General features: G+C 41.2%; 46 protein-coding genes (1 of these 46 running past the window's edge). 11 read left to right on the top strand and 35 right to left on the bottom strand.

All coding sequences use genetic code 11. The features are described 5' to 3' along the window. Positions 1 to 467 precede the first annotated feature (467 nt). From J4856_RS07520 to J4856_RS07455, 14 genes are all read right to left on the bottom strand, one after another. The gene (locus J4856_RS07520) at positions 468 to 1,388 is read right to left on the bottom strand and encodes an IS256 family transposase, variant Zn-binding type (RefSeq protein WP_428842426.1); all 921 of its coding nucleotides are present in this window, start codon (positions 1,386 to 1,388) and stop codon (positions 468 to 470) included. Positions 1,389 to 1,618: 230 nt separating this feature from the next. Further along, positions 1,619 to 4,138 carry a zinc-dependent metalloprotease gene (locus J4856_RS07515; protein ID WP_143150338.1) on the bottom strand — a complete coding sequence of 840 codons (2,520 nt, stop codon included), beginning with the start codon at positions 4,136 to 4,138 and terminating at the stop codon, positions 1,619 to 1,621. 20 nt (positions 4,139 to 4,158) lie between these two features. Further along, positions 4,159 to 6,708 carry a zinc-dependent metalloprotease gene (locus J4856_RS07510; RefSeq protein WP_044081062.1) on the bottom strand — a complete coding sequence of 850 codons (2,550 nt, stop codon included), beginning with the start codon at positions 6,706 to 6,708 and terminating at the stop codon, positions 4,159 to 4,161. A 7-nt stretch (positions 6,709 to 6,715) separates the two neighbouring features. Beyond that, the gene (locus tag J4856_RS07505; protein WP_025837994.1) at positions 6,716 to 8,143 is read right to left on the bottom strand and encodes a PKD-like domain-containing protein; all 1,428 of its coding nucleotides are present in this window, start codon (positions 8,141 to 8,143) and stop codon (positions 6,716 to 6,718) included. 40 nt (positions 8,144 to 8,183) lie between these two features. Further along, entirely contained in the window at positions 8,184 to 8,891 is a 708-nt protein-coding gene (locus J4856_RS07500) for a DUF4843 domain-containing protein (RefSeq protein WP_025837992.1), read from the bottom strand. Positions 8,892 to 9,258: 367 nt separating this feature from the next. Continuing rightward, complete coding sequence (locus tag J4856_RS07495) at positions 9,259 to 10,716, bottom strand: RagB/SusD family nutrient uptake outer membrane protein (protein WP_025837991.1); 1,458 nt, start codon at positions 10,714 to 10,716, stop codon at positions 9,259 to 9,261. Positions 10,717 to 10,734: 18 nt separating this feature from the next. Continuing rightward, positions 10,735 to 13,986 carry a SusC/RagA family TonB-linked outer membrane protein gene (locus tag J4856_RS07490; protein WP_025837989.1) on the bottom strand — a complete coding sequence of 1,084 codons (3,252 nt, stop codon included), beginning with the start codon at positions 13,984 to 13,986 and terminating at the stop codon, positions 10,735 to 10,737. Positions 13,987 to 14,448: 462 nt separating this feature from the next. After that, the gene (locus J4856_RS07485) at positions 14,449 to 14,886 is read right to left on the bottom strand and encodes an HU family DNA-binding protein (protein WP_025837986.1); all 438 of its coding nucleotides are present in this window, start codon (positions 14,884 to 14,886) and stop codon (positions 14,449 to 14,451) included. Positions 14,887 to 15,268: 382 nt separating this feature from the next. Further along, positions 15,269 to 16,885 carry a hypothetical protein gene (locus J4856_RS07480; RefSeq protein WP_025837984.1) on the bottom strand — a complete coding sequence of 539 codons (1,617 nt, stop codon included), beginning with the start codon at positions 16,883 to 16,885 and terminating at the stop codon, positions 15,269 to 15,271. A 33-nt stretch (positions 16,886 to 16,918) separates the two neighbouring features. Then, positions 16,919 to 17,125 carry a hypothetical protein gene (locus J4856_RS07475; protein WP_025837981.1) on the bottom strand — a complete coding sequence of 69 codons (207 nt, stop codon included), beginning with the start codon at positions 17,123 to 17,125 and terminating at the stop codon, positions 16,919 to 16,921. A 797-nt stretch (positions 17,126 to 17,922) separates the two neighbouring features. Further along, a complete protein-coding gene (locus J4856_RS07470) occupies positions 17,923 to 20,022 on the bottom strand; it encodes a protein-disulfide reductase DsbD family protein (protein ID WP_025837980.1) in 2,100 nt (699 codons plus the stop codon). A 449-nt stretch (positions 20,023 to 20,471) separates the two neighbouring features. Beyond that, a complete protein-coding gene (pyrH, locus tag J4856_RS07465) occupies positions 20,472 to 21,182 on the bottom strand; it encodes a UMP kinase (RefSeq protein ID WP_025837978.1) in 711 nt (236 codons plus the stop codon). A 54-nt stretch (positions 21,183 to 21,236) separates the two neighbouring features. Beyond that, the gene (locus J4856_RS07460) at positions 21,237 to 22,028 is read right to left on the bottom strand and encodes a biotin--[acetyl-CoA-carboxylase] ligase (RefSeq protein ID WP_025837975.1); all 792 of its coding nucleotides are present in this window, start codon (positions 22,026 to 22,028) and stop codon (positions 21,237 to 21,239) included. A 14-nt stretch (positions 22,029 to 22,042) separates the two neighbouring features. Beyond that, entirely contained in the window at positions 22,043 to 22,408 is a 366-nt protein-coding gene (locus tag J4856_RS07455) for a YraN family protein (protein ID WP_025837972.1), read from the bottom strand. A gap of 231 nt (positions 22,409 to 22,639) precedes the next feature. Between J4856_RS07455 and J4856_RS07450 the strand changes: the two genes are divergently transcribed. From J4856_RS07450 to J4856_RS07435, 4 genes are all read left to right on the top strand, one after another. Continuing rightward, entirely contained in the window at positions 22,640 to 23,092 is a 453-nt protein-coding gene (locus J4856_RS07450) for a nucleoside deaminase (RefSeq protein WP_025837971.1), read from the top strand. A 419-nt stretch (positions 23,093 to 23,511) separates the two neighbouring features. Then, the gene (locus J4856_RS07445) at positions 23,512 to 23,967 is read left to right on the top strand and encodes a hypothetical protein (RefSeq protein ID WP_083130776.1); all 456 of its coding nucleotides are present in this window, start codon (positions 23,512 to 23,514) and stop codon (positions 23,965 to 23,967) included. Positions 23,968 to 23,973: 6 nt separating this feature from the next. Then, on the top strand, positions 23,974 to 24,456 hold the full coding sequence (locus tag J4856_RS07440; RefSeq protein WP_025837970.1) for an RNA polymerase sigma factor: 483 nt from the start codon (positions 23,974 to 23,976) through the stop codon (positions 24,454 to 24,456). Then, positions 24,453 to 24,842, top strand: coding sequence for a YlbF family regulator (locus J4856_RS07435; protein WP_025837968.1), 390 nt, complete (start codon positions 24,453 to 24,455; stop codon positions 24,840 to 24,842). The genes J4856_RS07440 and J4856_RS07435 overlap by 4 nt, the downstream gene beginning before the upstream one ends. Positions 24,843 to 24,986: 144 nt before the next feature. Here the strand turns inward: J4856_RS07435 and J4856_RS07430 are convergent, their stop codons facing one another. After that, positions 24,987 to 25,901 carry a Cbp1 family collagen-binding glycoprotein adhesin gene (locus J4856_RS07430; protein ID WP_025837966.1) on the bottom strand — a complete coding sequence of 305 codons (915 nt, stop codon included), beginning with the start codon at positions 25,899 to 25,901 and terminating at the stop codon, positions 24,987 to 24,989. After that, positions 25,898 to 26,620 carry a 16S rRNA (cytidine(1402)-2'-O)-methyltransferase gene (gene rsmI, locus J4856_RS07425; RefSeq protein WP_025837964.1) on the bottom strand — a complete coding sequence of 241 codons (723 nt, stop codon included), beginning with the start codon at positions 26,618 to 26,620 and terminating at the stop codon, positions 25,898 to 25,900. Before rsmI ends, J4856_RS07430 begins: the two co-directional genes overlap by 4 nt. Before the next feature lie 278 nt (positions 26,621 to 26,898). Here rsmI and J4856_RS07420 point away from each other — a divergent pair, with 278 nt between their 5' ends. Together J4856_RS07420 and J4856_RS07415 are read left to right on the top strand one after the other, a co-directional pair. Continuing rightward, entirely contained in the window at positions 26,899 to 27,498 is a 600-nt protein-coding gene (locus J4856_RS07420) for a thymidine kinase (RefSeq protein WP_025837963.1), read from the top strand. A gap of 6 nt (positions 27,499 to 27,504) precedes the next feature. Then, the gene (locus J4856_RS07415) at positions 27,505 to 28,632 is read left to right on the top strand and encodes an AI-2E family transporter (protein ID WP_065367856.1); all 1,128 of its coding nucleotides are present in this window, start codon (positions 27,505 to 27,507) and stop codon (positions 28,630 to 28,632) included. A 245-nt stretch (positions 28,633 to 28,877) separates the two neighbouring features. Here J4856_RS07415 and J4856_RS07410 read toward each other — a convergent pair whose 3' ends face one another. Then, on the bottom strand, positions 28,878 to 29,840 hold the full coding sequence (locus tag J4856_RS07410; protein ID WP_025837961.1) for a type I phosphomannose isomerase catalytic subunit: 963 nt from the start codon (positions 29,838 to 29,840) through the stop codon (positions 28,878 to 28,880). A 338-nt stretch (positions 29,841 to 30,178) separates the two neighbouring features. After that, positions 30,179 to 31,456 carry a glycoside hydrolase 5 family protein gene (locus J4856_RS07405; RefSeq protein WP_025837958.1) on the bottom strand — a complete coding sequence of 426 codons (1,278 nt, stop codon included), beginning with the start codon at positions 31,454 to 31,456 and terminating at the stop codon, positions 30,179 to 30,181. A gap of 215 nt (positions 31,457 to 31,671) precedes the next feature. Between J4856_RS07405 and J4856_RS07400 the strand changes: the two genes are divergently transcribed. From J4856_RS07400 to J4856_RS07385, 4 genes are all read left to right on the top strand, one after another. Further along, positions 31,672 to 32,673: a methylenetetrahydrofolate reductase gene (locus tag J4856_RS07400; RefSeq protein ID WP_025837957.1), complete on the top strand. Its 1,002-nt coding sequence runs from the start codon at positions 31,672 to 31,674 to the stop codon at positions 32,671 to 32,673. Between the two features lie 17 nt (positions 32,674 to 32,690). Next, positions 32,691 to 33,830: a DNA polymerase III subunit gene (locus J4856_RS07395; RefSeq protein WP_025837955.1), complete on the top strand. Its 1,140-nt coding sequence runs from the start codon at positions 32,691 to 32,693 to the stop codon at positions 33,828 to 33,830. Between the two features lie 165 nt (positions 33,831 to 33,995). After that, a complete protein-coding gene (locus J4856_RS07390) occupies positions 33,996 to 35,348 on the top strand; it encodes a PSP1 domain-containing protein (protein ID WP_065367855.1) in 1,353 nt (450 codons plus the stop codon). Continuing rightward, positions 35,345 to 35,857: a gliding motility lipoprotein GldH gene (locus J4856_RS07385; protein ID WP_025837953.1), complete on the top strand. Its 513-nt coding sequence runs from the start codon at positions 35,345 to 35,347 to the stop codon at positions 35,855 to 35,857. Before J4856_RS07390 ends, J4856_RS07385 begins: the two co-directional genes overlap by 4 nt. A gap of 214 nt (positions 35,858 to 36,071) precedes the next feature. On the opposite strand, the gene rodA is transcribed toward J4856_RS07385, so the two are convergent. From rodA to J4856_RS07350, 7 genes are all read right to left on the bottom strand, one after another. After that, the gene (gene rodA, locus J4856_RS07380) at positions 36,072 to 37,547 is read right to left on the bottom strand and encodes a rod shape-determining protein RodA (protein WP_025837951.1); all 1,476 of its coding nucleotides are present in this window, start codon (positions 37,545 to 37,547) and stop codon (positions 36,072 to 36,074) included. Continuing rightward, on the bottom strand, positions 37,537 to 39,858 hold the full coding sequence (gene mrdA / locus J4856_RS07375; RefSeq protein WP_065367854.1) for a penicillin-binding protein 2: 2,322 nt from the start codon (positions 39,856 to 39,858) through the stop codon (positions 37,537 to 37,539). The genes rodA and mrdA overlap by 11 nt, the downstream gene beginning before the upstream one ends. A gap of 3 nt (positions 39,859 to 39,861) precedes the next feature. Further along, a complete protein-coding gene (gene mreD, locus J4856_RS07370) occupies positions 39,862 to 40,362 on the bottom strand; it encodes a rod shape-determining protein MreD (RefSeq protein WP_025837949.1) in 501 nt (166 codons plus the stop codon). A gap of 112 nt (positions 40,363 to 40,474) precedes the next feature. Next, positions 40,475 to 41,359, bottom strand: coding sequence for a rod shape-determining protein MreC (mreC, locus tag J4856_RS07365; RefSeq protein WP_025837948.1), 885 nt, complete (start codon positions 41,357 to 41,359; stop codon positions 40,475 to 40,477). 11 nt (positions 41,360 to 41,370) lie between these two features. Beyond that, positions 41,371 to 42,393 (bottom strand): rod shape-determining protein, encoded by a 1,023-nt coding sequence (locus tag J4856_RS07360; protein WP_025837947.1) that lies wholly within the window; start codon positions 42,391 to 42,393, stop codon positions 41,371 to 41,373. A gap of 46 nt (positions 42,394 to 42,439) precedes the next feature. Continuing rightward, positions 42,440 to 43,036 (bottom strand): IMP cyclohydrolase, encoded by a 597-nt coding sequence (locus tag J4856_RS07355; RefSeq protein WP_065367853.1) that lies wholly within the window; start codon positions 43,034 to 43,036, stop codon positions 42,440 to 42,442. A gap of 496 nt (positions 43,037 to 43,532) precedes the next feature. Further along, positions 43,533 to 43,904 (bottom strand): hypothetical protein, encoded by a 372-nt coding sequence (locus tag J4856_RS07350; RefSeq protein ID WP_025837945.1) that lies wholly within the window; start codon positions 43,902 to 43,904, stop codon positions 43,533 to 43,535. Between the two features lie 197 nt (positions 43,905 to 44,101). Here J4856_RS07350 and mutY point away from each other — a divergent pair, with 197 nt between their 5' ends. Beyond that, positions 44,102 to 45,109 carry an A/G-specific adenine glycosylase gene (gene mutY, locus J4856_RS07345; protein WP_025837943.1) on the top strand — a complete coding sequence of 336 codons (1,008 nt, stop codon included), beginning with the start codon at positions 44,102 to 44,104 and terminating at the stop codon, positions 45,107 to 45,109. A gap of 88 nt (positions 45,110 to 45,197) precedes the next feature. On the opposite strand, the gene J4856_RS07340 is transcribed toward mutY, so the two are convergent. The 10 genes from J4856_RS07340 to J4856_RS07295 form a co-directional block, all read right to left on the bottom strand. Beyond that, positions 45,198 to 46,469 carry an MFS transporter gene (locus J4856_RS07340; protein ID WP_025837941.1) on the bottom strand — a complete coding sequence of 424 codons (1,272 nt, stop codon included), beginning with the start codon at positions 46,467 to 46,469 and terminating at the stop codon, positions 45,198 to 45,200. Positions 46,470 to 47,293: 824 nt separating this feature from the next. Continuing rightward, the gene (locus J4856_RS07335) at positions 47,294 to 48,709 is read right to left on the bottom strand and encodes a tetratricopeptide repeat protein (protein ID WP_025837939.1); all 1,416 of its coding nucleotides are present in this window, start codon (positions 48,707 to 48,709) and stop codon (positions 47,294 to 47,296) included. A 180-nt stretch (positions 48,710 to 48,889) separates the two neighbouring features. Continuing rightward, entirely contained in the window at positions 48,890 to 49,864 is a 975-nt protein-coding gene (locus tag J4856_RS07330; RefSeq protein ID WP_025837937.1) for a PstS family phosphate ABC transporter substrate-binding protein, read from the bottom strand. 13 nt (positions 49,865 to 49,877) lie between these two features. Beyond that, positions 49,878 to 50,759 carry an energy transducer TonB gene (locus tag J4856_RS07325; protein ID WP_065367852.1) on the bottom strand — a complete coding sequence of 294 codons (882 nt, stop codon included), beginning with the start codon at positions 50,757 to 50,759 and terminating at the stop codon, positions 49,878 to 49,880. 33 nt (positions 50,760 to 50,792) lie between these two features. Then, the gene (locus J4856_RS07320; protein ID WP_025837935.1) at positions 50,793 to 51,479 is read right to left on the bottom strand and encodes an ExbD/TolR family protein; all 687 of its coding nucleotides are present in this window, start codon (positions 51,477 to 51,479) and stop codon (positions 50,793 to 50,795) included. Between the two features lie 12 nt (positions 51,480 to 51,491). Further along, positions 51,492 to 52,142, bottom strand: a complete 651-nt coding sequence (locus J4856_RS07315; protein ID WP_025837933.1) for an ExbD/TolR family protein — start codon at positions 52,140 to 52,142, stop codon at positions 51,492 to 51,494. A 30-nt stretch (positions 52,143 to 52,172) separates the two neighbouring features. Then, the gene (locus J4856_RS07310; protein WP_025837931.1) at positions 52,173 to 53,012 is read right to left on the bottom strand and encodes a MotA/TolQ/ExbB proton channel family protein; all 840 of its coding nucleotides are present in this window, start codon (positions 53,010 to 53,012) and stop codon (positions 52,173 to 52,175) included. 233 nt (positions 53,013 to 53,245) lie between these two features. Further along, positions 53,246 to 54,439, bottom strand: a complete 1,194-nt coding sequence (locus tag J4856_RS07305; protein WP_025837929.1) for a pyridoxal phosphate-dependent aminotransferase — start codon at positions 54,437 to 54,439, stop codon at positions 53,246 to 53,248. Between the two features lie 779 nt (positions 54,440 to 55,218). Beyond that, entirely contained in the window at positions 55,219 to 56,424 is a 1,206-nt protein-coding gene (locus J4856_RS07300) for a bifunctional 3,4-dihydroxy-2-butanone-4-phosphate synthase/GTP cyclohydrolase II (RefSeq protein WP_025837927.1), read from the bottom strand. 28 nt (positions 56,425 to 56,452) lie between these two features. Then, on the bottom strand, positions 56,453 to 57,671 hold the 3' portion of the coding sequence (locus J4856_RS07295) for an LptF/LptG family permease (protein ID WP_025837925.1). The gene runs 704 nt beyond the window's last position; the window shows 1,219 of its 1,923 coding nt (coding positions 705–1,923); its start codon lies off the right edge, out of view; the stop codon is at positions 56,453 to 56,455.

Genomic DNA, 57,671 nt, shown 5'->3' with positions numbered 1-57,671 from the left:
GCTTATTTATGGTTCAAACCAAATTATTCACATGAAAAGAAATAATTATTTTCACGACAAGAAATATTTTTCTTCATGAAAAAAAAAATATTTTCATGAAAATAATTCGATGACAAGGCTTTGAAAGTCAACAAAAAGCTTATTATACCATGTATTCAGACTGAATAAAACAAGATATAAAACCATTTACAAGTCTTTATAACAACTTGTATGAGTAAGAGGAATTAGATTGACTTATAAAAAGTAGATTTCTTACTAAACCTCCCTTCGCTCAGTGCCTTCGTATGCCATTTCATCAACACCAAACATCCATCGCTCCAAATACTTGAGGACCAATTATTCTTCCATGGTCAAATGGGCGAAGATACATCAATTAAAAAACTTGGCTTATGTGACAAAAGTGTGCTTATTTTAGCGTCGTTTTCTCTTATGTGACAAAAATGTGCTTAAAATCTCCCATTCCCCTTTTATTTCTTAGGAGAATGGGACTTTATAAAGTCTTGGATGAAGATCTTTCTTCTTTCCATACTGATCCCCTTGTGTAGGTTCAATTTTGTCTTTAAATCTGCATTGAGTGATTCAATGGCATTGTTTGTATTTGGCATCTTCAATTCAGGGTAATCATAGTATGTCCACAATGACGACATATTCCTTTTAAGGCTCAAAAAAGCACTACGTAGAGCTTTATGAGTATAATGTGATTTTCCATCTTCTGTTGTTGTCCGTTCCTTAAGAAAATCCTCCCACTTGGTGTACCATTCCTTTAAAGCCCCAATAAAGGACTCCTTGTCCGTATGACATAACATCTTGGATAATTCAAGCAGTTCTTTTGAAGCCTCAAGCTTGGGTCTTGAAGTTAGTTTTGTCTTTATAGTCATTACTTGATGGAACTGGCATAATTGGAATTTATAATTGGGAAAAGCTTGCCTAAGTCCCTTAAAACCATCGCATACAAGCCCTTGAATGGTATACCCAAGTGACTCCAAGTAGCTTATGCCCTCCTTATAGTCTTCAAGACGTTCATGCCTATTGATAAACTTAAACCAAAGTACATCACCAGACAATGAATCCTTCATGATAACGACACCAAAATTACGTCCCCAATAGGTGGCATCCATTAAAACCACTACAGGGCGAACAAGAAGGTTGGGAAGTTCTTCTTTATAAGATTTGGTGAGTTTTCTATAAATTGTCCTGGTTGAAACTCCGTACTCCTCTGATAGATCTTTGACTGTTAGATTACCCTTGGAATAACGATTATTGACAATGGTATTGGTAAGGCGATTATGTCCAACAAAGCTCCTCTTACAGCACTTACAATACCAGCGTTGACTACCATTAAGATGACCACGTTTTATAGTCGATTTTGAGCCACAATAAAAGCAGATTTTTTGCCATAAAAATATAAATAAAACAAAGATAATGATTATTAGATAGTTACAAGGATTTTAAGCACATTTTTGTCATATAGGCCAAAAACTTTCTTCACCTTTTACCTACTAAGTTCAATTAATCGAAGGCCGTCATCTTCGGTTTTAAACGACTCAAAAAAAAGAGGGTATATCCAAGACACTAACGTCTAAGATATACCCTCTGAAATGTATGTTAACACGGAAGATTAATCATTCATATAACGCTGAACACGTGCATACATCAACTCATATTGAGATTTGATAGTTGTGTCCTTCGTTGTCTTAATGCGTTCCTCAAGAAGTTTCTGAAGCTTCTGTGCATAGTGGAATACATATTCGGCAGTGCGGTCGATGGTCTCAGTCCACATCGTCTCTGGTTCACCATAACCAACACCAAAGCCAAGGAAAGCCACATCCTGCTTGTCATCACGCAAGCTGCGCACCTTACCAACCTGTTTAACCTCTACAATGTTAGCCTTCAGACGTTCAACATAGAGTTGCTGCATGGCGATATCATCATCGTCGAGATTCTCATCACCAGCGATTGTCTTAGCCCAAACATTATTATACGTGTCTTCGCAATACTCCAATGGAGAATAAGAAGTAGAGTCAGCATAATAGCTCAATGCTAAACGTGCAGTTGCTGAAAGAGCCATTTCCTGAATTCCACCTGCCAATGTTTTGTAAGGATGAGAGTTAATCTGAGGTAGACGATTCTCAATACTCTCAACACCACGCTTACCAAACTTGCGTGCTTCCTGTAACAACCACATTGCAGCAGCACGCTGTTTCTCCTTAGGCATCACCTCATAACGAGGAATACCAGAAGACTCTGTGGTCTGATTCAGCTTGATACCACCAATGACAGCATAGACATTACGAGCATAACCGTAAGCTTGAGAAACCATTTGACGATAGAGCTTAGCCTTACGAGTACCATCAGTACCGTCTGGAATCCACTCATCAAAATGACTGAGGATATACTCAAGGTTCTTAAGACCGTATGTACTTGACTTCACTGCATCGTCACCGAGATCCTCCTCAATGGCGGTTGGGTCATAACGATAACGTGACTGCTGAAGTACGTAACGATACATTGGGTCATTATCATGAGACTCAACAAGTGCCATCAATGGCTTTACATCATCTCTGAAACTCTTTGAATTAGGGAAGACACGATAGCCCCATTCGATAGCATATTTATCATAGACACCCAACTCAGGAGGAGTCAGTGACACGCCCTTATCTGTTGGCTGTGCAACATAATTGAAACGAGCATAGTCCATGATAGATGCTGTCGTACCATACTTCTGTGTGAAGCTTGCTGAACGGAGCGAATCAGTTGGGATTGCAGCCGATGAAGCCATGTTGTGCATCAGTCCGAGTGTATGTCCTACCTCGTGAGTCACAATATACTCCAATGTTGGAAGCAAAATGCTATCAGGCATATCCAATGTTCGTGCAGCAGGATCAAGCTGTGATGTCTGAATAAATCGCCAGCTATTGATGACATTCACAACATCATTATACACCAATACGGTCGCTGTGATAATCTCACCTGTACGTGGATCAACCCATGATGGACCCATTGCATTCTCTGTAGCAGTAGGCAGATAACGAATGCAAGAATACTGGAAGTTATCAGGATCGAAGTTTGGATCATTGGTTGGGAAGTCCACAGCCTGCATCACATTCTTGAAACCGATACGCTCGAAAGCCTTATTCCATCTAAGAACAGCATTCCGCATCGCTGGCTTCCACTTTTCAGGGAACGCATTATCGATATAGAACACAATAGGTTTTACAGGCTCGCTGAGCTGACCAGCAAAGTAAGCTGCAGGATCTTTAGGTTCTAAACGCCAACGATTGATAAAGCTTGCATGGTCGATAAGACTGTCATTGACGATAGACTTCGGTGTAAGGAAGTAGCCAAGACGAGTATCACTTAGACGAGGAGTCATCTTATCCTCTGGTAGGAGAGCCAAAGTAAACTGTACACCAATAGAAACTGGATGATTACTAATAGCAACATTACCACTATTACCAGTCATGTTGGTAACATAGTTGCGCTCCATCGAGATACAAGCATTGTTTGCAAACGACTTCAAAGAAGTTACCTTAATCCACTCTGGCTTTAAGTCAGCATCCACACGATATGGACCAGCTATCTTTGCAATCACAGGGAAGTACTTGCTCTCTCTCAAGAAGAAAGAAGAAACATCAAAGAGAATACCTCCAGTCTTCTTGTTTCTTGCCTTGATAGGGAAGCTATAGAAGTCAAGGTTACGATAGTTCGTAGCCTGTGCCTGCTTCGCATTACCTGCTGGTAGGGCATCAAGTAATTCAGAGTTGATAGCCTGCATTACGATAGAGCTATCCTTCTCTACAAAGCGTACGTGTGAAACAGAACCAGCACGAGTACCAACCTCAGCAAACTGTGGGCTTGATACAGATGAAATTGTTGCACCAATAAGCATGTCACGCCCAATAGAAGAAGGTGGCAACTCCATGAGGAGTTTCTCACCTGTTCTATAGAACGAAACGAATGGTCCCTTTGCAGAGTCCGTCTTCTCTTCGGTTAGAATACGCTCATAGGCATCTTTCTTCACCACAGAAGTAGTGGTTGTAGCCTTCTTTTTCTTCTTTTTAAAGAAAGGGAAAGCCTGTGCTGATAGTGAAAGGCTCAAGAAGCCCACTGCTAATAGGGTTACATGAACCGATTTCATTGATAAAAATGAAGTCTTTCTCATTTCTTCACCTCCATTGTCTTATTGATTTTGAAGAGCATCATCTCATAGTGTGTACGCGCTTCAAGTGGCAAGTTTGCCTTCAAACATTTCTCCAAAGCTGTTCTCAACTTCAAAAGACAGTTGTAGAAGTAAAGCTCTGAATTGTCTGCGAGTGTGATATCAACTGTTGGAGCAAGATTCTGAGATGGGTCACCAAAGCCTGGAGTAGCACCAAGATCATCACCCTTCAAAGCCATGCTGGAACCAGAACCACCACCAGAACCACCGTTTCCAGTAGCCTTAGAAACAACACTCTGTGCCTGACTCATGAATGCACGCTGCAAAACACGCTCGCCCTGAGATGGTGCGCGCATCTCAGCAACACTCTTAAAGAGGGTGTTATAGATATCATCAAAGTACTCTTTCTGTGTGTAACTGTTTGGATTCAAGTAAGAAGTGATAGCTACACGCATACGTGCTGCCATCAAATCGTAACCCATAAACTCCAAACTCTGGTCATAATAGCTTACTGACAAGTAGCCCTTACGCTCGAAGTCACGGTTAGCATACTTCTTGAAGTTCATAGCTTCCTGCAAACACCACAAGAGTGAACGACGCTGAAGTTCCTTAGAAACAACCTGATACTGTGGTACTCCTGCTGAAATCTTCATATTGTTGAGGTACATTCCACCAACATTACTCAACACCTGCTTGAACAAAGCGTAACGATTCTGTGATATCTGCAGGTACAACTGATCCTTGATACGAGTATCTTCATCGTTCTTAATCCACTTAGAGAGATTGTTTTCAACGATTGTATAGTTCTTATTTGCAAGGTTTGCACTTGCAATCATATCGTTACCAAGTGCTCCTGCAGCAAGACGTGGGTCCCACTTAGCATTGCGCTCAGCATAATAACGAAGACGTGGGTTGGTCACTTTCTTGTCAACAAACGCCTCAAGTGTATTCTTCTCATCATTGATAGAAACATTATCAGTATCAAAGTAACGATAGTTCCAATCAATTGTAAAGTAGTCATACATGCCAAGTCCTGTTGGAGCAAGACGTACACCATTGTCTGTTGGCTGTGCAACATAATTGTAATGAACGTCATCCATAACAGAAGGAGCAAGTCCCATGGTATTCGTGAAACGTGCATTACGCAATGAATCAGTAGAATAAGTAGCTGAAGCACCAAGGTTATCCAAGAGTCCTAACATACTACCCGTTTCCTTTGTAACCAACATCTTCAAGCCTTCAGCAAACTTAGCAGCTGACAAACGGTTGCTACGTACTGATGGGTCAACAGCACCAGTCTCAATTAAACGCCACTTATGTAACAACTTCTCGACATCAGAATAGATGAACATAGAAGCAGCCATGATCTCACCTGTATTAGGATTGACATGGATATCACTCTTTGGAGCTGATGAAGAACCACTTGGTATATAGCGAATACAAGAATATTGAATGTTATCTGGGTCAAAATCACCTTGCTTCTGAGGGAAGTCAACAACTTCAATAGCATTCTTAAAGCCTATCTTTTCAAAAGCCTTATTCCACTCAAGAACACCTTCACGGATAGGTTGTTTCCATGCCTCAGGGAAGGTATTATCCAAATAGAAACGGATTGGATTAACAGGCTGAGCCAACTTACCCTTTGCATAAGCCTTCTTATCCTTTGGTACAAGATTCCAACGATGAGAGTAGAAGATACGCTTCGTACTTGCACCTTCCTTTGGTATTCCCAAACGAACTGAGTAGTTAACACCGATACGTGAGTCCATAATACGTGGACGCATTGCAGACTCTGGCACAAGTGCTACGCTATAACTAACACCAACAGTTGTAGGACGTTCACCTCCGATAGGCATAGACATCAGAGAAGTAGACACACCATAAGTGAAGTCATTATTAACAATAATGTTTGTATCAAAACTCTTTATACCACGAATGAACGATAGTTCAGGCTTTGGAGTAGCCTTGATACTATAGTTACCATTCTTTGTTGGCATAACCGATATGAGGTTAGTTGGTTTACCTAACAAAGAAGTTACATCAAAGACAACTGCAGAGCTGTCGTTGTTATAAGCCATAATGTTAAAGCCCTGCCAAATACCATCACGATAATTCAGCGACAATGCATTATCAAGGTCTGCTGAATTAGCATTCTCCTTGAAAAGAACATTGTTAGGAGTCTTCATCACTACAGAGCTATCCTGTATGTCAAAATAGAACAAAACAGGATTAGAACTTGTTGAACCAACAGTAACTGTAGATGCATCAGTTGTCGAGTTTACTACTCCACCAAGCATCATCTGCTTCTTCAACAAAGTACGTGGCAACTCAAAGTAAATCTTGTTATCAAGCTTATGAACAGTAATAAACTTACTACGTGCCGTCTCAGTCTTTTTATCTTTGAAGAGACGGTCATACTTTGTCTCCTTCTTCGGTTTAGACTTAGACTTGTCATCATCAGCTTTTGCAATAGTACTTTGCGATACAAGGAGGAGCAGTAATGCCCCTCCAAGTAAAGAGTTCTTAAATGAGAAATTCATTCTTATCATTTGTATGTTATTTATTTCTGAATAATGCCTTCACAATACGTCCCGTAATGTGCTGTTTTGACCAACGTAGAGCATTTGTCTGCGTGTCATAACAGTATAGACTACCTGGCATAGATGCCGATGTATCATTGGTTGCAACATAGATGAGATTATCATCATCTGAGAACACCATATCTACAATCTTCTCAGAACTGCTACCTACAGTGAACAGTGCTGCAGTCGGGAAGTTGCTATTGGCAAGTACGTTATGTGCATAGACAGCATTGCCATTAGTGTAATAAACAATGTTCTTGCTACGAGCCGAGCGTACTACAGACCTATTAGCGATACCAGAGGTAGAAGGCATTGCAACACGATAAAGTACGTTGGCTGCAATTCTCTTATCTGCTGTTGAAGAGTAATAGCCTGGGAAGATATACGTAAAGTAGAATGTTCCCGTACTTGCCTGATTGGTAATCAGTGCAAGGTTACGCTGTTTGTTAACACTACCCATACCTACTAACGTATCACCAGTAAAGGTTCCCTTCAAGATTTCTGCAGAAACAGATGTATTCTCAATAGCCATTGCCAACAGAGAACCATGTGCATTGTCAAAGTAAGCATCGCCATGTGCATAGAAGAGGTCGTCTCTCCACCATGGAGTCATGCGGTTTGCAAATGTAACTGAACCACCTGTAGAACTTGTGAAACGTGAAGTCTGTGAAATCAAGTTGGTTGTGTTCAGACCCAATGAATACAAGTTATTCTTAGTGATAGCCATTGCCTTTGGTGCACCTGGATCAGAGTTTGCCTCCACCTGTATCACCTTCTCGCCGACAGGAGTCTGGAAAAGTGACAACATTTCATAACCATCAAGCTGGTAAAGTGTTGATGGATTACCTGCTGCAATAATCAGAACATTGTTTGCCTGACCACCAATAGTCTTGTTCCATGCCATTGAGCAAGGTGTACCAAAGTTAATGTTAGGATTGTTAGGAGCCAACACATCAAGGTGGAAACTCTTGTTTACATCCTCTGTAGGTACATATGAAAGGATTGACTTACTATTATTTTCAGCCAAGAGATAAACACCCTTTGTATAAGCATACTCAACGTTCACATTGAACTCATAGATCTGAATATTCTGACCATTGCTCAAACGAAGACGTCCAGTGTAGCTTCCTGAATTCTGAATAGGATAAACAAGTGCAGAATCACTTGAGACCAACTTATGATTTATCTCCCATTCGTAGGTGAGTTTCTGCTTTCCATTGCTTTGCAACACCGCTGGGTTGATTTTCAAAGTATCACCCTGATTAAGTGTATAACTGCTATTCAGAGGTGTCTGCAGACTGATTACAGACACACCATCGCCTCCTTCTGTTGAATCATCCTTGATACAAGAAGTGAAGGTAAGGGCTGTTGCAGCTAAGATAAATAAATATTTCTTTACCATAATTCGTCAATTATTTTAATCGTTATATCAATGAACGTGCTTATTCTGGGTTGGCTGCAAAGTAAGCCTTCAACTTCTGAATATTTCTATAAAGCTGTGTCCAACTTCTTGTATTACGTATTGCCTTCTCAATCTCACTTGCATCTGAGTTATACAAAGACAGTAGATAACGATACTTAGCTGGTGTATAAGCAGGAAGACCCATTGCTTGCAGCGTAGGATTGTCCCACCAATATGGCTTTTCAAGCACATTATCAAAAGTAATCGTTCTCTTTAGTGCATTAGGGAAACGGACACCAAGGTCGTCAGATGCTTCCAAACGCAGAACAAGACGAATATTTTCATTCTTAGTATCACTAAGATTCTGACGCAAAAGAACTACACGAAAACTTGATGCAAGACTATCGGCTGGAATTACTTGATCACTATTGATTGCCTCAAAGTGTACTCCTGCTTTGGCAGAACTACTTGGGTCAACAACTACCTTATAATGTTGAGCCTGTGACTTTCTCACTCCTGCAAGTTTAACTTTTACAGTAACCGTGTCTGACATCACGCTCGTAGGCTGTGTTCCGAACGAATAGTTATATAATGTGTCAGAAGCATTATTGAGGTCGAAATAAACCTGGTTTGCTCCTTCGAAAGTACCATCCTTTGAGTATTCACCTTTGTACTCATCGTTTGAACACGCTGCCAACGACAATGCAATGACACCGATAGCGAAGAAGTTTGTGATTGATTTATACATAATCATTTGTTTTTTAGTGTTGTCCGATAAACAAATTCCATGTAGCTTAGCCTTTTCTTCCTTATTATATAGGACTGTGACAACTTCGCTTTCCCATGTTTTGCTGATGTGCTAAGGACCCGCACATGTGGTGCGGAGGCTCAGCACGCATGGTGCGGAGGGCTAACACCAATGGTGCTGCATATTAGTTAGCCCATCAAAGAACTTATACTACTTACGTATTATCGGATTACAATATTTGTTTTTATGTTTATATCTCTTCTTTTATACTGTCAAGTCAGTGATTTAGCTATGCTAAACGCTTCTTACAAGTAGCCTTGCTCACCTCGTTTAGCAGTGCTAAACCATGCTAACTCTTTGATATGAACTATTCGTTATGTATCGCCTGGTCACCATACTCATTCTCTCTATCTGGCCAAGGGAGATTGAAGATGGCATCAGAAGGCTGATACGTGTCGATATTTCTGAAGTCAGTGAAACTACGGTTATAGTGCTTCAACGCATAGAAGGTTTGTCCCATACCAGGGAACTCACGCATACGCTCACGCATCATCTCCTGCTCGAAGAGTGTACGCGTAGCTACCTTAGCCGCATCTACATCACCCAATCCCCTACTCTTTCTTACCTGATTGAGCAGATTGATTGCCTCTGTCTGATTTGTATCATAAAGACTTTCGCTCAAAATATAATACATCTCCGGCAGACTAATTAATACAAATCCTTTCAATACACCTCTTGTAGCCTCAGCATCATTCTGAATCAAACGGATAAAGCTGAAAGATGAGGTTGAACCTGACGTATTCTCTCTAAAGAAAGAGGTGAAACGAAGGTCAGAGCTAAGTGCTGTAAAGAGATCAGTCTCATAGAGACTACGTGTATCACGACGACCCTCAACAAAAGAGCCGTAACCTGTAGAGCGCAGGAACGCTGTACGAATTGCCATTGAACGGTCGGCAGCATAAACACCGAAAATCATCTCCTTACTTGCAGGGAAACGCATCACAGAGTCAAGTGAAGTACTTGTATTCAACTTAAAGTTCTGTGTAGCATTGATAACTTCACGAGCATACTTTGCTGCTTCTGTATATTTACCCATAGCATAATAGACACGAGCTTTGGTAGCCTTTACTGCATACTTATTGAAAAGTATCACACGTCCCTTACTATAATCACGTACGAAAGTATTATCGTAAGTAACATCATTGTCATCTGTCAACAATGAGTCAGCCTGATTCAAGTCCTTAAGAATAAGGTCGAACGTTGCCTGCAAGGTGTAACGAGGGCGGTTCTTCAAATTGAACTCTGTTGCGTATGGCAGACCAAGAGTGCTTGCATCACTGCGTGTATAGTCTGTACAGTAGAGGCGAGCGAGGTCGAAATGCATAAAGCCACGCAGACCCAAGGCTTCACCATGAATCATCTTACGCTCTTGTGCACCTGTACTAATATCATTAATGTGCCTCAACACATTGTTGACATTAGAGATATTGTTATACATATTGCTCCAAACAGCATCCACGATGTTGCGTGCTTGCTGGTTAGTATATTGGTAGCGGTTCAGATAATAACTAACATCTTGCGTGTTGTCATAACCGAACTGCTGACCTAACTCATCCACCATACCCCATGAAAGGTTACTACCATAGAGATTGGATGAAGCTAACTTACCGTAGATACCAAACATAGCATCCTCATAACCAGTAAGGTCAGTGAACATCTCGTCATCTGTAAGCTGTCCTTTTGACTGCACATCCAAGAAGTCGCTACATGATGTAAGCAAAGCAAACACCATGGATAGTCCTATATATTTTGTTATCTTCTTCATTGTTATCCTAATTTAGTTTTAGAGTGAGAATCGTAATGAGAATTCAAAGCTTCTGTCGTATGGGTAGTTCAGACCACGCTCTCTCTTCGCTGTTGACAGGTAGAAGAGGTCATTGGTAAGAAGTTCCAAGAACATACGCTTCAGTCCATACTTCTGGATAAAGGTTGTAGGAACCTCATAAGAGAGCGAAAGACTGCTCATACGCAGGAAGTTGTTCTTCTCAACGAAACGTGATGTCTGATATGGAGTAGTTGTATCGTCGATACGCTTATACTTTGCTACAGTTCCAGGCGTCTTCCATCTGTCATTCAATACACGCTCATCAGCATTGTACTTAGGGTTAGCTCCCTCTACCTTTGTTGCCAAAGTCTCATTATAGACTGAACCTCCGAAAGAGTACAAGAACGAACAACTCAACGCAAATCGCTTATAAGTAAGGTATGAAGTGATAGAACCCGTACCTAAAGGATTCGTATCTCCGAAGATTACCTTATCATTTGAGTCATAAACGAAAGTATATGTACCATCACGCTTAATGAATATTTCCTGACCTGTTACTGGGTCAATACCAGCAGAAGGAACAACCTTCAAGGCTGTCAAAGACTGACCTTCTTCATAGATAGGAAGTGGTGCAACACCATTATCGGCCTTGTTCTTCTCGTTTTGTTCACGCAGAGAATTACTGATCTTCTTAATCTTATTCTTGTTATAAGCGTAGGTAAGACCAAGTGACCACTGCCAATCCTTATTTTGAATTGGGAAGGTACGCAGACGAAGTTCAAAACCTGAGTTCTGTACCTCACCAATGTTCTCACGTGAAGTTGTCACACCTACTGATGGAGCCTTGGTAATATCCAAGAGCAGATTATCAGTATTCTTGATATAATAATCAGCCGAGAGATCTACACGACCACGGAAAGCAGTGAAGTCAACACCGATGTTAGTGCTCAACGTACGCTCCCATTTCAAGTCTGGGTTACCAATTGTAATTGGCGTAGCACCAGTACCCTTACCATAGAAGTAAGAACTGTTATAGCTATAGGTAGTTAATGCCTGATATGGGTTAAAGTTGATATTACCTAAGTAACCAACACTGGCACGAAGCTTCAAAAGCGAAACTGGTGAGCCCTTCATAAACTTCTCGTTATGAATATTCCATCCACCACCGACACTCCAGAATGGAGCAAAGCGCTGATTCTTACCGAAACGAGATGAACCCTCATAACGATAGATAAGGTCGAGGAAGTACTTGTTATCCCAAATTGTATTGGCATTAACAAAGAAACCTACACCTCTTGTCTGCGTATCAGAACCACTTGGACGCGTTGCAGCGTATGCTGTAGCGAAAGATGGGTGTCCGAGCTTATCAGAATAGAAACCTATTGAAGTATAAGTAGCTGCATCTGATGACGTTGACTCTATACTTCCACCTCCCATTGCAGTAAGGAAGAGCTTCTTAAAGAAGTAGTTATTGTATGATAACATTGCTTTACCCTGCAATGTTGTGGTATTTACCCAGTTATCTGACAATGAACCACGCTGATCAGCAGACTTATTACGAATCTCACTGTAAGCAAAAGGAGATGTGAAAGAACGTCTATCCTGCTTGCTACGATCAACCGTAAAGTCCCCATCCAAACGTATCTTCTCACCAAACCACAACTGAATATTGGTCGTATTGAGGAAGTCAAAGTTATTTGTCTTACTATAACTACCCAGCGAAGCATCATACAATGGGTTCGCCAAGTCATGATAGAGTGAAGAACGCAACACTCCATCAGTATTGTATGGATTCTCATAAGGATTCATCTTCACCCAATCTGAAAAATCACCATATGGTGACACGTTGCTCGTTACAGATGAGAGTGTCGAACTGTTTGACACGAAGAACTTACCTGCAATATTGTAAGAGAGGCGGAAATTGGTTGAAAGACGAGTACGATCAGAACCCTTCATAACACCAGCATCCTTACCATAACGAATACCGAGGTTATACTTTGCACGGTCATCACCACCATCAACGCTCAAACTGTGTGACTGAGAGATGGCATTACGCAGTGGCTTAGACAGCCAGTCAGTTTCTACACCTCTCTGAATATCATTATATATACGTGCATAATCTTTGTCCAGTGTGTATTGTGTTGAAGGACTTGTATCTGTAAACAAACCAGCAAGACGCTCATACTCCAATTTTTGACGTGCGTTCAGCAAGTTATAATCGGAGAGGTCAGGTGTTGACAAACGAACTGTTCCGCTATAGTTCAACTTCAACTTACCACCCTTCAAGGTCTTTGTTGTAATAACAATAACACCAGCAGAGGCCTTTGCACCATAAAGAGCAGATGCAGAAGCATCCTTCAATACGGTAACTGTCTCGATATCATTCATGTCCATATCGGCAACATACTCAGCAGAAACCTGCGCACCATCTACAACATAGACAGGTGTATTCGCTTGTCCTTCGAAGGTTGCACGACCGCGGATATTGAGTTCTGCCACCTTATTAGGGTCAGAACCTTTGAGGTTATCATCAGCAATGACCATACCAGGAACGAAACTTGCAATACTCTGCAAAACATTCTTCGTACCGACGTTCATCAATTGGTCACGACTTACAGCCACCTGAGAACCCGTAAACGAGTTCTTGTTCTTGGTCTGATAACCCGTCACAACCACTTCCTGCATCTCCTTAGAGTCTTCATGCAGCGTGATATTAGCTGTTGCACCATTCTTTACAGTCTTTGTAACAGTTTTATAACCAATATATGATACATTCATGTGCACCTCTTTAAGGTCAGTCTGAATTTCATATTCACCATTAATATCGGTCACATATCCACCATTCACGCCATCCACACGGATGACAGCTCCGATGATAGGGTCACCATTATTATCAGTAACCTGACCACGAACGCCACCCTTGCGCTGTGCTATTTCTTTCTTTGCAAGTGTCAAGGTATTGCCCTCGACGGTATAAGAGAGTGGGAACTGGTTTGCCAAGTTCAGTAACAAACTTGATACTGACTGATCACGCACATCAAGAGTAACACCCTTAAGTGCCTTCACACCTTCATCAGCAAACTTTACATTCAATCCTGTCTGCTTTGCAACCTCATTGGCGAAATCCTCTATGGTAGCATCGCGCATTGAGAGAGTCACTTTTGCACCATTCAACTCTTGTGCCGAGATGGGGAGACTTAATGGACCAAAGCATAAAAGGTTCAAAAAGAGAACACAAACTATGCGTCGGAGGAATTTTATCTTCTGCATCGTTATTTAAATTTATGATTTTTGTTACTTGAAATTACAATCTTTTGAAACTCGAAAACGCTCGTTTTATTAATTGTTCAGAGAAAAGATTTCTTTAAAATGATTAATACTATTGAGAAATTTACCTTCACAGGTAGAAAACTTCTATTAAATACTCGCTGCAAAAGTACGAAAAAAAATAAAAAAACCAAGTGTTTTTATTATTAAAAATAAAGGAAAACCTCCTTTATTATTGTTTTTTGATAGTCAAACAGGCACTTTAGTAGCATTCCCGCTACTATCTCATCATTGTTATTTACGCCCTCTTGGCAGCTGTAAAACCGAATATATCTAACGCCCATTTATCTACATTTCCACACCCTAAAAGCGTTCGCAACCAAACAAAAAAAAGTTTGCGAACGCTTTCCTGATTTGTTCGCAAACTCCTTTTCTTTTATCTTTGCTTAACTGTCGCCCTCTCCCTTAGGCTGGCAAAGACTCCTCGCTGCCCCCTGTTTTAGGTGCAGGCTTAGCACCGAGGTGAGTTTCCTTCACCGTCTCATACGAGTTATCACGCAGCGCAGCTTTCAGCTCTACACCCGGCGTAAACGTTACACGTGGCTTGATTGTCTCGGTCTTAAAAGCCTTTTCCGTTGCAGCTCCCTCGCTTGACAGTGTCAGGCGCATCGTGCCAAACTCTCCCAGTTGCACGCTAAAGCCATCACGGAGATAATGAGGCAGACAGTCCATAAAGTTCGCCAGCACGTTCTCAATGTCACCACGGGTCAACGAAGAACGCCCCGCAATGTCGCGCGCAACATCTCGCAAGGTCTTCTTTCCCACGTTCACAGGACTTGCATAAAACTTACCCGGTCCAGTCTTTGTACCCGGCTTTCTTCTTTCAATCAATTTGATTTTCATTGTGTTTAAAATTTTATTAGTTATTATTTACTTATGCTGCACTTTGCAGCAACACGTTTTTCATTTGTTTCGTTTTATTCACCCAGTTTGATTAGCTTAATCAAAGCGTGTTTATTCACTATTCAAAAGAAACAGAAACCTCCGCAAAGCTTAGAAAATCCGCACGATGCGGAGGTCTAAAATCAATAATAGGTCAGAGTAAAATTTCTAACGGGTCGGAAGAAAATTTCTAACACGTTAGAAATTTCTCGCTAACACGTTCCCCGCAAATTTCTAACACGTTAGAAATTTCCTTGCAACCTGTTAGAATTTCTCTTATCTCTTCTCTATATCCCATTAGGCTCCCTCCCCCTTCGGGGAGGGTCGGGGTGGGCTTTTAGGACTACTCAAACACGCCGACTCTGAACCCGAGGTCGCGGTTGCCGCTGCCCACGCGGACGTTACCCCTGCCGAAGTACAGGTTGTACGCAAGGTTGCTGTTCCACGGGTGAGCACTTGACGACCAATAGTAGCCGTTGTAGCCAACGTAGTACAGTTGACCAGAGTTGTAGTTACCCAAGGCGGGCAGGTAAAAATAATTACCTACGTCGGCAGCAGAAGGAAGACTGGAATTATTGATACTACTACTGCTGTTGATGTAGTACTTGTGCGTTGTACGCAGGTCGGTTGAACCATCAGCGGAAAGTTCGGTGTTGTAATGGCCCTCGCCTTGCAACACGGACTTCTTCTTAAACCACATGCCACCTTTATGTAAATGACCCATAGTTGTCCATAATTCGTCATCGTCCCAATGTGGATCACCGTACATTACGTACCAAGACATCTCGTTAGCATTGGGAAGGTCTTTGCAGGAAGTGTGGGTAGCAGGGTTGCTTATGTATAGACCAGGATAACTTTCGTTGTAGTAACGAGGGTCGCTGTTGCTCTGTGCGTAGTTTGATGAACTGGTATAGTTAAGAGTTGGCTGCCCTGTGTTTCCTGACAAATGCTTTGTCCATTCGTAACCATACCAATATTGCTGCTGAGCATCCCACATATAGTAATGGTCGCCGTCGTAGTTGCGTACGTTGAGGTTTGCAGTCATATCGTAGTAGGTGTTCGAAGCATAGGTTGTTGAAGGGAGTATTTTTGTTATGGTGCCCTCCACATTTGTTGCCACGTCCTTTACCCAATAACGTACCCTTAAGATATGAGTTCCTGGTTTGATTACCATGTAAGCTCCGTTAGTTGTTACGCTGGCTGTGCTGTTAGTCAGGGGGAAGCCGTTGTAGTAAGTGCTGCCCCATGTTGGGTCTTGTGTCGTTAAGACTATCTGTTTGCCATCTGTTACTGCAGAAGCGTCTAATGCACCTGTTGTTGAGTTGAAATTATAGGTCTCCGCTATATCGTTGTCGGAGCTTACTTCTACCTTGGTTAAGTAACAGTCATGTAGAATTGTGTTACTTGTGTAAGGCAGGAAAACTAAGTAAGCTGGCTGATGCTCTAACTCGAACGCAAACTGATTCTTGCCTGTCACCTTATTTGCAGTAGCTGTACCATAATCACCTGCTGTGCCGAAGTGTGCAGTATTGTTTGGAGCTGGCTGGCTATGAGTGGTTGAGATAGTTACTGAGTTGCCGCTACTGTTCTTGCCCAAGTAATAAACCTTATAACTTGTATTTGCTGTAAACTTGCCTGGCACTTTATACTTAAAAGCAGCTACCTTGCTCGTTGGAGCGTTCGTACTCTTCTGCAATACCCCGTTGTCATCCTTTACGTAGATATAATCGCCTTTCTCCCAATAGAAGTTTCCACTGTTATAATCCATTGATGTGCGGGTCTTAGTTTCGTCGCCTGCAACAAATGTAGTGAGGTTCTTGTCGTTATCGCCCTCCGTACTTGTTGTGTTCTGGGCCACATCTTCCTTAGCGCAGGATGCAAAAGTCAAGGCTATGCCAAACACGACTGCCAAAGACTTTAGTTGTGCGGTAAATGAATGTTGTTTCATTGTTGTCTTCATTGTTACTTTGCTCTGTTTGTTAATAACTCTCTGTTAGTCTTCCCATGATGGGTTCTCTTCGTCCTCTTCCTCGTCTTCCTCCCATGACATAGAAGCCTTTGCACTTGAAATCATACCGCCGTGATTCGCTGGTCTGTGCTGAGTCGTCGGGAAGGACGTATCCATGAGGTAACTCGTTTCGCTCACTCTGACTAACTGGCACATTGGCGCCAAGTAGTCTGCTTTAGAATGTTTCTCCATTTCTATTCTTGAGTTTAATGGTTCATAAAATTAATCTAATTAATTAATGAAATCTAATGATTTGTGAATATTTTTGTAAGTCACTTTTTTCTAATCTTGATGTTGCTTGCGCTCCTCCTTTTCCTTATCTCACAGTTCATCCTCTAAAAGGCAGGCAGCATACCACCGCTGCCTGCCTGAGAAAACAACGAGAGAAAACAAAATTAATCAGAGAATTACAATGAATTATTGCGGTAAATCCAGTCGTTAAATGTTCCTTATTTTGCCTTTTAGCCTGCTCGCAAACAGGCACAAAAAAGCGAACAAAGGGAACTCCTTGAAGTCCTTTGTTTACAAGCTTTACGGCACGCTTCACATGCGCATAGGATGAAAGAATAAATGTATGATTAAACGCCAGTAGCACCTGTGTGTTAGCAAAATATCAGAGACAACCAAATATAAAACACAAAAAAAGGCAAAGAAATCAAAGTTTCTTTGCTGCGCTATAGTCGTCGGATATGTCGTTAATAAACTCATCACGGCGGCAAAGGTATAACATCTTTTTAGAATGTGCAAGAAAAATCTAAAGGGATGTATAAATTAGATAGAATAACATAAATAAATATTCTTCAATGACATACTCTTAAGACACGGAAAGTAAAGGAATAGACATGTCTTCAGAAGGGTATTAATAAAAGGGATTGCATCAAATTGAAACCATTAACAGTTTCTTTGATACAATCCCTTTATTGGATATATAACTATTCTACTTTTAACTATCTAAAGACAGCCAAGAGCGACATTATCTAATTATTATTTTACTGCTGTTGTGCATGATAATTATCCAATCCTTTTTCAAGGAACTCAAGATAAGCAGGAACATCTTCTTTATAACTGAAGCTACCATTCAAAGGTTTACCCGCATTATCGAGTGGCACATAGAATGGCTGAGCCAAATAACCGAACTTAGTCTGCTCCAAATAGCTCCACTTATCACCGATGGTACGCAGTGTACGTGAAGTTCCGTCTGGGAGTTTCACCTCAATAGGCTGCTTTAAAGGAGTCTTATCATCTACATAAAGTGAGATGAGAACATAGTCCTTATTCAACTTATCTGCTACACGTGAATCAGTCCATACAGAAGCCTCCATCTTACGACAGTTCACACATCCGAAGCCTGTGAAGTCAACCAAGACTGGCTTACCAGCTGCTGCAGCTGCACGCATACCCTCATCATAATCCGTATAAGCTGCATGTACCGTCTGTGGAGCAAGGTTGAAATCCTGTGTATTAACAGGTGGTGCAAAAGCACTTACCGCTTTAACAGGTGCACCCCACAAACCTGGAAGCATATAAATAGAGAAAGCCAATGAACAAAGACCGAGCATGATAGCAGGTACAGGCATAGCCTTCTGTTCTGAATCATCATGTGGAAACTTAAGTTTACCAATAAGATAAAGACCCAAGAGACCGAAGAGAGCTATCCAAATAGAAAGGAATGTCTCACGATCAAGAATGTGCCAGCCGTATGCGAGGTCGGCTACTGACAAGAACTTAAGTGAGAATGCCAACTCGATGAAACCCAACACGACCTTAATCATGTTCATCCATGAACCAGACTTTGGAGCTTTCTTAAGCAAAGTTGGGAAGAGGGCGAAGAAGGTAAATGGCAAGGCAAGAGCCAAAGCAAAACCAAACATACCCACTGCAGGGGCTACCCAGTCACCACTTGTTGCTGCTTGAACAAGAAGAAGACCAACGACAGGAGCAGTACATGAGAAACTTACCAATGACAAGGTGAATGCCATCAGGAAGATAGAAAGCAAACCAGTTGTCGCTGAAGCCTTATTGTCAACTGCATTACCCCATGAAGAAGGCAATCGAAGTTCAAACCAACCAAAGAAACTAAAGGCAAACACCACTAACAGAAGAAAGAAGAAGACATTGAACGGTGCATTTGTTGCCAACTCATTCAACTTCTGTGGACCGAAAGCCCAAGTAACAAGCGTTGCCAAAGCCATATAAATGACGATGATTGACAAGCCGTAGGTCACTGCATCACGAATACCCTTCTTACGGTCATCCTTTGCCCTTTTGAGGAAGAAACTAACCGTCATTGGAATGATAGGCCATACACATGGGGTAAGTAAAGCGATGAACCCACCTAGAATACCCATAAGGAAGATAGCCAAAAGAGAACTGTTCGTGCTATCTTTTGAACTATTAAAAGCTGATAACTCCTTAATAACAGGTTGCCACAAGTTAACATCAGCATTTACTTGTGCATTCTCTTGCTTTGTAGCCCCTGCAGTATCTACTGGCAACACATCCGACTTTTTTGCAGTATCTGCAGTTGTCGCTGTAAGTGCAGATAAACCATCAGCTGCTACATCAGTAGCAGCTGTCGGTGTTTTCTCAGCCTCAGAGTTGACTGTTGAGGGTGTTGCCGCAGGGGCAGAAGCAGGTCCATTGCCCTTGAAGTTAAATTCTTCCTGCATTGGTGGCAAACACATCTCATCGTTACAAGCACCATATTCTAAGTAACCTTTTATAATATAGGTCTTAGCCGTAATTTTATAACGCTGAACGAAGCTTACATTATTTTCAAAATAACGTAACTTCATCTCAAAGGTCTTGTCATAGACATTCAACTCCTTGCCACGCGCTGTTAGTTTTCCAACTGGAGTAACACCCTCTGCCTTATCAATATGCAAAGATGCTGAGGTAGGACCATCAGCAGGGAGATTAGTGGAATAGATATGCCATCCCTGGTCAATCTTCGCTGTAAAGACGACCTCTACCTCTGTTGGTGAAACTTGCTTCTGCTGAATAGAAGCATGAATAGGCTTCTGCTGTGCCATAGCTGTGATGCTAAAGAACAGCATAAGGAGGATCAGTAAAGTATTCTTTCTTTTCATTGCATTATACATTTTAAATTTGAAGTTACAAAGATAAGCAAATTATTTTTTATAACATTGAACAATATACAGATTATTTTTTGTTACAGCCAAAATCATAGAAATACGCCACAGCAATTATTACATGCTTCTTATTCATCAATAAAAATTACTGGTCACCAGTAAACGTTTTTCATACGATTTGGTCATTCGTGTTTTATTGTATATTACGACAAAAACATTAACCTCGTTTTTTCTCTTCACAAATAAGTTTTTTCACAGTACATGTGTTGATGTTGGTATTCACGATGTGTGCGGAGCCTTAACACCATTTATGCAGAGCTTTAGCACCAAATGAGAAGTTACATCAAGATGAGGAAAAAGAGAGTCCCTTTATCACTCATGGGTAAAGAACCAATGCAGATGGCAGACCTACCTACTGCAACAGGTTCTTACCCTTGTGATTAGGTTTAATTATGTACTAACGTACCAATATCTTCACCGTCCATAACCTTCTTCAGATTACCGACAACGTCCATATTGAAGACATAAATAGGTAGGTCATTCTCCTTACACATAGTCGTTGCCGTGAGATCCATTACCTTAAGACCCTTTGTGTAAATCTCATCGTATGTAATATCAGAGAACTTTGTTGCTGTCGGGTCTTTCTCTGGATCGGCAGTATAGATACCATCTACACGTGTACCCTTAAGCATTACGTCTGCCTCGATTTCAATACCACGCAAGCTTGAACCAGTGTCAGTAGTAAAGTAAGGACTACCAGTACCAGCTGAGAAGATACAAACATAACCTGCTTCCATAGCCTCAATAGCCTTCCACTTGCTATAGAACTCGCCGATAGGTTCCATACGAATAGCGGTCAAAACCTTAGCTTTCACACCGATTGCCTCAAGTGCAGAACTGAGTGCAAGAGAATTGATAACGGTAGCACACATACCCATCTGGTCGCCTTTCACACGATCGAAGCCTTTCTGACTACCGCTCAAACCACGGAAGATGTTACCGCCACCGATTACGATACCAATCTGTACACCCATTTCATGTACTTCCTTAATCTGCTTAGCATAATCGCTAAGACGCTCAGGGTCGATACCGAAGCCCTGTTTTCCCATCAAACTCTCACCCGAAAGTTTCAAGAGAATTCTTTTAAATCTTGCCATTATTTTTGGAGTTGAAGGGGTTGAAGGAACTTCTTTACTTTCCCAAACACCTTATTATATAATAAATTCTACTTCTTTAAATTGATATTCACGAATCATACCCTTGCTGTCACGGAGGATGAGGTGCCCATCGTCTTCTACTTCAACGATAGCGCCTTCAAACTCACCATCAGCATCGCGGAACTTATAAAAGCCTCCACGGCGATACAAGGCTTCGTGATACATTGCACTGATATCATTATATCCGCCCATCTCTAACAGCCGATAGAGTTCTGAGAACTTCTTGATAATCTTTTTCAATAGCTCTTCTTTATCAACCTCATGCCCTAAAATCTGGCAGAGAGAAACAGGGTTAGGGGCATCACTATGGAACGTTTCCTGATTTACATTCAGTCCCACACCAAAGACGCAATCCTTTATACGCCCTGCAGCAAGCTTTGTTTCAATCAGTGTTCCGCTCAGTTTCTTATCTTTCCAATAGATGTCATTGGGCCATTTCAGGCGGATATCCTCTTTCACATAGTCTGCTAAAGCTTCTTTCAGAGCCAAGGCACCAGCTTCAGAGAGTAGAAACTGACTACGAATAGGCAGCATCGTCGGGTGTACAAGCACCGAGAACAACAGGTTCTTACCCGCTTCACTCTCCCAAGTGTTCGTCCCCTGCCCTTTTCCTGCAGTCTGATAATCGGCAACAACGACTGTCATTGGCTCATCTTCAGCAGGTGTATAGGTACGCAGATAAGCGTTTGTACTATCGACAGAATCTAGTCTTACGACCTTCACTTCTCTTTCTTTTTCTACAGCTGTAGGCTTGAAAAAGCCTAACACGGCATCTATTATCTTCATTTACAATCTATTCTTTATACGAATGGAAGAAAGGCATCCTTCACATGGCGCACCTCATTGGTTCCTGTTGGCTGCCCTACGACAGTAATTATATCGAAACGGATGTCCAAACTGATACTATATCGTTTGACGTATGCATTGGCAGCTATGGAGAGTGAGCGCACTTTCTGTACGGTGACAGCCTCATCGGCATCAGCAAACTGCTCGTTCTTACGTGTCTTCACCTCAACGATGACCAACACACTATTATCTATTGCAACAATGTCTAAGTCACGATGATGATAATCCCAATCACGATGAAGAATAACATATCCCAACTGCTGGAGATAGCTTACAGCTACATCCTCTCCCCATTTACCCAGTTCGTTATGATAAGCCATGCGTCTTTCGTTGCTTACTTGCGGAAGTTGGAAGCGTTAAGACGATTAGAAGAAGAATAGTTAATTCTTTAGACGTATCGCATCAATTCTCAGATGAAACAAAGGTATAATCTACTTCTTCTAAATCCTTAAACATTATTACCCCCATCAAGCTTTGTATAAATTAATATTGACAGCACAAAGTTAGAATAATCTTTCGTAAAATCAAAATAAAACCCGTATTTTTGCAGCATGAGTACAGAAGAACAAACCAAGAAAGACCTATACTATATGCAGCGTGCATTGGCTGAAGCTGAAGCTGCCTATAAAGCAGGTGAAATCCCTGTTGGAGCTATTGTTGTATGCCGTGACCGTATCATCGCTCGTGCCCATAACCTGACAGAGACACTCAACGACGTTACTGCACATGCAGAAATGCAAGCAATAACCATGGCTGCCAATGAGTTGGGAGGTAAATACCTGCAGGATTGCACACTATATGTAACTGTAGAACCTTGCATCATGTGTGCAGGTGCTATAGGCTGGGCACAGCTCCGACGCATTGTCTATGGTTGTCCTGATGAAAAACGAGGTTATCATGAGTATGCACCCAAAGCCTTTCACCCAAAAGCTAACGTCACCTATGGCGTTATGGAAGAAGAATGTCGCACCTTGATGCAGCAATTCTTCCAAGAGAGAAGATAGGGATTAAGGAGTGAAAGAAGTTAAAACATCACCTCTGTTGCTGATGTTAATAAAGAGATAGAAAGAAAGGAGGAAGGATTTTACCGATGCTCTCTACGATTATTAGAGGTAAGAGATAAACTGCTGATAGATGCCCTTTTAACCTCTTATAGCTACACTCCAACGAATTATTTACATGAAAAGAAATATTTATTTTCATGAAGAAAAATAATTATTTACACGACAATAAATATTTCTTTTCATGTAAATAATTCGCTCAAAAGTTATTGTAAGCATAAAAAAGAACCATTATCAAGAATACAATTAATACCATAAAACAAATAAATTTATGCCTTTGATGTCACCTTCTACAAACTAATAACGTTATACAAGTGAATCGGTTCAGAAAGAAAACCAAATGTATAACATACTAAAAATAAATGATTATGAATTATGTAATATTAAATTCAATTATTGATAGTCTCGTTCCAATAGCATGTGGAGTAGTTCTTCCAATCGTAATGGTTTGGCTCTACTATAGAAACGAACAACTTGAAGCGACCAAAAGGAGTGAGATTGTTATGGCTGTCATCGAAAAGAATCCTGAGGTTGACGTGCAGGAGTTCCTCAACAAACTGAACCCTCCAAAAAAGTCATATAAAGAGCAACTGATGACAAAAATGCACCAAGAACTACTTTGGGGAACAATTTGCCTTATCGGGGGAGCGATAACCATCCTGGTTATTATAGCTCTGAGCATCTTGCAAGGTTTTGCTGAAGAATTTATCCCTATAGGCTCTATACTTGGTGTTGTCCCATTAGCTGCAGGATGCGGGCTGTTGGCTGCCTATAACAATGCCAAAAAGACTTTGGAAAACTTGAAAGACAACGATTAGGTTATTATGACAAGAGAACAATTCGTCGAACAGGTCAGTCGGGAGCAGGCACATCTACGCCGGTTCCTGACGGCTTTATGCTGCGGCAATGGTGCTGAAGCTGACGATATTGCTCAAGAGGCTCTCATCAAAGCCTACCTTCGCAGTAGTCAATATGACGAACGTGGACAGTTCTCGGCTTGGCTAATGAAAATTGCTTATCGTGTCTTCATCGACTCACGTCGCAAACAGAAACACCAACAGGAACTACCCCTTGAGAAGGCTATCACGCTCCAAGGGAACAGTAAGAGTGATGATGCCTTCCGCTATCAGGAACTACACACTGCGTTGGCAACGCTCTCGGAGACAATGCGCACAAGTATCCTGCTCTATTATATGCAGGGTTATCAGATAAAAGAGATTGCAGAGATAACCGAAAACAGTGAGGATGCGATTAAGAAACAACTCTCACGTGGACGGCAAGAACTTAAACATATTTTGGAAAGATGAACGAAGATAAATTCTTGAAAGACTTGCTCTCGGACTATCATCCACAACTGTCGGATGACAATGCCTTCATGCAAAGACTGCAACGACAGATGGAACTCATCGAAGAAGTTAAGGCATATCAACGTGCGGAGAGCCGAAAGAACAAACTGATGTCGCTAAAACTGCTTGCTGTCGGTGTTGTTTTGGGCTGTATTGTGACGCTTGCAAGTTTCACACTGCCCACCATCTTTGACCGCTATATTGACGGAACGCAATCTGAGTTCATCCTTACTTTGCTGCACAACGTTCAGTATATTGGATTGGCTATCGGTGCAGGCTTCGTCACACTCAGCTTGTTATTTAGCACAAAATTAGCAGAATTAAAAGACGAAACACCACATTCATAAGGCTTGCTTTGAGCGTTGTAGTGAGTGATACAATAGAATAAAACTTACAAAAACAACAATAACCGTTCAAGTTTGGTTTAAAGGCATAAGAAAAGAGGCATCCCTACAATGAGAATGCCTCTTTTCTTATTTTGTTTTCTTTGATTATCTAACCTGAATAACCAAGTATTTACTTGTGCTCCAGAATGTCTGCGGGTCAGTGATACGGAGTACATACTGTCCGTTTGTATCAGTTGTCAGCGTGTAGCTGCTGCTTGGGTGAGCAGTTAACAGATGTGCACTCTTGCTGTAAAGCTTGATTTCCTTGTTAACACGGATATCGATCTTTGTGAAGTAACCCTTGTTGAAAGAACCCTGAAGAACCTTGCCACCGTCAAGGATGCGCTGTGCCTTCAACTCGCTCTTAGTACCGAATACATACCAACCAGTATTCAACTGCCTGTCCTGTGTATTGATAGTCTCAGTCTTCTGATTGCTCTCTGTCTGGAGATTCTCTTTCTCCTTGGTGAGGTTTTCTTTCTCTGCTGTAAGGTTCTCCTTATCAGTCTTGAGATTAGTAACATCTGTATTCAGACCAGTGATTGTCTCATCAAGTTCCTTAATATGAATATTCTTTGACTCCAATTCAGCACGCAACTGCTTCAACTCAGTCTCCTTTGCGCTCAATTGACTTGTCAGACGGCTAAGAGTTTCCTTCATTGCGTCACCCTTAAACCCTGTCTCACGCAACTGTTGCTGCAACTTCTTAATGAGCTCACGGTTTTCCTGCATACGCTGAGCAATGAACTGAATATTCTCCTTCATCTGTTCTGCCTTGTTAGCAGCCTCACCATTCTTAGCGATAGTTACTCTATTCTCTGCCTCGTTGATAGCAGCAAAGCCCTGCTGGATATCATTCAAGGTTCCCATCATATCATTAATCTCATGATCACGCGCATCAATAACACTGCGCAAAGAATCACTCTGTATTTCGGATGGGTTCAATGCCGATTTCTTGTCTTGATTGCAGGATGCCAGTGCAAAAACTCCACATACTGCGAGAACTAATAGTTTATTCATACATTATTATTTTTATCAGTTTGTTTCTTCCTATCAGAAGACTTTATTTTTTCTTTTCCAGCCACAACAATGACGAACTCACCACGTGGTTCTGTCTCTTTGAAGTGAGCAATTACCTCTGCCAACGTTCCTCGGACACTCTCCTCGTGTATCTTAGAGATCTCACGACAACAACTGATCTGTCGTTCTGTCCCAAAGATTTCAGCAAATTGCTCTAAGGTTTTCACCACTCTGTAAGGTGACTCATAGAAGATCATTGTACGTGTCTCTTCAGCTAAACTCTCTAAATGTGTCTTACGGCCCTTCTTCTGAGGGAGGAAACCTTCAAAGCAGAATCGGTCGCAAGGTAAGCCACTTGATACTAAAGCTGGAACGAAAGCAGTTGCACCAGGAAGCGTCTGAACGGTGATGCCATTGGCTGCCGCCTCACGAGCGAGAAAGAAGCCTGGATCACTGATACCTGGAGTTCCCGCATCTGAGATCAGTGCAACCGTCTCACCAGCCTTTAATCTATTGACTATACCAGCAGAACTTGCATGTTCATTGAATTTATGATGAGACATAAGACGATTCTTTATCTCAAAATGTTTCAACAAAATACCCGATGTACGAGTATCCTCACACAAAACCAAATCAGCTTCCTTCAGGATTCTGATAGCACGGAGGGTCATATCCTCCATATTTCCAACCGGTGTCGGTACGAGATATAATGTTCCCATTGTTGGTTGCAAATGTAAAGTAAATGAACAGAAGGACAAAATAAATTAGCTTTTTTTACGTAACAATCATCTCCGTTTGCAAGCATAAGACAAAGTAACAATGATGTCCTAAAATTTAAGAATAAAAACTATTATCTTCGAAAAACAAAGACTTTAGCAAACATCCTTGTTCTATCTCACTTCAATATTGCAGTATATAGCAAAGTGAACACCTCCTCAATAATTTTAACGCTTAACGTTTATCTATTCTTTATAAATTATATATCTTTGCAATGATTATGACAAAGCTAGACAACCATAACGGTGAAAGACGTCAACAAGGACGCATTGAGGTGATATGTGGGAGTATGTTCTCTGGTAAGACAGAAGAACTCATCCGTCGTATGAAACGTGCCAAGTTTGCAAAACAGAAAGTTGAGATTTTCAAACCTTCTCTTGACACACGCTATTCGGATGAGGACGTAGTTAGTCATGACAAGAACATTATCCATTCCACACCTATTGACTCATCTGGCAACATCCTCCTTCTTGCCTCAGACATTGACGTCGTAGGCATTGACGAAGCACAGTTCTTAGACGAAGGACTCACGGAAGTTTGCAACAAATTAGCAAACAATGGTGTACGCGTCATCGTTGCAGGACTCGACATGGACTTTAAGGGTGTACCTTTCGGTCCGATTCCTGCTCTTTGTGCCATTGCTGATGAGGTTACGAAAGTACATGCTATCTGTGTGAAATGCGGAGCTTTAGCCTACCTAAGCCACCGCCTCATTGCCGATGATCGTCGTGTTATGCTTGGTGAGCAGCAGGAATATGAGCCATTGTGCCGTGATTGCTACAAGAAGGCAACAATGAAAGAAGCAAATAATAAAGAATAAAACACTATGCAACAAACGATTACTTTTGACAAATTCATACGTTGGGCTTTGATAGCATTAGCTGTTTTGACAGTAGGATTTATCATTAACTCACTCTCTGAGGTTCTTTTGCCATTCTTTATAGCATGGTTATTGGCCTACCTTCTCTACCCTATCGTGAAATTCGTACAGTATAAACTTCACGTACCCGGTAGGGCATTAAGCATCGTCGTAACCTTTATATTTGCCACAGCAATCCTTGCAGGCATCTTCATGTTCATCGTTCCACCGATGATTGATCAGTTTGACAAGCTTATGACGATTATCAATCGTTATCTACATGAGACGACACATACCAATAGTATCTCAACAATGGTACAGAGATGGATTAAGGAAAATCAGGTAGAAATAGAACGATTCCTGAAGAGTCCGGACTTCACTGCAACGATTAAGAGTGCTATGCCAAAGATTTTCTCTGTGATTGGCCAGACAGCAAGTATCGTGATTTCTATCATCGCTTCATGTATCACACTCCTCTATACATTCTTTATCTTACTTGACTATGAGATGTTGTCAAGCAATTGGATTAAGATATTCCCAAAGAAGGCACGCCCTTTCTGGGCTGGATTAGCAGTCGATGCTGAACGAGAGTTGAACAACTATATCCGTGGACAGGGCTTGGTTTCACTCTGTTTGGGTATCTTATTCTGTATTGGTTTTACCATCATAGACTTCCCGATGGCAATTGGTATGGGAATACTCATTGGCATCCTCAATCTCGTTCCATACCTTCACACCTTCGCTCTTATCCCAACAGTCTTCCTCGCATTACTCAAAGCAGCTGACACTGGGCAGAACTTTTGGGTTATCTTTGCTTCAGCATTAGCTGTCTTTGCAATTGCACAAGTCCTGTCGGACATGGTGATAACGCCAAGGATTATGGGTAAGGCGATGGGCTTAAACCCAGCTATTCTACTCCTTTCGCTCTCTGTATGGGGCGCACTCTTAGGCTTTATCGGATTGATCATAGCCCTACCACTCACGACGCTCATCATTGCTTATTGGCAAAAATATGTCACGAAGGAGGGAACCGAAGTAGAAGCCGAAGACATACCGGCTCTTGCTGAGGGACAGCAGGAGAATAAGAAGAAATAAAGATTAGAATTTTATAAATAGCAATCAGGCCTCCTATCCAATTGGAAAGGAGGCCTGATTGCTTTATTCTCTATCGCACTCGCTCGATTATCTTCAAAGAAAAACATTTACTATTGCGGTTATGAACTTTTCTCTGTATAAAGAGAAGGAAACAACACCATAGTGTCAGACTTGGTTCACTATGGTGCTAGACACGCACCACTATAGTGTCAAATCAAGCGATGCTGTTCATCTAACAATCTTGTTTATACGTAAGACTCCAAGAACTTAATAGTGCCTGAAACCTTGACCGTTGTTGCTGTTGCAGGAAGTAACACGCTCTCACCTTCACAGAAAGAGATGGTATTGCCCTCAGCATCGGTAATCTCACCCTCACCTTTGAGTCCAACGAAGATAACGAAAGAATCCAAGTCACTGTAATCGAGTGTCATTGGCTCAGTAAGGTCGTAAACAGAAGTAGTGAAATAAGGACAGCTAACAAGCTCGATTGGCTCGTTCTGATGGGCTTCATATTTTGTACGATAGTCTAGATAGACCGTATAATCAATACACTCAGCCGCTTCCTTTGTATGCAACTGGCGATAATTGCCCTCTGCATCCTGCCGTTTGAAGTCGTAGATACGATAAGTAACATCGCTCGTCTCCTGAATCTCTGCTAAGAAACAACCTGCACCAATAGAGTGGATACGACCAGCTGGCAAGAAGAAGACATCACCATCTTTTACAGGATACTCACACAAAGCCTCTGTGATAGTATCATTCTCAACCATTTCTTTGTATTGCTCTGGCGTAATCTTCTGCTTCAAACCACTACGAAGAGAAGCATCAGCATCACTTTCCATCACATACCACATCTCTGTCTTACCACGACCCAAACCTTGTGCTTGTGCCTGCTCGTCTGTTGGATGAACCTGAATAGAAAGCTGTTCGCGTGCATCGATAAACTTAACAAGCAGAGGGAACTCATTGCCAAAGCGTGCATAGTTCTCCTTACCCACTAACTTATCCTTCAATGTCTCAACCAGTTTGTTCAGTGTCCAGCCTTTGTACTCGCCATCAGAGACAACACTCTCGTTGTCCTTAACACCTGACATCTCCCAACTTTCGCCAACCTGCTTCTGATCAGAAGTCAAATGCTTGAAAGGTACAATCTTCTCTCCACCCCAAAGAATAGACTTCAAAAGAGGATTAAATTTAAACATTTCCATTTTTATTGTCTTTTTAATTACTCAAACTTACCAATAATGAAACCAACTCAGGTCTTCAATTGTACTGCAAAGTTACACTTAAATCAGTAGATTACCAAGAAATTTGAAGGAAAGCCACTGCATCCTACACCTTCAAAAGTAAGGATAACATTATGTCAACAAACTATACTTTTACACTATATCCAAGCTGTATTTAGGCTCTTCACAGACTTTCTACTCATTTGAACATCAAACACCCTCGCATAAATAAAGCTGTTGCTTGACAATTGTAAAAGCTAGGTTTAGATAGACTTAGACCATAGTTTTACAAAATCAAACAACAGCTTTAACATTGTCTCCTACTTAATCTCGGACATGCGTTTTGCTTCCTTCTGGATTATCTTAAGTGTTGACTTGTCAGATACATATACACTATAAAAGCCTTGTGGCTCATGTGCGGGATCGCTAGTAAAATCATCTCCTGCTTGCCAACGCTCGTGACGAGGTTTTGCATAACCACCCCAACCCCAGAAGTTACAACCAACCAGCAATCCTCCCTTCGCTGCATTCTCCGCAACAGCATTCAACACGTACTTGTAATAAGCATCGCGCGCCTTTGTTGTACTCTTCAACGAGAAAGAGAAACCATCGCGAGGATAACCAAACTCTTCAAGTACAAGGGGCTTATTAAGCCGATTGCAGATAGCCAAGTGACTATCGATATATTCCTGAGTATATTTAAAACTTGCTTCAAGATCCTCCTTCAGATGCGTCTTTCTTGCCCACTGCCAGTTGTAAGGCCAGATATGAACATTACAATAATCTACGTTCTTATCAGCACAGATACGCTCAAAAACTCCATAATCACGTTCACAACCAAAGGCTCCTTCGCTTCCAAGACTGATAAGATGGTTCTTATCAAGGCTGCGAACAATGGCAGTAGCCTCTGAAAGCCACTTCTCAAACTCTGGTAGAGCCTCTTTTGAGAAAGCGCGAGGCTCATTACAAATCTGCCAAGACATGATCGTCGGGTCATCAACATACTTTAGTCCAGAGTATCGGTTGGTACGACTAAGGATGAAGCGAATATGATCATAAAACATTAAATGCGCTTTCTGATTAGAAGCAAACTTGCTGGCAAACTTTGTGTAAGCACCATAACCATCTCTACGTGGTATCAAAGCAGGTCCCTCATCAGCCCACTCCAAATAAGCACCATAGCCACCACTCCATTCCCAAGAGTTGGTGAGATAAAGCACAGCAACCATCTTTCGCTTGCTCATCTCAGTTAAAAGATAGTCTAATCCTGCAAGAATAGAATCGTTATAAACACCCGGACGAGACTGTAAAACAGGTTCTATCTTATCCTCAACACCGGGCAAACCATCTGCACCAACCAAGATTCGAAGGTTATCTATACCTAAACGCTGCATCTCATCGAGTTCTCGACGAAGACGTGCGCGGTTTCCGCCTGATCCTTCAGAACCTAGAACAGCTCCATACCAGAAGTTTGCCCCAACATAATAGTAGGGTTTCCCACCACGAACAAAGCGTCCGTTTTTAACTTTCACAAAGTTTCCAGCCATCATAGCTGTAGCCATTGTCAAGGCAAGAATTGCCATAAAAATTCTTCTCATATATTAGTAGTAAATCAAAAAAAATTATCGTTTTTAACATCTCACCCTTTTCAAGAGGTAAGTAACTATTTAATAATACATCTGACGATAGCTTTTCCCTTACTCATATAGCTACTTTTGTAAGAAGACAAGTACTTTTACTTTTTAACTCTTTAAACGTTTTACTCTTCTATTCCATCCCTTTTCTCACATTTATTTACTAACTTTGTAGCCAAATGGACAACAACATAGCAAACATAAAGCATCTGCTGAACGATGAGACAGGAGAAAAGCATTTCTCTTTTGAGGTTCTTCCCCCTTTGAAGGGTAATGGAGCAGCGTCTCTCTTCCGCAATATTGATAAGCTTAAGGAGTTTAATCCAAGCTTCATAAATATTACCACCCACCATAGTGAGTTTGTTTATCATGAGCGGGAAGACGGACTCATCGAACGCAAAAGAATACGTCGCAGACCAGGAACAGTAGCCATTGCGGCTGCTATCCAGCAAACGTATGGTATTCCTGTCATCCCTCATGTAATATGCTCGGGTGCAACAAAAGAGGATATTGAGTACGAACTACTCGATTTACAATTCCTTGGCATAGAAAACTTAATGCTTCTGCGTGGCGACAAGGCACAAGAAGACAAAATATTCAAGCCTTCAAAGGGTGGCCATCGTCACACTACAGGACTTATTAAGCAGGTGAATCTCTTCAACGAAGGTGTTTTTATTGATGGTTCAACGATGAAGCATCCTGGTAAACCTTTCGTGTATGGTGTAGCATGTTACCCTGAGAAACATGAGGAAGCACCTAATCTTGAACAGGACTTACGCCACCTCAAAAAGAAACAGGACCTTGGTGCAACATTTGCCGTTACACAACTTTTCTACGATAATGAGAAGTTCTACAATTTCGTTGATTTAGCTCGCAAAAAAGGTATAACAATCCCTATCATACCTGGAATAAAGCCTTTTGCGAAGTTATCTCAGTTAACTGTCGTTCCAAAGACATTCCATTGCGATATCCCTGAGGAACTTGCAGAATTAGCATTAATGTGCAAGTCGGATGAGGAGGCATGCCTTTTAGGAATTGATTGGGCTGTCAAACAGGTGAAAGATCTTTATGCACATGGCTTCAACAATGTACATTTCTACACTGTTTCAGCTGTTAATAGTGTGCATGAGGTGATGAAACGACTGGTTGAGACGGGTCTCCTGCAGAAGAATAATAAATAAACAGAGAACAAGAGAAGATGAACTTTTCAGAAGTCATAGGACAAGAGGCGGTCAAGGAACGGCTCTCACAAATGGTCAAAGAAGGCCATCTGCCACATGCCTTGCTCTTCTGCGGACCTCATGGAACGGGTAAGATGGCTCTTGCAATGTCCTTTGCCAGCTATTTGCTTGCAGGTGACGAAGTGGAAGACGCTACCTCACCGTCCGTTGCCAATGCGCGTGCCATGCTTCAAAAGTGGGAACACCCTGATCTTCATTTCTCTTATCCTACGATAAAGCTACCCAGTATGAGTAGCGACCATCAGCCTGTAAGTACCGACTTTGCAAAGGAGTGGCATGAACTCATCATGCAAGGAACTTACTTCACCATGAACCAATGGATGAAGGAGATGGGAGCCACCACACAGCAGGCTATCATTACGGGTGCAGAAAGTGACGAATTGTCACGTGTGCTGGCATTGAAGTCAAGTCAGGGTGGATATAAGATTTCAATCATTTGGTTGCCAGAGCGAATGAACCTCACCTCCGCTAATAAACTATTGAAGCTTTTAGAGGAGCCACCACAGGAAACAATCTTCCTCATGGTAAGTGAGGAGCCTGAGAAACTTCTCGAGACTATTATTAGTCGTACACAGCGTATCGATGTCAAACGAATCGAAGATAAAGACATCGAACAGGCACTCATCAATAAAAGGGGAATTGACGCTGACGCAGCACACCGCATTGCTCGAATTGCGCATGGTAGCTGGTTGAAAGCATTGGAATCATTGGACGCTGGTAATGAAAACCGTGAGTTCCACAACATGTTCCAGATGCTTATGCGTCTGTGCTACCTTCGTAACGTAAAAGAGCTTAAGCGTTGGAGTGAGGTTGTGGCAAGCTATGGACGCGAGAAAGAGCGCCGTATGCTCACTTACTTCCAACAACAGGTGCGTGAAAATTTTATGTTCAACTTCCGAAATCCAGAACTCAACTACATGACTTTGGAGGAAGAGAACTTTGCAAAGAACTTCGCACGATTTATCAACGAAGCAAATGTCATTGAGATTAACGAACTTTTCCAACGCGCTAATCGAGACATCGGACAGAATGCCAACGCTAAGATTGTATTCTACGACATGGCATTGACACTCATTGTACTATTGCTTAGGAAGTGAACGAGATTTGTTAGTTGAGGGGTTGACAAGTTGACAAGTTAACCAGTAGCTGTTTGAGTTTTATAAAATAAACTTTATCATTGCTTATCACACAGCCTATCATCCTCTCCTAAAAGAGAATATGATGAAGGCTTTCAATATATATAAACAATAAGATTACTATCAATGGATTACAAAGATATGAAATTTAAGGTCTGGCATGGTTGTGACCGAGGCTTATGCCACAAAGGCTGTGGCAGACAGGAGCGCCAGTTGAATACGTTCGACTGGTTGGCTGATGTGCCTGGAAACAACCAGACTACTGACCTTGTTGAAGTTCAATTCAAAAACACACGTAAGGGATATTATCACAACGTCAACAACCTTGACTTAAAGAAAGGTGACATCGTGGCTGTAGAAGCAAATCCTGGGCACGATATAGGAGTAGTTACACTGACTGGTCGTCTTGTCAAACTACAGATAAAGAAATCAACGAGTGTCAAATCACCAGACGACATTAAACGTGTTTACCGACTTGCGAAAGACGTTGACATGCAGAAGTATCATGAGGCAAAAGCACGTGAACACGCAACGATGATTGAGAGCCGACAGATAGCAAAAGGATTAGGCTTGAAGATGAAGATTGGTGACGTAGAGTATCAGGGCGATGGTAACAAAGCCATCTTCTACTACATTGCAGATGAGCGTGTTGACTTCCGCCAACTTATCAAGGACCTTGCAGCTGCATTCCATGTAAGAATCGAAATGAAACAGATTGGAGCACGACAGGAAGCAGGCCGTATCGCTGGTACCGGACCATGTGGACGTGAACTTTGCTGTTCTACATGGATGAAGAATTTCTCAAGTGTCTCAACCACGGCAGCACGTATTCAGGACCTCTCACTCAACCCAACCAAACTGGCTGGTATGTGTGCTAAACTGAAATGCTGTCTGAATTATGAAGTTGATGACTACATGGAAGCAAGTAGGAAGCTTCCAAGCAAAGAAGTGGTCTTGGAGACAATGGATGGCGAATACTATCTCTTTAAGACGGATATTCTCAACGGGCTATGCACCTACTCTACTGATAAGAATCTCGCTGCAAATCTCGAAACCATCAGCGCTGAACGTGCAAAGGAGATTATCGAACTGAATAGACGTGGTGAGAAACCTCTCTCATTGCTCGATGATGGTAAAGCAAAACCAGCTAAAAAGCCTGTTGACCTTCTTGCTGGTGCTGACCTTAGCCGATTTGACAAGGCAAAGAAACGTAAAAAGAATAATCAACCACGCAATAATAATGGTCAGCAAGGTAGCAGACCTCAACGTGAGAACCGTCGTTATCAGCGTGATGGACAAGACAACTACCGACAGGCAAATGACAATCGCCGTCCAACGAACGACAACCGTCGCCCACAGAATGGTAGTCGCCGTCCATATAATGGTCCTCGCCCTGCACAACAGCAGAACGAAGGAACTCCACAAAGCAATAGAAATGAAGGCAGACAGCCTCAACAAACTGAAAAGACGCAAGAATGAAACATAAGGTTTCCACCTTATTTTATATCATAGCACTCATGACGACAATCATGAGTGCTACTTCATGTAGCGATCCACGCACATACGACCAATACAAAAGTGTGTCATTACAGGGTTGGCAACGCAATGACACACTCACTTTTGATATTCCTCGCCAATGGGAGGGAAACTATCAATTAGACCTCTGCTTACGTGCTGCACAGACTTATCCTTACCGCAACCTAAGCGTGATTATAGAACGTAAATTGATTTACTTTAGACAACGTAAGAAGTTGGAGAAAACTTACAACGACACTGTTAATTGCGAGGTTATTAATGTAAAGGGTACATTGGTGGGACATAAAGGCATAACAAGCACTGAAATTCTTCAGGCTGTAACTTCGTTCCGCCTTAACCGCAATGATTCTTTACAAGTCAAGATACATCATATAATGAATCGGGAATCACTCCCAGGTATCAGTGATGTTGGTATTCGACTTCTCAAAAATAAACATGACCAGAAGCACTAACATTCAATAAAAGAAATAAAGGCTGTCTCACCTTCCAGACATAGGAATAGTGAAGCAGCCTTTATCAGATAATATAAGAGAGCTGTAGAACTTATAAGCATCTATGGCTTCATCATTCATCGCTCCATATCGTGGATAAACCACTATTATGCTAATGTTTTCTTTTTATAAAACAAGTCGTAAAGAGTAAACAAACAGAGTGTACTTTTGTTCGTTACTGACGTATAAGATTACGCCCAGCGTCTATACGGAGGAAAATGAAAAGGAGTATTGTAAAGCCCCACAACGACGAACCTCCGTAACTAAAGAAAGGTAATGGGATACCGATAACAGGCGTCAAACCAAGTACCATTCCAACATTTATAAAGACATGGAACAAGAAGATTCCCGCAACACAATAACCATAAACACGTCCAAACTTAAAGGGTTGCCGATCAGCAAGGTACATCAGCCGGAGTATAAGACAGAGGAAAAGCACAAGTACTGATGCTGAACCAAGGAAGCCTTCCTCCTCACCTACCGTACAGAAGATAAAGTCAGTATCCTGTTCAGGAACAAACTTCAACTTTGTCTGCGTGCCGTTCAAGAAGCCCTTACCCTGCAGACCACCAGAACCAATGGCAATCTCACTCTGATGTACATTATATCCCGCTCCTGCTAGGTCTTCATCTAGTCCTAAAAGTACGTTGATACGCACACGCTGGTGTGGTTGCATAACGTCATTCAGTACATAGTCAGCCGAATAGAAGAAGGCAATTGAACCCAAAGCAAACAAGGCTATGTAAAAGTAGTTAGAAAAGCGGGTATTCATTGCATTATAGACCAAATAACCTATGACACACGCTGATAATACCAACTGCACCCAGACAATATCGAATGGAATTACAAACTCTGAGAAGAGTAAGGCTAGTCCAGTAATACCAAATACATAAGTCAGCAACAAACGAGTACGTCCCTTGTCTCCCACATAAACCCATACCATCACTGAAGAGAATATCTGCACGAGTAAGAGAACAACAAACTTTCCTAAGGAAGTGGGCGTATCCAAGAGCATTATCTCTTCATACTTGATGCCAACAACGAAGTAAATGACCATCGCCAGCCCCGTGAAAAGGAAGCCACCAGACATTCCTTCACGATAGAGCATGAGGAAGAAAGATAAATAAACCAAGGCAGAACCTGTCTCACGCTGCCCTACAATACATAGCATCGGCAGGAAGATGATACCACAGGTTCCAGCAAAATGCTTCCAATTCTTCATTGTAAAGCCATAAGCCGACATAAACTTAGCGATGGCTAAGGCTGTAGCAAACTTGGCGAACTCGGCAGGCTGTAGTCGTAGCGGTCCAAAAACAAGCCATGATCGTGAACCTTTAATGCTATGAGGGTTAAAAATGGTGGCAAAGAGTAGGAGCACCAACAGACCATAGATGACATAAGCAAAAGTATCAAAGAAGCGGTCGTCCATCATTAGAATAACAAAACCCAAGCAAATGGAAGTTCCTATCCATACAATCTGCATACCCGAGCGTGATGAAAGAGAGAAAATCTCTGTATCACCATAAGTATAACTAGCACCACAGACGCTCACCCACCCAAAGGTGAGCAACGCAATGTAGATACCAATTGTCCACCAATCTAATGAACGAAGTACTCCTGGTTGTCTGTCTGCTGTATAATTACTTGGCACGATGTACGTTCTCCTTGTTTCTTTGTTTATCTTTTGATTGGACCTTAGCTTTATCCTTGCTTTGTTCCTTCTGTTTATCTTTTATTGGATCCTTGGATTTCTCCTTTTGTCGCTCCTTATGCTTGTCTTTGGGAGGTTCTTTTTGCTTTTCCTTAATAGTAGGTTTATCTTTCGTATCCTTCCGAGAGTCTTTATTATCTTTGTTCTTTTCTTTTTCTTTCTTATCACCTCCCTTATCCTTTTCGTCTTTCTCCGACTTCACCTTTAATTCGGGTTCAACACGGATGGCAGGTTCATTCTGAGGTTGCTTCTTTTTTTCCTTTTCATCAGCTTCTCGTTTAGCTTCTGCCTGCTTGACCTTCTCTTCTTCTATAAGGTCTTGCTTTTCCTTAACCCTCTTCAAAGAGTCTCTAATTATATTTACACGCTTAATTGAATCAAGTCGGACAGAATCAGCATGAGTTAGAGGGCGCTTGAAAGAATAAGAGATATGGCGACTCTGAAGAGCTGTTGCACGAGCTGCGTCACCAGGAGTAAGCTTTCCGTTTATGTACTGCTCTATCATCAATGAACCGATAGGCACACCAAAGTCAGCACCAAATCCACCATTTTCAACATAGACAGCAATAGCAATCTTCGGAGTATCAACAGGTGCAAAACCCATAAACACAGAGTGGTCTTTACCACGGTTTTGAGCTGTACCCGTTTTTCCAGCTAAAGTATAACCTGGATGTACCGCACGAGCACAAGTTCCACCACGCACAGAAGACACCATACCTGCAATAACTTCCTGATAAGACCTATACGTTCCCTTCGATTTGTGTTTCTCCAAATACTTCTTATCGAGTTTCTTACCTTGAATACTACGCACAACATGTGGAGTATAATAATAACCACGATTGGCTATAGTAGCACCAAGATTGGCTATCTGTAATGGCGTAAGGTTGACTTCGCCTTGTCCTATAGAGATAGAGATAACTGACAATGGATTCCATCGCTTAAAAGCATTATCATAGAATTTAGCATTTGGAATCATTCCTCGTTTCTCGCCAGGAAGGTCAATACCCAACTTATAACCGAATCCCATAGACACCATGTAGTCACGCCACACATCCATAGCATCCTCCAGCGTCTTATACTTCTTACGATTGGAGAGCATGTGATACAATCCCCAACAGAAATAACTATTACAAGAGGTACTTATAGCTGGCACCAATGAGATTGGAGCAGCATGAGGGTGACAACCTACATGAAGTCCCTTAAAATAGAATCCACGATGACACGGATAACGTGTCGAATCTGAAACAACTCCTTCAGAATAATAAGTGACAGCTTGTCCCGTCTTAAACGTTGATCCCGGAGGATATTGTCCCATAATAGCTCGATTGAGTAAAGGCTTTGCTGGGTCAAGTGTCATCTCACGCTGATACTTTCCACGCAACTTGCCGATCATTGAACGTGGGTCAAAAGTTGGCGAAGAAACCATTGCTAAGATTTGACCAGTCTTAGGCTCTATTGCCACAACTGCACCAAGTTTTCCTTCCATCAGACGCTCGCCGAGTTCCTGAAGATCAGCATCAATACCCAACTGTATGTCACGCCCTGGGTGAGGACGTTGGTCATACTTCCCATCTTGGTAACGACCTTGTATCTGTCCATGAGCATCACGCAGAAGAATTTGTACACCCTTAACGCCACGTAAGTCCTTCTCATACTCACGCTCGATGCCCATCTTTCCAATATAATCACCAGGCTGATAATACTCATCGTCTTCGATGTCGCTTTGACTCACCTCAGCCACATCACCAAGTACATGTGCAGCAATAGGACGTTGATATTGACGCACACTGCGTTTTTGGACATAAAAGCCTGGGAAACGATAGAGTTTCTCCTGGAAAGCACTAAAATCTTTGTCACTCAACTGACTGAAAAAAAGTTGTTGAGTAAATCGAGAATAACCAGGATTCTTGCTCCTATCCTTGATATTATTCATTCGGTTAATGAAGTCAGCTTTAGTTATGTTCAAAGCTTTACAAAACTCAAGCGTATCAAGGTGTCCTTTCATCTCGTTGGTTACAACCATTATGTCATAAGCAGGTTGATTAAAAACCAACAGCTTACCTTTTCTATCCGTGATAGAGCCACGAGAAGGGAACTCAATCTTTTTTAAGAAAGCATTAGAGTCTGCGCTCTTCCGATAATCATCACTGGCTATCTGAAGAGCAAAAAGACGTATGGTATATATCACCACAATACCTATTGCAACAGCACTAAGTACGAGGCGACGTTTCTCTAAATCATAATTCTTCATTTCTTATCGCCTCCTTACGTTCTCAACAACAAGAATAAGAATAAACGTGAGCAGAAAACTACCTACAACACACTGTAACCATTCAAAAACATTAAAGAAACTGAACATCTCTAAGGTAAAGAAGACTACACTATAAACCAGAGTAAGAATAGACACATACCACGTATATTGTGGTAAGCTAAGTGTATCCAACCCTGCTTGGAAATTATCGCTACTATCACGTGGAATGAAAAGTTGTAGCACATAAGGTTGCAACGCTGCTATCAAGGTCATAGAAGCAGCGGATACTCCGGGCGTATTTGAAAAGGTATCGATTATAAAACCCATGAAAAACGCCCATAGAAGAATGGCCCATTGTGGATAATTACGTGGGAATAAAAGAACAAAATAGATGTAAAGTAATGGCGTAGCAACAGTAAACAGATGGATGTTATTGAGTACAAACACCTGCGCTACTGTTAAAACAACAAACCAAAGTAAACGTTTGAGAAAATCTATATTCATTCTTTCTATTCGTAATCCAAAACAAGGAATTAGTAAACACCGTGGTTTCAAGAACCGACAAGTGAAGTTATCCGATTTCCATTCTAACTAAATCCGATTGGCTAATGTTCGCTTATTGCTCTTTACTTCCAATCTGACTCTCAAGCGGTTTGATAGAATCTTGTGCAGCCTTAATAACTTGACGTTGGTCTCTAATTGAAGCATCATCTATCACGCAGACATCACGAAGATTACCAAAGTTTGTTGAGAGTTGTATCTGTAAACGATAAGACAGTCCATCCTCTGAATTATAGACATGCTTTATCTTACCTACCAAGACACCAGCGGGGAAGACAGAAGAATAGCCACTCGTCACAACACGATCACCCAACTTAAATTTAGCATGACGAGGAACGTCATCTAGGTAGGCCACATCACTTGCACCACCATTCCAATGCAGATAACCAAAGTAATCACGTCCCTGAATAGAACAGCTGATATTCGACTTCGAGTTCAGCACAGGAATAACAACAGCGTAATGAATACCCGCCATATAGACAATACCCACTACTCCATTACCACAAGCAACACCCATATCTTTACGAACACCATCCCATGTTCCTTTATTGATGGTAATAAAGTTATTAGGTTTGTCCAATGAGTTGGAGACTACCTTAGCTTGTATCAATCGAAACTGTGAAAGAAAACGATACTGGCCCTTGTGGAGAAAGGTAGAATCCTTCGTCTTATCATACAGCTGGACTGACAACTCCTTCACCTGACGCTCCAGCTCGAGGTTACGCTTAGTCAAGGCTTCATTCACCTCACCCATCGTCAAATAAGACGTAACCTTTGAACTACCTTCATAGGCCAAACCTGCCACATAGTTCGCTGATGTGAACCACACACTGCCCTGATAGTCATTGAATCGGAACAGAAGAACCATACTCAAGACTTCCAGGGCAACGAACAAGAACCAATGCTTGTACTTAGCAAGGAACTCAGTCAGATTGTGCATGAACGATAGTTTTATCTCATCAAGAACGAGAAGCGATCTACGTTCTTCAATGCAATGCCTGCACCCTTAGCCACACTGTGCAATGGGTCTTCAGCAATATGGAATGGAATATTAATCTTATCAGTCAGACGCTTGTCGACACCACGAAGCAAAGCACCACCTCCACTGAGATAGATACCATTCTTTACGATGTCAGCATAAAGCTCAGGTGGAGTGTTCTCCAATGCTGAAAGAACAGCATTCTCAATCTTTGCAACGGTCTTATCAAGACAATGAGCAATCTCCTGATAGCATACAGGAACCTCCATAGGAAGAGCTGTGATGCGATTAGGACCATGTACAATGTAATCCTCTGGAGCTTCATCACCAAGGTCTGTCAGCGCAGAACCTACATGGAGCTTAATACGCTCTGCCATACGCTCACTGACCTTCACATTGTGCTGACGACTCATATATTCCTGAATATCTGCAGTGAGGTCATCACCAGCTACACGGATAGAGTTATTACATACAATACCACCCAAAGAGATTACAGCAATCTCAGTGCTACCACCACCGATATCAACAATCATGTTACCCTCTGGGGCCTCTACATCAAGCCCCATACCAAGAGCAGCTGCCATTGGCTCAAATATAAGGTAAACATCACGACCATCTGCATGCTCTGCTGAATCACGAACGGCACGAAGCTCCACTTCAGTAGAACCTGATGGAACACCAATTACCATACGCAATGAAGGTGAGAAGAAACGATTACCGCTGTGAACCATCTTTATAAGTCCACGCATCATCTGCTCACAAGCTGTAAAGTCAGCGATAACTCCGTCGCGCAAAGGGCGGATTGTACGAATATTGGGATGTTCCTTCTCGTACATCATCTTTGCATCACCACCCACAGCAATCATCTTATCTGTGCGACGGTCCAGTGCTACTACTGACGGCTCATCAACAACAATCTTATCATCACTGATAATAATTGTGTTTGCCGTCCCAAGGTCCATAGCAATTTCCTGGATAAATGAAAATAATCCCATTAATATATGTGTATTTTGTAAATGTTTATTTCTTGTTTATTTGCTCTTATTCAGTTGCAAACCAACTATGAATTGCAGCATCGTAGTGGCTACTAACACCAAATGCACGCTCTGCGAACATCTTACGATCTTCAATATCTGTCTGTGCACCATTCGTATTTAAAATTTGTAGCAACACAGGATACTCAGCCTTACTTGGCACGATAACAACATCCTTAAAGTTCTTTGCTCCTGCACGAATTAACGATATGCCACCAATATCTATCTTCTCAATGATTTCGTCAGCGCTGGCACCACTGGCAACTGTCTGCTCAAAAGGATAAAGATCTACGATAACAAGATCAATGAAAGGTATTTCATATTTCTGCATCTGTGCCTGATCACCTTCATTATCACGGCGAGAAAGAATACCTCCAAAGACCTTTGGATGAAGGGTCTTTACACGTCCACCGAGAATTGAAGGATAAGAAGTAAGGTCTTCAACCTTCTGACATGGATAACCTAATGATTCTATGAATTCGTGTGTACCACCTGTACTAAGAAACTTCACCTCTTCTTCGTCTAACTTCTTGAGCAAATCCTCAAGTCCATCTTTGTGAAAGACCGAAATAAGAGCAGTCTTAATTTGTTTTTTACCAGCCATTGTAAAACATTTTATGGATTTGATTTGCAAAGTTACTAATTATAAGCGACTAAACAATATTTTAAATCAAAAAAAAACAAAAGGTTGTCAACTAATTGATTAATGTCTAATAAGCTTCTACCTTTTGTTTTATTTTATCGGATCTATAACGCATTGCATGGGTTATGTGTTGATATTCCACATGTTTGGTGCGGGTGCTTAGCACATATGGTGCGGGTGCTTAACACTTATGGTGCGGATGGTATGCACCACATGTGCGAAGGGTTAACACCATTACTGTATATGGAAGGGTAGGGATTTAATGTGAGTTAAGCGTTTTAAAACTAAGGTCCGTCTAGAGTTTTGTTTAGTTCGAGGCTATACTTTTCGACAACATTTTAGGCTCTATAACAAATTACTCACACGATTCGTTATAGAGCCATTTTATCTTCTTAAAGTTGTACTTCTTATGAACTAAAGTGCATTTTCTGGTGCCCTTATATAATTCTATCAATCCTTATTCTTTCACTTTGACACCAAATGCATCTAATATCCCTTGTATCTCACTTCCAAGACCAAACACACTATTCATTACGCCATCCTTAGCACCTCGTACCATATAACGAGCACAATCGCCCTCAAGCTTACCAATGCGCTGGCGTTCAGCAACAGTATAGTCATGGCGTGAAATCTCACGACGAATACTTCCGAACTTATCGATGGCTCTACGCCACTTCCTAGCAGTATAGTACTGACTGTTATCACGCAGTTCGTATGAAAATCTCTCTAAGTCGTTAATAGCTGACTCACGTGTTGCACATGAGCTTACTGTTAGCATTGCTACAATAAGAGCAAGTCCCATTAGTACTTTCTTTACCTTTTTTCTCATCTTTTATACCCGCTATTTTTACAATAAAAATCCTTATCCTTAACTTGTATTTATAATACAGTTTACTTCAGAAGTAGCGTCAAGTTACGCCTTTTAAGGATAATAGTCATGGCAAAAATAGGAAATAATAATGATTTCACCAACAAAACTCGACATAACTTTTCATTTGTTTTCCACTTTTTAACTACCTTTGCGTTATGAATTTTGCAGCAACTCTACTTAAATGGTTCAAAAGTAACGGGCGCTCTTTACCTTGGCGCGAAACAGAAAATCCTTATGCTATTTGGCTTAGTGAGATTATTTTACAGCAAACGCGCATCTCACAAGGAATGAGTTATTGGAAACGATTTATGGCACAATGGCCTACCGTCAACGAACTTGCTGCCGCCGCAGAGGATGACGTATTGAAAGCTTGGCAAGGCTTGGGCTACTATTCTCGTGCTAGGAACCTACATTCTGCCGCACAGCAGGTTGTTAAGATGGGTGGGTTCCCACAAACTTTTAAGGAACTAAAGATGCTAAAAGGTGTTGGCGACTATACTGCAGCTGCCATAGCTTCTATCGCTTTTGGTAAACCAGAGGCTGTGGTAGATGGCAATGTCTATCGTGTACTTTCCCGCTATTATGGAATTGAAACACCTATTGACAGCACCAAAGGGAAAAAGGAGTTTCAAGTATTAGCTCAGTCTCTTTTACCGATAAATGAACCTGCAAATTACAACGAAGCAATCATGGACTTTGGTGCCATTCAATGTACACCTACTTCCCCCCGCTGCACAACTTGCCCGCTATGCGAAAGCTGTATAGCCTTTCGTGAACAACGCATTAACGAACTACCTGTAAAAATAAAAAAAGTGAAACAACGAGAACGTCATTTCACTTATCTATACATTGAAGTAGAAGGGGAAATAGCCATCCATCAACGAGGTGCAGGAGACATTTGGCAAGGATTATGGGAACTACCAGAAGCACAACAGCTTGCATCTTCTAAAGAATCGGTTTGGGCTAAAGATGCTCTGCTTTTACGAAAAGGAGTAAAACACATACTGACCCATCAGATTCTCCTAGCTGATATCTATCTTTGGCTGCCAAAGGTACGTCCACAACTTCCCTCAGACTTCATCTGGATTAACAAACAAGATATCGACAATTATGCTTTACCTCGCCTCATTGAGATTCTTCTAAAAGAGATTTCCACCCAATAGTCCCCTAGCGGCAAGCAATATATCCCCATGGTTCGCTACAACAAGACACCGACTCGTAACCTAGGCTTCTAGTCCAGCCCACTTCCAGCTATGCCTTCTTCCCAAAATCCCCATCTATACGCAGCCGATGAGCAACCAAGAAAGGGAAGACACAAACAATCATCACGATAACGAAAAACCATTTATAACCCACTGCCTGTGCCAAAGCACCCGCAAATAAGCCTGGAACCATCATTGACAACGCCATAAAACCTGTACAAAGCGCATAATGGCTAGTTTTATGTTCACCTTGACTGAAATAAATCATAAAGAGCATATAAGCACTAAAGCCGAAACCATAACCAAAATTCTCAATAAATACCGCCAAGCTTATTGCAATAATATTATCAGGAAGCATATAAGCAAGATAAACATAGGCTATGTTAGGCAAAGTTATGGCAGCTGTCATCGACCATATCCAACGTTTCAGACCATCGCGACTGATTACCATACCTCCAATAATACCACCTATCAGAAGACCTGCTACGCCAACGACACCATTCACCGTACCATATTCTATTTCAGAAAGTGCCAATCCTCCTTTACTTACAGGTGCTTGTAGGAAAAGCTGAGAAATAGGAATAATCAAAGCCTCTGGTAAACGGAAAAGCAATAAGAAACAGATTGTCGTTAATGCTTGTTCCTTCTTGAAGAAAGAAACAAAAGTTTTTCCAAAACTGCAAAACAACTGACTAGCTGAAACTTGTTCCTTATCTGTATCTTCGGAGGGACGCGGAAGAATTATACGATGATAGAGGGCGAGGCCGATAAAAAGCCCAGTCAAGCCATAAAAGACAAGTGACCATGTCCATTGTATATCAAACGTCTTATGTAGGAAACCTGCAAGTGCAATTAATCCTCCCTTTCCCACAACCATCGAAATCCGATAAAACGTTGAACGAATACCTACAAAAAAAGCTTGTTCATGTTGATCAAGTCCCATCATATAGAATCCATCAGCAACAACATCGTGTGTAGCACTACTAAACGCTAATAACCAAAAGAAACAGATTGTTCCCTGAAGCCATAATGAGGTATTTACCGTAAAGGCAACACCTGCAAAAGCTGCACCCACAAGCACTTGCATTATAATTATCCACCAACGTTTGGTTTTTACCAAGTCAAGGAACGGACTCCATAATGGTTTTATGACCCATGGGAGATAAAGCCAAGACGTATAAAAGGTGACTTCAGCATCTGACAGTCCCATCTGCATATAGACTTGAAGGGACAAAATAGTTACGGCAATATAAGGTAAGCCTTCTGCAAAATAAAGTGAAGGTATCCATGCCCACGGACTAATCTTTCGTTCTGTTTTCAATTTCTGTGGCGTTTATGAATTCTGTTGTTGTCACCAATAGTAGTGAGCTGTCAGCTATGTATAGTCAACGACAAGATGCCTTCACAAAATACACGATACATGTAAGCAAAGGATTTACAAAATGATGTTGACAAAACAAATAGCAAAACTTATTTACTTTTGTGTCTTTTCAAACGATGACAAAGATACATAAAAATAACGAAAATCACATAGGATATCGGTGTGGAATAAAATTAAAGACGATTTATACAGTATAAATGAATGATTTTCGCATTTCTTGAAAGATGAAATGAAACAAATATCTTATCTTTGTGAACGAAAGTATTGAAACTTAATTTTGTTTCATTTACCAACCTCGTCCATTTCTTTGGACTTAATATCTTGCAACAAGATGACTCTAATACACTCTACCCCCTCTATTGCACATAGAGAAACCTAGAGTAACACGATAAGGAAGCATAACACTGACAAAGGTGATATACGATAGTAAACCAAAGTGACATGCTTCCTTCTTCATATAAAAATGAAAAATATCAAGATTCATAGTCTAGTTTTATGCATTCTCAATTGTCATTCACATATTAGCAATTCATATCAAATGAATTCTAACAGAGAAACGATTTATCTGTCTCGTTTAATCACACTCGAGCCAAATATAGACTGCAAAAATGAAAAAGCTTTTCTTAAATATAAACTCCTAAAAGAGCTATCAAATATGGTTAGTTATAAAAGAAAAGGAAGCCTTGAAAGAACTGAGGATTAATAGATAAAGGGCAATAGTCATTATGACCATCGCCCTTTTCTATTATGAATGCTTCAGATAATTACATACCCAATGCCTTCTTTGCTCCTTCGTTGTTAGGATTAACCTTCAGCACTTTGTTAAAGTATTCATCAGCAAGCTGCTTGTTACCCTTCTTTGAGTGATAATAACCGAGACCGTAGTAAACGTTCTCCAAGTAACTCTTGCTATCCTCATCGAGAGTTGGTTTAGCTTCTTCATAAGCAGCCACCTTCTGATAAATATCAGCTACCTTATCAGGATCGTTCATCAATTGAGCTACATTAGCCTGATTCAACCATACCCAGTCAGAGATTGTTGGAAACTTTGCAACCATCTGCTCGTAAACATCAAGTGCCTTTGCAAGAACAGCATTCTTGGCTGCACGATCTGTTATGCCCTCAGCCTTAGCAACATAAGTGTTAGCAAGTGTTGCCCAGTCATTGTTTGTGGCCTTCTTGCTCTTTGAAAGATACTCTTGCTGAACTTCAAGTGACTTATCCTCATTTCCCTGTGCAGCATAAATTGCTGCCAATGTCTTCAAAGGCTCTATATTGTTTTTATCAAGCTCAAGTGCCTTATTAATGGTGCTAATGGCCTCATCGTACTGCTGAGCACCACAGAGGGCCTTTGCACAAACATCGTAGTCATTAGCAACTTTCTTACCAGAACCGGCAAACACAGTCTTACCATAGTCAATCGCTGAAGCATAATCCTTCAACTCAACTGATGCCATCATAGCAATACGACTCAGATACTCACTATTTGGGAACTTTTGCAAACCCTGCTTCGCAACATCCAAAGCTCTTTGATAGTCCTTTGTGATGTAAGCCGCAAAACCATAATTATAGAAGTTGTCCTCAGACATATTAGCTGGATTAGCCTTTGCATACCACTCTAATGCCTCTTTATACTTACCATCGCCAAGCATGATTTCAGCAGCAGTTGCTTCTACTGGGTAGTCAGGCTTAACCTTTCTCAACTCTTCAAGTTTCTGAACGGCAACCTTTGCATTAACATGACGGAAAACCTTTGCATAACGCTCGTAAGCTGTTACGTTCTGTGGATCTACAGTGATTGCATTCTGATACTGTGTAGCAGCAGCACCTGCGTTTCCGATAGAGTCTTTAAGCGCAGCAATGTCACCAAGAAGTACATAGGCTAAACTACCATTAAATTTCTTATTGTTAATAACGTTATTAGCAATCTCTGTTGCTGCATCGTAATTATGCTGCAAAAGATAAACGTTACCTAAAGCAACAATAGCTTCTTCACTCTTCTTAAAATTCTTCTGATACTCTTTGATCAAATCCTTTGCTGCTTTTGGATCATTAGGTGCAGCTTCGATGGCAGCAACAATAGGTTTAAGTGCAACTGCATAATTTACCTCCTGTGCCAATGCCGGAGTTGACATTGCCAACATCAAAGCTCCAGCTATCAAATATTTCTTTGTCTTCATAATTCTATCCCTATAATTTATATTTCTGTGAACCTTTATAATAAGACGCTTATAATGAAAAATCGTTTAATAAAATAAGTATGTTAAAATTTATATTATAAGCAATGCTAACCTTACATAACTAAAAGTTACACTTTTAATTCATGAATCGCTTATGATGCTTAAACTATTAGCTATCACTTATTGATCTGTTGCAGTCGAGACATGAACATCACGAATAGTAATGTCACCTCGATATGGTAAGAGACCAGCCCTAAAGATAATCTTCTGACCAATAGGATTAGTGACGAAATTTGCAAATGCCCAAGGCAGAGCTTTGTGCGGGTCTGCCACAAGAGCATAGATAGTCCTTACAAAAGGATATCTACCATCCAACAAGTAAGCCTGATAAGGCTGCCAGCTATTAGCAGGTTGGGCAACAGAGGCTTGTGAGAGACCTACTACTCTAATATCTTTCTTAAAAGTTGTGTTGGTAGAGTCACGATGGTCATTCAACCAGTTTGACCCAATAACACCTATAGCGTTAGGAGTTTTATGAACATAGTCAATAACCGACTTACTGTTACTTGCAGCAACAATGTTCTCACTCTTGATATTTTTTCCACCTAAAATAGAGTCAACTACATAATGCAAAGTTGCTGATGCTTTATTATCAAAAACAACTTCAATATTCCCCTTTTCATTCTTTGGGTTCAACTGATTCCATTTTGTAATCTGACCACTTAGAATTTTCTTAACATTGGTAACGGTTATGCAAGAGTCTACATTTGTATTGTTAACAATGAAAGCAATTCCATCATATCCTATCGGGAAAACCGCAGGGATAGGACCTTTTTCTTGTAAAAGTGCATCTTCGCCCTTTGTCAATACGTGAGAAGTGAAGAAAAGATTCACTTTCTGATCAAGAAGAAGTTGCATGCCCTTATTGTCATCTGTATAGATAGGCAACAAGTGAGCTAATGGGTAGCGGAACTGATAATTCTGTAACAATTCCTCGATAATAGGACTAAAACTTTCGTCAGAGGCGAACTTAATCGTCCCTGACGTCGGTGTATCTGTTCTGCCATCCTTATTTTTCTTCTGTCCACAAGAGGACAGAAGAAAAACAAAGGATAACATCAATCCTACTGCTATGTAGAATCTGGATCTATTCATATAAATTTGCTTTTTATTGCAGTTTGAAGGTAATTGGAAGAGTAAACCAAACGTTTGCAGGCTGACCATTGTTCATACCTGGAGACCACTTTGGCATGCTGTTAACAACACGAAGAGCCTCACGGTCGAGTGCTTGATCAACACCGCGAACAATCTGCGCCTGACTAACACTACCATCACGTCCTACAACGAACTTAACGATAACTCGTCCCTGCACACCATTCTCTGCTGCTACTGCTGGGTATTGGATATGTGAAGCCAACCACGCATTTACATTAGGGAATGAAGGCATTACCTCTGCTACTGTGAAGACCTTATTTTCAACCTCTTGCTTTGGCTCTGGTTTTGGAGCTTCGACAACAGGCTTTTCAATCTTTGGTACAATCTGTTCAGGAGTAGCTACAGTGCTACGAGCAGCAACTTCAGTACGATCTTCCGTACCTTCCTTGTTCTCAACACCTACAGCCTTGGTTTCCTTGTTCATCTTGACCATTGGAGGCATCTCTTCCTTTACGTCCTTATCATCCTTGATGACAGGTGCAGTAAACTTAACAGTTGCACGAGTTTCTGGAACCACCTTTTCTGGTTCAATCTTCTTTGGTTCTTCCTTCTTCTGCTGCTTTTTACGTTCAGCTTGTTCCTTCTTAGCTTGTTCTAATGCAGCCAACTCCATCTTTGCAGCATACTCAGCTTGAGCAGCCAATTCGTCGTTGTGCTTCTTAATCTGATAAGCTAAGTAACCACCACCGAGGAATGCAGCACAAAGCAGAATAGCTAAAGCTTTGATGTTACGCTGAGAAACTGTTTTACGAAGCTTATATGCACCGTACTCCTTATTTCTGTCGGCGAACACCATGTCAACCCATTTAGGATCGCATAAATCTATTTTTGCCATTGTTTTTTTCTTTAATTGTTTACGAATCAGTGATTAAGCCTTGATACCCTTCTTGGCTAAGAGAGCCTTGTCTTGGTCTGTCAGCTTGTCAATGACGTAAGTTCCAATATATGAAATCTGCATTTCATCGAGGATGTCAACCAAATGACGATAAGATGCTTTATCAGTTGGCTTGATAATGACAGTCATGGTAGAAACCTTCTTGCCATTAATTAAACCAGCTTTAATAGCAGCAATATCAGCCTGATAAAGACTATCTGGATAAGTCTTTGGGTTAGCCTGCTTCTTACGAGTCAGTTCCTTCACAGCGATATCCATATCCTTATAAGGGATAGTGATAGCCTCACCTGTAGAAGGGTCACCCACTTCCTTATGCTGAAGAACGTAGCGAATGCCTTTTTCGGTGTTACTCCAATCGGCAGGCTTCAGCCAATTAGCGTTATCATACTCTGGTTTACCATTACCATAGAAGATTTTATCTCCATCAGCAATGTAAATAGTAATAGAGTGTGACTCTTTGGCTTCATTCTTCTGCTGTTCATTCTGCGTCTTATCATTACTTGGCATCGTCAACTCCATAGTTGAAGGCTTGCTAAGTGAAGTACAAAGCATGAAGAAGGTAATCAGCAACATAAGCATATCCACCATCGGCGTAAAATCTACGCGGACGGTCATCTTCTTCTGCTTGCCGCCTTCTTTTCCTGTATCCATCATTTCCATACTTTGATCTCCTTACTTATTAGCTGCCTGTGCAGCCTTTTTAGCGTCCAACTGTGTGATCATGTAGTAATGGCTCTCATCCATATCCTGGAGTTCGCTCATTACCTTCTTAACGGTACCATAAGGAGAATCAGCGTCGGACTTGATAGCAAGTCTAACCTTAGGGTTCACCTGGCGGGCTGCGTTAACCCACTGTTGGAACTCTGTCATCTCCTGTCCTTGGATACTATCGAGAGGAATACCCATTTTAGGGAGTTCTTTGCCACGCTCTGCTGCTGGCTTTGACAAATAAGCAGCCAGCTTGTCGAGTGGAGCACCAAATGTGGACTCAGCAACAAAAGTCTTCTTTTGTGCAGGAGTCAATGTTATGCCCATATTATCTACGATTTGACCTAATTCATTAGTATTATCGTAGCTTAAAAAGACCTGGCCTTCACCTGTAGGCGTACCATTAGGTCCTTTTTCAGGACTAACGAGAATTGTCAGGACACCATTCTCAGGCACCTTTAATTCAGACACTGAACCTGGAGTATTTACCTTCACTGGCTCATTCTTAACGAATGTAGATGTCAGCATAAAGAAGGTAAGCAACAGGGTCATAACGTCTGACATAGGCGTCATGTCGATAAAAGTGTCACTCTTCTTAACTTTTACTTTACCCATAGCGATAAATTTTTAAAGGGTCAGCAAAAATTAAGCCTCGTCTGTGTGGTTTACTTCGTATGTCTGAGCGATAGAATAACCAACCTCGTCGAGGGCGAAAGTCAACTTGTCAACCTTGTTAGAGTAGTAGCCATAAGATACTACTGCACACCAAGATGTTGCGATACCGAATGCAGTGTTGATCAACGCCTCAGAAATACCAGCAGAAAGTGCAGCTGAGTCAGCACCACCACCTGCAGCAAGAGCAGAGAACGACTTGATCATACCGGTTACAGTACCGAGAAGACCAGTAAGTGTACCAAGAGTTACAAGAGTAGCAATGATAGGGAGGTTCATTGTCAGAGTTGGCATCTCAAGCTGTGTTGCCTCTTCGTGAGCCTGCTGAATCTTAGCTACCTTCTGAGCCTTCTTCAAGTTTACATTAGCACCACTCTCCATATCCTTGTAAGCATTCAATGAAGCCTTAACAACATTTGCTACAGAACCCTTCTGCTGATCGCATAGCTGATTAGCCTTAGCAAGGTCATTAGCGTTAAGAGCAGCCTTGATGTTTGCAACGAACTTTGGAAGTGAACCCTTACCGAAAGCAGTCTTCAAAGCCATCCAGCGTTCGATAGACATAGCGAGCACTGTTAACAAGAGTGTGTGGATAACAGGTACGACTACGCCACCCTTAAAGATTGTACCCCATACGTCAGCTGGGTTTTCACGTGCAGCTCCATCCTGGAAGTGCATTGGATTGCCGAACCATGTGTAGAACAATGTGAACGCAACGACAGCGCAAACGACGATAATCCAAAATGCGCCTCTAACTCCTGTGAAGCCCTCAGACTGTTTCTTTGGGGCTGGTTTTTGTTGTGTAGTTGCCATAATTTGATAAAATTTTAATTTTTAGGTTATTATTGAATTAATTTGTTAATATCTTTCTGATTTATAACTCTTTGTGTGTAATCATTACCATAAACGGAGAATGACCATAGCTACTTTATCTCCGCAAAGATAGTAATTAAAAGAAAACTACAGACACGATTAATAACATTTAACAATTAGAAATTCACAGTTTCTCTCATCTTTATATTACTATCAGCGCAGCTATTTGACACTTATTTTAGTTTTGAGAGTACTTCTTTAATCCGACGAAGTGCTTCTTTTATATTCTCATCACTTGTCGCATAACTCAATCGGAAGCAATCTGGTGAGCCGAAAGCATCTCCTCCCACGATTGCAACGCCTCCTTCTTCAAGAATATACATTGCAAGATCAGAAGAAGTATTAATAACATGCCTCCCGTAAGACTTTCCAAAGAAGCTAGAACATTTGGGGAAAAGATAAAAAGCACCTTGTGGCACATTTACCTCAAGTCCAGGAATCTCTTTTGCCAAACTTACAATCAAGTCACGACGACGTTGGAATGCTTCACGAAACCCAGCTACACAGGTTTGATCACCCTCGTATGCCCCAACAGCAGCCATCTGACTAACACTGCATGTGCCTGACGTATATTGGCCTTGTAGTTTATTGAGTCCCTTCGCAATCCATTCTGGTGCAGCCACCCATCCAATACGCCACCCCGTCATCGCATAAGCCTTACTAACTCCATTGCAGATGATCGTTCGCTCTTTCATCCCTGAACAAGATGCAATACTGCTATGTCCACCTATATAATTAATGTACTCATAGATCTCATCTGAAAGGATAAACAAGTCCTCATGAGCCAAAACAACTTTTGCTAAGGCCTCTAATTCCTCTGAAGAATAGACACTTCCTGTAGGATTACTTGGTGAACAAAGAATAATCAACTTTGTCTTAGGAGTAATCGCTTCCTCTAATTGTTCAGCTGTAATCTTGAAATCCTGTTCGATACCAGCAGGCACAACGACAGGAACACCACTGGCAAGTTTCACCATTTGTGGGTAGCTTACCCAATATGGAGCTGGGATGATTACCTCATCACCAGGATTAACCAAAGCTAAAACTGTGTTACAAACACCTTGCTTACCGCCGGTACCAACGATAATCTCCGAGGGAGTATAATCAAGATTATTTTCCTTCTTCAGTTTTCTTGAAATGGCTTCTCTCAAAATCAGGTAGCCAGGAACAGGAGAATACTTTGAGTAGTTATCATCAATAGCTTTTTTGCCTGCCTCCTTTACATGATTAGGAGTCATGAAGTCTGGTTCGCCCACACTCATGTTGATAACATCAATCCCCTGAGCTTTCAATTCACTACTCTTCTGCGACATAGCTAATGTTTCAGAAGGTGCCAATCGCTTTAAACGATCTGATAGTTGTGCCATTTTAAACTTTATCTTTCTTTGTGTATGATTTCATTCACAAAATTACGTAAATTCATTTTAATAACGCAATTTTCCTTTCTTTATTTTATCTATATAACATTTTTAGTACCGATTTGTCATTTGATGAATTAGGAACAATCGAAAGATTATGAGCTTCAAATTCATAAAGTGAGATTATGCACATCTAAAATAAAAATAGCTTCTTGCTTCTATAAAACTTATATTTAAATATCATTATTGTAATGAGCCTGAAGCCATAACTAAGGTCCAAAGATTAAGAATTGTCTTAACAAAGAGTGTCATTAAAGTTAAGCAAAATCATCAATCAAGAATGAAAACGTATAACAATAACCATCATATTATCAACGCATTACAAAACAGCACCTAAAAAGTTGGCTTCCTAAAGAGCGACTATTAGAGCTTTAAAGGGCGTCTTTTGCAACTCAACTGGGCATCTTTTATAAGTCTGTTAACCGCCAAAAAACCGTTTGACGAAATATTAGGACAAAACACTTTACCAAAAGGCTCTACTCCACTCTTTTCTGACATCATCGAAGATAAAGACCGAAGCTATCATTTTGCAATTCATTTATGGAAGGCTTATCATTTCTGATGTCAAGTTCTACTCAATATGTGTCTTTATTTTGTGTGTTTCAATTAGCAGATAAGCAAAAAATTCTTAGAGCCAAAAATAAAATCCCACAAAAGAGATGACAACTCTCTTTTGTGGGATTTTATACAAGGTTCAATTTAGAACCATTCTATTGTTTTCATATCACTTATAGGTGCAAATCGTGCCCCATACGATCACGTTTAGTCTTCAAATAACGATAATCAAACGTATTAGGAGTAATCTCAATTGGAACATTCTCCTCAATCTCCAAACCATAAGCTTCAAGGCCAACTCGCTTCGTTGGATTATTCGTTATCAAACGCATCTTATGAATACCAAGATGGCGCAACATCTGTGCACCAGAACCATAATCGCGCTCATCTGGTCGGAAACCAAGGTGAAGGTTAGCCTCAACTGTGTCAAGTCCCTGTTCTTGCAACTTATAGGCAGCAATCTTATTCATCAAGCCAATGCCACGTCCTTCCTGCTGCATATAGATGATAACACCCTTACCTTCTTTCTCAATCATTTCCATTGCCTTATGAAGTTGCTCTCCACAATCGCAACGCTTACTTCCAAGAATATCACCCGTTGCACATGATGAATGAACACGTACAAGGACTGGCTCATCCTCTTTCCAGGTACCCTTAACAAGTGCCATGTGTTCCAAACCATTTGCTTGACGGAAAGGAATCAGGTGGAACATGCCATATTCCGTCGGTAGTTCTACTTCCTCACCAACGACAATACTTGACTCGTTCTTCAGGCGGTAGGCTATAATATCTTTGATACTGATAATCCTCATATTCCACTCCTTTGCACATTTCTGCAAATCGGGCATACGCGCCATGGTACCATCTTCGTTCATAATCTCCATCAGCACACCAGCAGGGTAACAGCCAGAAAGTTTACACAGATCGACTGCCGCTTCCGTATGACCCGAACGACGCAGGACACCATTATCTTGAGCATAAAGTGGATTGATATGCCCAGGGCGTCCAAAGGTTTGTGGGGTTGAAGTTGGGTCGGCTAAGGCTTTGATTGTCTCTGCGCGATCATGAGTTGACACACCCGTTGAACATCCTTCCAACTTGTCAACCGTAACAGTGAATGGTGTCCCAAGTACTGAAGTGTTATCAGAAACTTGATGAGGTAGGTCCAGCTCTTCTGCACGTGAGAGCGTAATTGGCACACAAAGAACGCCTCGTGCATTCTTCAACATAAAGTTCACCTTATCTGGCGTTATCATCTCTGCTGCCATAATAAGGTCACCCTCATTCTCTCGGTCTTCGTCATCTACTACAATAACAAACTTTCCTTCCCGAAAGTCTTTCAATGCATCTTCGATGCTATCGAGTTTAAAATCTTCCATATTGTTACTGATTTTTATGGTTTCTATATCAAAGGCTCTTTGCTTCCTTCTTTTCCTTTAGACGTTGAATCTCTGTCATAATCGTCTCGTTACAGTTCGTAATCGTACGAAGATCGCGATAAAGACGTAAACGGAAACGCCACATACGGAAATAGAAGAAGATACCTGCTGGTAAAATAATTGCTGCAAAAATATTTAACCACTTATGGTCAAAGGGTCTTGTATGCGCTTTTACTGCCAATATCGGGTATTTGTTTAGTTCTGTCATGATGACTTTGTTACGTGTATTGCTCAAGTCTTCAATAACATTCTCAAGTTCATCATTAATCTTCTCTATTACATGATCCGCATGATAACGGAAAAATACCTTTATTATATTAGGAGCAGACTTCAGCCTGCGCGTCTTAGCGTAGTCTGCAATTCTTACATTCAATTCGTTGAGTTTCTCTGCATCTGTACGATAGTCAGGGTCATGCAAGATAACTTCCTTACTTGCAATACTACGCTTAATGCGTATTCCAAACATCCTCATCAACAGATTTCTGTACATATCAGCATTGAATACTGTAGAGTCGTTATTTGCCTTATAGGTAAAGAACACTGCCATCGGAATGAGAACAGCCATAGACAATCCTTTACCAAACCATATTGCCCAGTCTCCCTGACGTGCCATTCGATATCCTGTATTATCTAGGATATAAAAAATGATGAACACAATAACACTGATAATGATAGGAATACCCAATCCTCCTTTTCGAATAATTGCACCGAGCGGCGCACCGATAAAGAAGAAGATGATACATATCAGTGCCAATGTAAACTTGTTAATAGTCTCTATATCATGCAAGCGGATGATCTTGTCACCATCAGTGGTGATCATACTCTTAAAATCTAGGTCGCTAACTTCTTGCTGAACAGTTGACAAAGCTTGATCAACAACGTAACGTCGTTGATCTGCGGGCAACTTATTAAATACCGAATCTACATTGAAAGCCTTTGCTTTTGATAACTTTATAGCTTCTTTCCTTTGTGCGGCTTTGAGATAAGGATCGTGGTAATAAATCGTCTGCGCATCTTTATAGAAGGCTTTACCCACACTATCATAGACATGCACTAAGGAGTCCTTATCATGCTGTATCTTCTGAATGCTTTTCGTTCGAGCATCATTTGTGATACCTGCCATATCCGTAAGGTTGAAATCGCCATCGAAATCAAGGACAATATGCTTATGTGCAAAGGTTTCTCGA

The organism is Prevotella scopos JCM 17725, assembly GCF_018127785.1.
Classification (GTDB): Bacteria; Bacteroidota; Bacteroidia; order Bacteroidales; family Bacteroidaceae; genus Prevotella; species Prevotella scopos.
The sequence above is the reverse complement of the archived record's forward strand: the minus strand, read 5'-3'. Positions and strand labels throughout refer to the sequence as shown.

Excerpts from the sequence above, each read along its gene's own strand:
- J4856_RS07515 (WP_143150338.1), bottom strand. The coding sequence starts at position 4,138 with ATGAAATCGGTTCATGTAACCCTATTAGCAGTGGGCTTCTTGAGCCTT.
- J4856_RS07510 (WP_044081062.1), bottom strand. The coding sequence starts at position 6,708 with ATGATAAGAATGAATTTCTCATTTAAGAACTCTTTACTTGGAGGGGCA.
- J4856_RS07505 (WP_025837994.1), bottom strand. The coding sequence starts at position 8,143 with ATGGTAAAGAAATATTTATTTATCTTAGCTGCAACAGCCCTTACCTTC.
- J4856_RS07500 (WP_025837992.1), bottom strand. The coding sequence starts at position 8,891 with ATGTATAAATCAATCACAAACTTCTTCGCTATCGGTGTCATTGCATTG.
- J4856_RS07495 (WP_025837991.1), bottom strand. The coding sequence starts at position 10,716 with ATGAAGAAGATAACAAAATATATAGGACTATCCATGGTGTTTGCTTTG.
- J4856_RS07490 (WP_025837989.1), bottom strand. The coding sequence starts at position 13,986 with ATGCAGAAGATAAAATTCCTCCGACGCATAGTTTGTGTTCTCTTTTTG.
- J4856_RS07485 (WP_025837986.1), bottom strand. The coding sequence starts at position 14,886 with ATGAAAATCAAATTGATTGAAAGAAGAAAGCCGGGTACAAAGACTGGA.
- J4856_RS07480 (WP_025837984.1), bottom strand. The coding sequence starts at position 16,885 with ATGAAGACAACAATGAAACAACATTCATTTACCGCACAACTAAAGTCT.
- J4856_RS07475 (WP_025837981.1), bottom strand. The coding sequence starts at position 17,125 with ATGGAGAAACATTCTAAAGCAGACTACTTGGCGCCAATGTGCCAGTTA.
- J4856_RS07470 (WP_025837980.1), bottom strand. The coding sequence starts at position 20,022 with ATGAAAAGAAAGAATACTTTACTGATCCTCCTTATGCTGTTCTTTAGC.
- pyrH (WP_025837978.1), bottom strand. The coding sequence starts at position 21,182 with ATGGCAAGATTTAAAAGAATTCTCTTGAAACTTTCGGGTGAGAGTTTG.
- J4856_RS07460 (WP_025837975.1), bottom strand. The coding sequence starts at position 22,028 with ATGAAGATAATAGATGCCGTGTTAGGCTTTTTCAAGCCTACAGCTGTA.
- J4856_RS07455 (WP_025837972.1), bottom strand. The coding sequence starts at position 22,408 with ATGGCTTATCATAACGAACTGGGTAAATGGGGAGAGGATGTAGCTGTA.
- J4856_RS07450 (WP_025837971.1), top strand. The coding sequence starts at position 22,640 with ATGAGTACAGAAGAACAAACCAAGAAAGACCTATACTATATGCAGCGT.
- J4856_RS07445 (WP_083130776.1), top strand. The coding sequence starts at position 23,512 with ATGATTATGAATTATGTAATATTAAATTCAATTATTGATAGTCTCGTT.
- J4856_RS07440 (WP_025837970.1), top strand. The coding sequence starts at position 23,974 with ATGACAAGAGAACAATTCGTCGAACAGGTCAGTCGGGAGCAGGCACAT.
- J4856_RS07435 (WP_025837968.1), top strand. The coding sequence starts at position 24,453 with ATGAACGAAGATAAATTCTTGAAAGACTTGCTCTCGGACTATCATCCA.
- J4856_RS07430 (WP_025837966.1), bottom strand. The coding sequence starts at position 25,901 with ATGAATAAACTATTAGTTCTCGCAGTATGTGGAGTTTTTGCACTGGCA.
- rsmI (WP_025837964.1), bottom strand. The coding sequence starts at position 26,620 with ATGGGAACATTATATCTCGTACCGACACCGGTTGGAAATATGGAGGAT.
- J4856_RS07420 (WP_025837963.1), top strand. The coding sequence starts at position 26,899 with ATGACAAAGCTAGACAACCATAACGGTGAAAGACGTCAACAAGGACGC.
- J4856_RS07415 (WP_065367856.1), top strand. The coding sequence starts at position 27,505 with ATGCAACAAACGATTACTTTTGACAAATTCATACGTTGGGCTTTGATA.
- J4856_RS07410 (WP_025837961.1), bottom strand. The coding sequence starts at position 29,840 with ATGGAAATGTTTAAATTTAATCCTCTTTTGAAGTCTATTCTTTGGGGT.
- J4856_RS07405 (WP_025837958.1), bottom strand. The coding sequence starts at position 31,456 with ATGAGAAGAATTTTTATGGCAATTCTTGCCTTGACAATGGCTACAGCT.
- J4856_RS07400 (WP_025837957.1), top strand. The coding sequence starts at position 31,672 with ATGGACAACAACATAGCAAACATAAAGCATCTGCTGAACGATGAGACA.
- J4856_RS07395 (WP_025837955.1), top strand. The coding sequence starts at position 32,691 with ATGAACTTTTCAGAAGTCATAGGACAAGAGGCGGTCAAGGAACGGCTC.
- J4856_RS07390 (WP_065367855.1), top strand. The coding sequence starts at position 33,996 with ATGGATTACAAAGATATGAAATTTAAGGTCTGGCATGGTTGTGACCGA.
- J4856_RS07385 (WP_025837953.1), top strand. The coding sequence starts at position 35,345 with ATGAAACATAAGGTTTCCACCTTATTTTATATCATAGCACTCATGACG.
- mrdA (WP_065367854.1), bottom strand. The coding sequence starts at position 39,858 with ATGAAGAATTATGATTTAGAGAAACGTCGCCTCGTACTTAGTGCTGTT.
- mreD (WP_025837949.1), bottom strand. The coding sequence starts at position 40,362 with ATGAATATAGATTTTCTCAAACGTTTACTTTGGTTTGTTGTTTTAACA.
- mreC (WP_025837948.1), bottom strand. The coding sequence starts at position 41,359 with ATGCACAATCTGACTGAGTTCCTTGCTAAGTACAAGCATTGGTTCTTG.
- J4856_RS07360 (WP_025837947.1), bottom strand. The coding sequence starts at position 42,393 with ATGGGATTATTTTCATTTATCCAGGAAATTGCTATGGACCTTGGGACG.
- J4856_RS07355 (WP_065367853.1), bottom strand. The coding sequence starts at position 43,036 with ATGGCTGGTAAAAAACAAATTAAGACTGCTCTTATTTCGGTCTTTCAC.
- J4856_RS07350 (WP_025837945.1), bottom strand. The coding sequence starts at position 43,904 with ATGAGAAAAAAGGTAAAGAAAGTACTAATGGGACTTGCTCTTATTGTA.
- mutY (WP_025837943.1), top strand. The coding sequence starts at position 44,102 with ATGAATTTTGCAGCAACTCTACTTAAATGGTTCAAAAGTAACGGGCGC.
- J4856_RS07335 (WP_025837939.1), bottom strand. The coding sequence starts at position 48,709 with ATGAAGACAAAGAAATATTTGATAGCTGGAGCTTTGATGTTGGCAATG.
- J4856_RS07330 (WP_025837937.1), bottom strand. The coding sequence starts at position 49,864 with ATGAATAGATCCAGATTCTACATAGCAGTAGGATTGATGTTATCCTTT.
- J4856_RS07325 (WP_065367852.1), bottom strand. The coding sequence starts at position 50,759 with ATGGCAAAAATAGATTTATGCGATCCTAAATGGGTTGACATGGTGTTC.
- J4856_RS07320 (WP_025837935.1), bottom strand. The coding sequence starts at position 51,479 with ATGGAAATGATGGATACAGGAAAAGAAGGCGGCAAGCAGAAGAAGATG.
- J4856_RS07315 (WP_025837933.1), bottom strand. The coding sequence starts at position 52,142 with ATGGGTAAAGTAAAAGTTAAGAAGAGTGACACTTTTATCGACATGACG.
- J4856_RS07310 (WP_025837931.1), bottom strand. The coding sequence starts at position 53,012 with ATGGCAACTACACAACAAAAACCAGCCCCAAAGAAACAGTCTGAGGGC.
- J4856_RS07305 (WP_025837929.1), bottom strand. The coding sequence starts at position 54,439 with ATGGCACAACTATCAGATCGTTTAAAGCGATTGGCACCTTCTGAAACA.
- J4856_RS07300 (WP_025837927.1), bottom strand. The coding sequence starts at position 56,424 with ATGGAAGATTTTAAACTCGATAGCATCGAAGATGCATTGAAAGACTTT.